We start from the raw sequence: 55,463 nt of genomic DNA on the forward strand, positions 1-55,463 counted from the left end.
GCGTAGCGTCCGAGCGCCCAGCCGCCGATCGGGCGCATGATGAACCCGACCGCGAACACCGCTGCCGTCGACAGCAGCTGCGCGGTGGGGTCGCCGTCCGGGAAGAACGCCTTCGCGAAGTACACGCTGAACGCGGCGTAGACGTACCAGTCGTACCACTCGACGAGATTGCCGATCGAGCCGCGCAGCACATTCGCTACTACTCGCCGTTCACCACCGGCCTGTGTCGTTGTCACCTTGGACCCTCCTCTATCGGCGCGGCTTTGCACCGTCGCAGACCACTGTGTCGGCTGTCACAAGCCAAAAGGAAGCCGCATGGGCAGTTCCTAACCTTCCCTTAGGACGATCGGGCGACCCACCCTGATCGGCCGCAGCCGCACAATGGGTGGATGCCATCCAGAAAGCTGATCCATGACCGCTGAACTGTCCGGCCTCACCGTCCACATCGACACCGGCCGCTGGAGCGGAACCGTGCTCGCAGACGTGGATCTCGCCGTACCCGCAGGCCGGATCACCGCCGTGCTCGGCGGACCCGGCGCCGGGAAGACGATCCTCGCCTCGGCGCTCACCGGCCGATTGCCAGCAACCGCGCGGCACCAGGGACTCATCTCGATCAACGGCGCAGCCGTCGACGGTCAGCACTGGCACGCGCTGCGTGAACGCATCGTCGGCTATGTGCCGCAAGAAGGTGTGACAGCCTTCGACCCCGACACGACAGTGGGTGCACAGTTGCAGACGCTGCAGCAACGGCACCGAGCGTGGAGTATCGAGCGGGCCTGCGCAGCGGCGCAGTATCCCACCGACACCTTGGACCTGCTCCCCCAGCAACATTCAGGAGGCCAGATCCAACGCGCCGCACTCGCCGCCGCGCTACTGCCCGCGCCACCCGTCCTCATCGCGGATGGACCTACCAATTCCCTCGATGTGGGAACGGCATACGAGGTGTGGAGATCACTGCGCGAGTACGCCGACTCCGGGGCGGCGGTTCTCGTTGTCAGCAACGAAGTCCAGGTACTCGCCCATGGCGGCTTCGCCGACCGGCTCGTGATCTTGCACGAGGGCAGGGTCCTCGCCGCGGGCACCACGGCGGAGCTGACCGAATCCACCGACACCTTCGTGCGGGCCATCCTCGGCGCGAGCCGCTGACCGAACGGCTACCGGCGTGAGGAACTTTCCGTCGATCCCGGTTCCGGGTCAGTGCGCAGGATCCACCGGTTCTTGCCCAGCGCTTTGGCCTGATAGAGGCACTCGTCGGCCTCGGCGAGCAAGTCGGGAACGCGCCTGCCTGCCAAAGGAGTCACCACCGCGCCGATGCTGACCGACACCGATACCGGTCCGCCCGGGAGGGCGAACGGCTCGACGACCGCGGCGTGGAGCAGATCGACGGTCTCGCGGGTCCGGTCGACGGCCGAGGGCGGGAGTACCACGATGAACTCGTCCCCACCGAGGCGAGCGAGCACCTCCTGATCGGTGCTCAGGCATCGCCGCAGGCGTTCGGCGAGCTCGACGAGGATCTGGTCGCCCACGGCATGTCCGTAGGTGTCGTTGACCGCTTTGAACCCGTCGACGTCGAGCGCGCACACCGCCGCGCTCGCACCGGCGGCGGCGGCGCCGATGAGCGAGTGCAGCTCGGTGTGGAGACCACGCCGGTTGGTCAGTCCGGTGAGCGGGTCGTGGTGGGCCTGCCAGTGCAGCCGTTGCGCCGCGGTGTGCTGCTCGGTGAGGTCCTGGCCGAAGCCGAGCAGGTAGGTCCGCTCGCCGTCGTCCGAGAGGCAGTGGGTGACGGTCCAGCCGACCCACCTCGTGGAACCGTCGGGCCGGGTCTGTTCGCTCTCGAACCGCACGGTGCCCGAATCGTTCCCGGCGAGCTCGGCGAAAATACGTTGGCGTTCGACCTCGGCGGTGTCACCGGCCAGGTCGAAGCCGTCGAGTCCCCGTAGGTGGTCGAGCGGGTACCCCAGCAAGCGTTCGAAGGCCGGATTGGCGTCGATGATGCGGCCCCGGGAATCGCCGATGGAGATGGCCACCGATGCGTGCCGGAACGCGATCTCGAACCCGTCGGCGGCGTGCGCGGTCACCGACTCGGAGGTGAGACTGCGCCCGATGCCGAGACCGAATCGCGAGGCCAGGCTCGTCAGCACCTCCGGTGTCACGCCGGCGTGCACGCAGACTTCACGCAGGGTCGGCAGCGAAGCGTCGATGGCGGCGGGAGACCGGAAACCCAGATCGGCGACCGCGATCCCGAGATTCTCACCGATGGTCGGATCCCAGGCGGGGTTGGCCAGCGAGATCAGCAGCCGGGCCAGGAGATCTTCGAGGATGTCGACGAGCTCGTCTTCTCCACGTCCCAGGGTCGCCACCGTAGCCAGTTGCGCGGCCCATTGTCGGGCGAACCGTCGAGCGGGCACCATCGATATCACCTCCCTGGACTCCGGAACTCTTTCGAGCAGTAAAGCAACGATTGCCTCACTGCATGCGAACATCGGATCAGCAGGGTGTCATCGTGAGGTCATCTGCCCGTAGTGGTCGGTCCGGCAGGGCTGGTGGGCGAGGTCGTCGCGCCGGTGGTCGGCGCGGCCGGATTGCCTGGCACCGCTTCGTTGCCATAGAAAACCGGCAGCATGCCTTTGACCAGCACCAGCGCCGACCCCTCGCCCGACGGCACCGTCGCCAGGTTCGTGGCGACCACGATCGTGAGGTCCGACGCGGGGTCATGGCCCATGAACGTCATGAATCCGGGTATCTGACCGTCGTGTCCGAACAGATGCAAGCCGAATCTGACGATCCCGAGACCGTAGCCCGCGACGTCGGGAGCGGCCGGATCGATCGGCTGGATGCTGTCCATGCGCACTCGCTGCATCTTTTCGTCGAGTAGGTCGCCCTCGACCAGTGCCCGCACATACGTAGCCACATCATCGACCGTCGATATCGCGGCACCCGCCGTCCACGTCCACGACGGGCTCGCGTCGGTGGCGTTGCTGGGTTGCAGTGTGCCCGCGAGAGCGGCGGCCTGTTCCTCGGGCGGCAGGGCGAACGTGTCGATAGTGGAGACATTGGTGCCGAACGCGTAACCCTGCGGGTGCGGATCGGGGATCGAGTGGTCGGCCGCCGCAGGCAGCGAGGTGTGTTTCAGACCGAGCGGCTCGAAGATCCGCTTCTGGAAATTCTCGGCCGCTGACATCTTCGTGATCTTCTCGATCACGAGCCCGAGCAGGATGATGTTGGTATTGCAGTAATCGAATTTCGCCCCCGGGGCGAAATTGACAGGGTGCGAGAAGGCGATCGCGAGCAACTCCTCTGGCGTCCACACCCGGTTCGGGTCACTGTCGAGCATCGCGTTGAACTGCGGATCGAAAGTGTAACTGTAGAGCCCGCTTCGCATTTCGGAGAGCTGAGCGATAGTGATCTCGTCCCCGTTCGGAACACCTGGCCAATATTTGGCGATCGGGTCCTCGAGTGCGAGCTTGCCCTCCTGCACCAACTGCACGATGACCGTCGACGTCATCGTCTTCGTGTTGCTCGCGATCCGGAAGTAGTCGTCTACCGACATCGGGTCGTTCGCACCGATGACACGGGTGCCGAACGTCTCGGTCCAATCGCCCTCCTTCGGCGATTTGACGACCACGACCGCGCCCGGGATGACATTGTCCTTCATCAGCTGGGTAATCACCGGTCTTAGGGTGGCGGCATACGCGGGTTCGACCGCCGAACCGACCGACGAACTCGTGGCTCCGCCGCCGGAATCCGACGACGTCCCGCAGCCGGCGGCAATGAACAATCCCGCGGTCACGACACAAACTGCGATACTCGTCCGGTGTCCCATAATTCTCCGTTCAGCGTTTGCTCAGGAGTGGGTGATGTCGCGCGATCCAACCTTAACTCCCCCCAGTCGAACCCGGTAGAAATCAATCAGCAACCCATTGATGACGTGGATGCCCAGTAGTAGCCGGTGCCGCTCGGGGCCACGACGAGGATCCGCGCGGCGCGGCCAGCGCGTCGACAGTGGTGCCCGGGACCGGGATCGGCGTCGGTCCCGACGGGAGGACGAGCGAGAGCGCTGCGCGCGGTGCCAAACGAGTGCTCGGAACCGGAACAAACAGCAGGTCAGCCAGGCGATTTGGTTTCCGACAGCGCGTCGGATAATCTTTTGGCACACCAGCAAGTCCGGGTGGCGGAATGGCAGACGCGCTAGCTTGAGGTGCTAGTGCCCGTATTAGGGCGTGGGGGTTCAAGTCCCCCTCCGGACACCAGTGCTATCCCCACACAGGGATGCACTAACAGTTGCACGATGCTCCAGGTGTGCAAAGCGCACCTGGAGCTCAAACGCGTAGAGCTCTATCTTATGATCTGGTGCACCCGCAGCGAGAATCGCGCGGACATCACCCAAGGACTCGATCAGTTTGCGGAGTTCAGTGTCAGTCAGCCTCTCAACCTTCGGAAGGTTGTTCAGCTCAACCTCCGCAGCCGCCTTTTCCGCCTGAGCTGAATTCAGTGCCTCAACGACAGCCTGAGGATCGACCCCGGCTTCGATCGCCGCGAGATGACGCCCGATCTTCATCTGCGCCTGTCCCATACGTTGGCGCAACGCCTGACGGCGAGAATCGATGCCGTCGTCGTTCTGGGCATCCACGAATGCCGCAACGGTGGTGTCCAGATTCTTCCGATCGAACAGGGTCGCGAGCCAGCCGTCGACAGGTTCGATGAGATGCGACTCGCGCAGATTCACCGTCCGGGGATGCTCGTGCTGAGTCGCACTGCCAGGAGCTAAACTCCGTGCGCGGCAACGATAGTAGACGGCTCCCCGCAGCACTTCGCCCTGCATCTTGCGGCCGCAGGCACTGCAGTAGACCCGCCCCCGCAACAGGTAGATACCACCGGAGCGAATTGGCCTGGTCCGCTCGAGCCGGCTGCGGGAACGGTTACTCATCCCTGCCCGCTTGCGGCGCAGAAGCGTTGCCTCAGTGAAGGTCTCGACTGAAACGATCGCCGGATGCGCTGGCCGACGGGACCTGACGATGCGTTCGGAGGGCGAACGCTTGAACCGGACGACATGCCCTGCGGCGACGTCGTCGGGATCCAACAACTCTTCGCGTTTGCTCCAACGCCCGAAGATCGCATAGCCCGTGTAGCGCGGGTTCTGCAGAATCGCTGCAACCGTAGAGCCCTGCCAGCCGTCACCGGCACGATGCTTGTTCTGCTCGCGACGATGCGCCGACGGGCACGGAATTGCTCCGGCGACGACCATGGCAACCTGCGGAGCCGTCAAGATGGCGGGAGAAGACCCCGCGCGCGATCATGGACCATCCCCGCGGGGCGCGGGCGGCATAGTCCAGACGGCCACGTCACCGCACACGCGGGGATGGACGCAAAGAGCGGTCGATGTTTTCGGTGGCGTTTGCGCCGTCCACCCGTCTCTTGCGCTGACGATTGCACAACTCCCGTTGCGTTGCTCCGTTTGCGGGCTATCATTTTATGATGCAGAAACGATGCATGACCGTATCGCGGGACTTCATCCGCCAAGAGATAGATCACCCCAGTGCATTCCGCCACTCTTGCATTCGATCCTGCGGCCCCTCCCCAAAGCCCACACGCCCTTTGACGCCCCTGATCGCGGCAACAGATTTCCGAACCCGGTTGCTCCAAGGCAGACTGTAGCGATGCCTGCCGGTTCCACTCCCGCTTCCGACGCGGCCGGGTATACGGTACGCGCGGTCGCCGAGCGGGTCGGCATACCAACCGCTACCCTGCGCAGCTGGAACCGTCGATACCGCATCGGCCCCACCGATCACCAGCCGGGGAAGCATCGCCTCTACAACGCCTCCGATATCGCCGACCTGGAACACATGCTGACCCAGATCCGTGCGGGCGCGAGTCCAGCCGGCGCGGCAGCGTCGGTGGCTAGGCGGCGCGCCACTCCCACACGCGGCGATTGGACCTCGCTGCTCACGGCCGTGTTCGCTATCGACACCCGGACAGTGTCTGCACTCCTCACAGCACATCTGGAAGCCTTCGGAGTCATCGACACCTGGGACCTACTCTGCCGCCCCGCCTTCACCGCGATCGTCACGCGCCAGCTCGACGGCGAGGGCTGCATCGACATCGAACACCTGCTGTCGTGGTCGATCACAGCAGCTCTGCACAGCTACATCCCAACCTCTGTGCGCGCAGACAGTCATTCCGCGGTTTTGGCATGTACGAGCGGAGAAACCCACGCACTTCCGCTCGAGGCATTGCGGGCGGCGCTCGCCGAGCGCGGTGTAGGCACCTGGATGCTGGGCGCCGACATGCCCACGGATGCCATCGCCAACACCCTCGCGCGCACCGGTCGCAGCCCCGACGTTGCACTGTGGTCCCAGCACGAGTCCACCGCGCTCACATCGGCAATACACGCCTGCGCTTCTGCCGGAGCACGAGTGTTCGTCGGCGGACCTGGCTGGGACACGATTATCCTGCCGGATGCAGCAATTCCGATCACGACGCTGGCCGACGCGGTAGATCGGATCGCTCACCCCGCGCCCGCGCGTCATGAGATCGGGTCCACCAGACCTGATACGGCCTGAGAAGCTCGCTACAGCAAACCTGCGGCCATCTCCCGACACCCGCCGCACACCAGGTGGAGATCGTCGCGCACACCCCGACTGCCGTACGGAACGTCGCTGGTAGCCATCGGATTCAGTTTAGAGAGGTCAGCACCTCGATCGCCCGAGTGGCGATCACGCGATATTGCCGAAACAGATCGTCCACAGAGCTTGAATACGGTCGGGACTGTGACCCCGAACGAGGGTGGCAGCATCCGCCACGCGCATCCGCTGGTCAACACGTAGACCACGGCGGTGAAACACGGCCCGTTCATCGGTCGGTGCGGTCCCGCCGCCTTGGCGGCGGAGTGAGAACGCCGGCAACAACGGCGCGACCAGCTCCCACAGCTCATCGGGCACCAAACGCAACGACAATTTGTCGGTTACGACCGAAGATCATGCACCACACCAGATTCCGGTCAGATCGCGACTACCCGACTACGACGTGAGACATCCTCTAAGGCTCCATCCTGCGGGAAACCGATACGCGTCAATGCCGACTCGACGCGCGGTTGCATGCGAAAGGATGCGCGAACCGCCGAAATCATGAATCATTTATGCATCCAGCATGACCAGGCAAGGCGCTCGCCGCGCGAGTCCTTCGAGTCAGAGGAATGCGGAGATGCCAATAGATGTCGTGGTGGGCACGTGGTTGGCGGATCTGGCAGATATCGAGGCGCCGGACCGCGACCGCCACCCTTGTCCGATCTCTGCATCCGCAACCGAAAGGGGATGATCGCGCATGCGGTGTGTGTTTTTCGGTGCAACTGGCTACCGAGTAGTGCTACCGGTCCCGGTGCTCACACCATGGCTATCGGCGCAATGGGTCAACCTGGTGACCCCAGTGCCGCGTGCTATGGCCGTTCCGCTCATAGAATCACTCGTCCATGAAGTCGTGTGCGGCGAGCACGATATCTCCGTGCACATCCCCGATCCCGCAGAAGGCCTCACCCGCTACGAACGTGCCGTGGAGTTGGCGTTGACTCGAATTCGCAACGCCGAGGTACCCACCCGCTGGTCCGACGCCAGCACCTTCGGCGCGCCGTCGGATCCGCTGCCCACCGACCCGGCTTGGTCCAGTGGCTCCCTCTACGAGGATCTTCGCGAGCACCACTCCCACGCAGACCCCGACACCCTCTGGGCAGTAATCGAATCCATCGGCGGCGAGAACGGCTGGTATTCATTTCCGCTCGCCTGGTCACTACGCGGCTGGATCGACCGAGTCACCGGCGGAGTCGGTTTACCGCCGAGGCCGCAACCACCCACACCACCTGCATCTGGGCGAAGCCTTGGACTGGTGGCGCGTCGAACACATCGACCGACCCCATTTGCTGCGACTTCGCGCCGAAATGCAGGTCCCGGGACTGGCATGGCTCGAACCAGGCGTCGAACCCGACCCGAACGGGGGCTCCCGCTACTGGCAGCGGGCGATATTCCAACCCCACGGACTTGCCGGGCACCTCTACTGGAAGGCAATCACACCGTTTCACAACGCCGTGTTCGGCGGCATGGTCCGCAACATCACCGGAACCGCCGAACGCACCTCCTCCGACGGCGCGGCTAGGCCAAGTTGAAGCTTAACTACAGTCTGGAGGAATGTCTTGGCTCGCTACCTGTTAGCCGCCGCCACGATTGCCGGACATGTCATCCCGATGCTGCACATCGGCGCCGATCTACGTCGCCGCGGCCACGATGTATGCCTGCTGACCGGCGCCGACTACCGCGACCAGGCCCACCGAGCCGGACTACGATTCGCGGTGCTGCCACCAGAGGCGCACATCCACCCGCCACCACCCGCTCGACCGAGCAGGCTTCCGCCGATGATTCGCCGCTACCTGCGGGGACGCGCCGAGCTGTCGTCGGTGTTCATCGCGCCACTGACTGCGCAATCCGACGCGCTTGAAGAGGCCCTGCGCCGAGAACCGATCGACGCCGTGCTGGTCGATCTCGCCTTCACCGGCGCGCTCGCGCACCTGCTCGCAGGGCATCCCCGCCCGCCGATTCTGGTGTGTGGCGTCGGTCCGCTGACGTTGTCGAGCGTCCATACGCCACCGTTCGGTATGGGCTGGCCGCCTCGGCAATCGGTGAACTACGACAACATGACCCGGTTCGTTCATCGGGTCATGTTCGCCAGTACGCAGAAGCGACTCAACCTAGCCCTGCAGCAGGTCGGTGTCGCACGGTCGCCGGTCTTCCTCGCCGACTGGCCACGACTGGCTGACAAAGTGCTGCAACTGACCGTGCCCAGCTTCGAATATCCCCGCAGCGACCTGCCCGGCACCGTCACGTTCACTGGCCAGATCTTCCCGTCCGCACCCGACGAACGAGGCGATCCGCCCTGGGCGGATCGGCTGGGCATCGCGCGAACGATAATCCACGTCACGCAAGGGACCTGGGACAACACCGACCTCGACCAGCTCATCGGACCCACCCTGCGCGCGCTCGCCGACCGCGACGACTGTCTTGTCATCGCCACGACCGGCGGCGGGCCTATCCACACCCTCAGCACGCCGATCCCAGACAACGTCTATCTCACCGATTACCTGTCCTACGAACAGCTGTTGCCCAGGGTGGATCTCGTGATCACCAATGGCGGGTACGGCGGCGTGCAACACGCCCTCCGCTACGGCATACCTGTAATCGTCGCCGGAGAGACCGCGGACAAAGCTGAAGTCGCAGCCCGCGTTGCGCATACCAACACCGGGATCAACCTCGGCACAGCACATCCGACACCCGGTGTCATCCGCTCCGCAGTCGATCGGATTTTAACCGACCCCAGTTATCGCACCTCAGCACACCAGCTACGCCGCGACTTCATCGCCGCAACACCACTGAAAACAATCGCCGATGCACTCGCTGAGGTCACCGGCAACCCGATTCCACTGGCCGATGCCGAGTAGGGGTTGCCTCCACTTACCGGCACCGATAAGTGGAGACAGCACGTCAGGGCACGGTGTCCTCGACCCCAGCTTGGGAAGCTGACTATTCGAGGTCGGATCTACGGCTCACCCGATCGTGCAAGACCTCATCCAAGGGAGACGCATCCGTTCAACGTCTGGAGGTCCCCAGCGAGCGCGGGGCCACCAGTGCAGGTCGGTCTGGTCACCCCATCGATGGTGACGTTCGCACCCGGGCCCGCGATCCCGAGCGCCAAGCCGGGACGAACACCGGTAGCGTCGACGGTGGATCCTTGACCGAACGCAATCGCGGCCGGCCCGGCAAGGCGCTGTGCTTGCGATGTCGCGGCACCTCCGCCGATGCCGAGCGCCAGAGCAAGCCCCTGCGGCCCGGTGGATGCCGTAGCCGATCCGTCGAGTCCGAACGCGGCGGCGGCGCTTCCGCCGACGCTCGACGCGGAGCATTGGGCAGTGTCCGAGGAATTCTCGATCGTGCCCGCTCCGGGAACTCGGCATTCAACTGGCGCTGCGGCGGCAGTCGGAGCCATCGCGATCACACCCGCAATCGCGATGGCCGCGCCGAACCCGACTCCTGCCGCTCGGCCGTAGTGGTGACTGTTCATTTCAATCTCCTCTAGAGCTGTTCACTGCGTCTCGTCGAGATATCGACCGGATCTTCACTGCGGCATCAGAACCGAATCGATCAGGTAGACAGTGGCGTTGGCAGTATCGACGCCACCGCAGATCACTGCCGCGTCGTTGACTTTCAGGTCGTCACCGGAGCCGGTGACAGTCACCGTGCCACCCTGCACCGTCGTTTGGGTGCCCGCGATGGCGTTCGGCGCGATCCGGCCGGGCACTACGTGATAGGTGAGAATCTTCTCCAGTGTGGGGGTGTCGGTCTTCAAGCTCTCGATGGTGGCCGGGTCGATCTCAGCGAAGGCTTCGTCCACCGGAGCGAAGACCGTGAACTCGCCACCGTTGAGGGTGTCGACCAAGTTGACCTGCGGATTCAGCTTGCCCGACACCGCGGCGGTGAGGGTGGTCAGGAGCGGATTGTTCGATGCCGCCACTGCCACCGGCTCTTTGGCCATGCCTTCCACCGACCCCGGACCGGTCGGGACTTGCGCGGCATACTCAGCGCAGCCCGGGCCCACCAGATTCGCTCCGACCGAGGCACCCGTGGTCGGTGCCATTGATTCTGTCGACATCGGTTGCGCCGTTGTTGTTGCCGCCGAGTCCGACGACGAATCATCTGACGTACACGCCACAGAGCCGAACAAGGCCATCGCCACCACCCCTACTCCTGCCACGCTCACTCGTACGTTGATACTCATCGCGTTCACTCTCTTCTCTTCCGACGAGGCAGCGGGATTCGCCACCACGATTTCCGACGTTCATCGAACCTTTGTCCAGGTCACGCCAGCGGCCGAAGAGGAGTCTCCACCCGAGATCGATCATGCGGGCTTGTGCGAAACATCCGTCACTGCGAGAAGTTGCTGAGTGGTCGCCAACATGCGCGGTTATCACTTCAAGTGATGCTAGGAGCGTAACGGACACGATCGGGCAAACGATGCAGAATTGACGCATTACTGTCGGGGTCTACTCGATGCGTTGGCGAGTGCGCAATTGGTAGCGACGCTCCGCGTAGGCGAGGTCGTCACGCCACAACCGGGTCGCGGCGTGTGCCATCAGCGGCCTCAGCGCGGCACCGGCATGACGAGCAACGCGGAAACCACGCCGGGGACTGTCTGCGATCACTGCTTCGATGACTGCCGTGCGTGGCTGCCCGTCAGGTCCGGCACCCAGCGGAGTGGCGTGGGTTTCGACGACGCTGCCCGCTCCTTCGCCGTCGATGATGCGCATCGTCAGCGTTCGCGGTTCCGGACTGATGAATTCGGCGTGCACGGGGACGCCGAGCCGACCGCCGACCCGGAAGGTGACCGCGACGACGAACCGTTCCACAGAGTCGGCCGCGTCGTGTTCTGCCGCTGGGGATTCGAGTACCTCTAGATGGGTGAACGAGTAGGGGTGGAACCAGGATCCGTGCCAGGGGTCGAGCCGGTTGGCGATGATGTCGGCGGGCTCACATACTCCGGTCACGGTGGCGACCGCCGAGATCACGCGATCCGATGTTGGACGAGCACCGATGACCGGCGCATCCAAGGGCGGTTCATCGCCGATGTGGTCGAGCCGGACCCAGACCAGAACGCCGTCGTCGTGGCACGGCAGCGCTGACCAACCCGGTCCACCGGCACCGCTTACCCGCAGGCCGTGCCAGCGGCATACCAGTGCCCCGCAGTCGACCCGCGCCTGCGCCAAAGGCGCACCGAGGTGGGGACACGCACCGGGTCCGACCACCAGGCGTTGGTGCTGGTCGCGCCAGGCCACGAGCTCTACGCCGGCGACCGTGGCACCGGAAGGCCGATCGTTTCGAATGTCACGGCTGGCGCCGAAGACGTACCAGTTACCCGACGGACGATTCTGCGACCGCTCCAAAGCGGCGCCGATGACCGCCGGGTCGGCGTCGCGATAGGTGGGATTTTGTGTGGACCAGCGTTCGGAATCGACAGGTTGCACCGGCCAGCCGGTGGGCCAGCGCCGAAAGATCCTGTCGCTCATACAGATTCCTCCTGAAGTGTCGCTTTCGACATAGTGCGCGCGGCGAGACGGCGCAGCACGGCGTGTCGTCCGGTGGTAGGCACCGTGTACAGGTCGTGCCCAGGCATGCCCCATTGCGTGAGCAGCGCATTCGCCGCGGTCCAGCCGGTCGTGGCAGCACGTTCCATCAATGCCACAGGCAGGTCGATACGGATGCCGTCGCCGGCCAACATCAGCTTGTCGTGTGGTGTCCGGACGGCCGGGCGGTGAGCGTGGTCGCCTACCCCGAACATGGGGCAATCCTGTCGCCACTGCGCATGTTCACCGACGATCCGCGCATCGGCTGTCTCCGGATACAGACGGTGGAGTCGGGCGAGGAGCTGCGCGCGGATCTCACGCTCGAGCTGCGGTGTCCGAACCTCGGACAGTGCGTAGGCATGCAGTTCGAGCACCGCACCGTTGTGCTGCTCGGCCCAGGAGCGGGCCTGATTCTCATAGCGGTCAAGGACGCTGATGTTGTCCAGCGGAGGCATGCCGCCGGTCGCGAGAAACGCGGGCCTGTCCCCCGCGACGGGCCGATCGAGCCACAGGCGATGGACGAGAAACGGTGGGGCGCTGCGCAACGCCTGGATCCGTGAGCGCCATTCGGCATTGCCGAGATCCGGGGAGTCGGCGACGATACGACGCAGCCCGGCGACGTCGGTCGCCAGCACAATCGCATCGGCATCGACAACGCCCCCCACGTCGTCGTGGACCCGGAAGGTTCGGTCGCCGCCAGCCTGCACTCTGGCGACCGTCACTCCGGTGCGGATCCGGGCTCCGCGCGATTCGAGGTGTTCGCTCAGCGGCGACCACAGCGCGGTGTCGTAGTTCGACGTCGGCACGTCGAAGAGCAGACCCTCGCTGGAACCGAGGAAATAGATGTGGAACATGGCAGCCAGTTCGGCGGCCGACATCTGCTCCGGTGGCGCGAAGAAGCTCCGGGAGAACACTTCGAAGGCCAGGTGGCGTGCGGCGACGGGAAATTTGATCTTCTGCAGAAACGTTTCCGCGTCCACATGATCCAACTGCTCGTAGATGGCGGGCACCGATACCATCGCCAACGGGGCCGCGGCCCGGGCATCGAGTCGGCACAACTCGTGCAGCGGAAACGTTGAGCTGCGCGCCGCGAAGGCGAGCGCGTTCCATGGCGGCGTGAGCGGCAGGCCACGGAAGGAATCGTGGCGACCTTCGGCATCCAGCAGCGGGTAGTCGTCGACGCGCATCATGCGCTGCAGCATGGGATCGGTGCGGCGCAACAATTGCCGCAGGTTGTAGTACTGCCGGAAGAAGGCATGAAAGCCGCGGTTCATGGCGATCGGGGTGCCGTCGGGAAGGGTGTCTGTCCAACCGCCGACGCGGCCGCCGAGATAGTCCTGGCCTTCGATCACCTCCACACCGATGCCGCGTTCGGCGAGTCCGGTAGCGGCGGTCAGCCCGGCGATGCCGGCGCCGACCACTACCACGTATGGGCGTGTGCCCGGCCTATGGCTGACAGGGCGGGCGGCGACATGGTGGACGATGCGCCGATCGCGGCCGATCGCGGCGTCCACTAGCTCTCATCCCCATCCAGGTTGTGAGATGGATCGGGAATCGCCAGGAACGTGTGCACGATGCCGTGTTGCCAGCCCGAAACGGTTTCGCTACCGACGGCCGTGTAGCCGTTGTCGCGCAGCCGCTCTCGGAATCGAGAGGTGCTGTCGAAGGAAACGACGCTTCGTTGCAGGTGCCGGTACAGAGTGGCGTCTCGGCTGAGCATCCACCCCGCGGGCACGATGATGGTGCGGCACACCGTGTTCCAGACGATGCGAGCCCACCTCGATTCCGCCACCGAGTATTCGTGCACCCCCAAGGGGGCGCCTGGGCGGAGCAAAGCGGCGAACGCGCGAAGTTGGGCGTCAGGATCGGCGAGATTACGCATGAGATAGGCGGCGAAGATTCCGTCGAAGGGGCCGACAACGCCTGCGGCCTCGATACTCTCGATGCGGCTGTGTACGAACCGGACCGAATCGGGCCACGGTTTGGCACGCGCTCGTTCGAGCATCTGTGCCGATCCGTCGACAGCGACGATCTCTGCGTGCGGGGCGACCGATAGCAACGCGGCGGTGGAAGCACCTGTGCCGCAGCCGGCGTCGAGCAGTCGCAGACCTGCCCCGCGGTCGGGAAGTTGCATCCGACGCGCGGAGGTGCGCAGGTGTTTGTGATAGCCGGGGTTCACCGCGACGAGTCGGTCGTAATCGTTGGCGACCGCGTCGAAGGCAGCCGGGACCTCCTCGCGCGACAGCCCGTCGACGCCGATTCGGGAGTCATTCATAAGCGCGCACCTTTCGATCCCGGATTCGTTCGCGTTCCCACAGCAGCAAGACCGCGGTGACCATGGCGAAGCCGAACAGGAAGTCCTCGATCGGGATGTCCCATGGCAACCGGATCCCGGTGATGTGTGTCGAGTTGTAGAGCACCAAGGGTGCTGAGAGTTTGGTGAGCCAGCCGTCGACCACGATCTGAAAGCTGAGCACGATGATCATGGACAGCCAATAGCCGGGCCGACGGAACAGTCCGGTTCGCAGGATCGCGAGCTCCCATCCGCACACGAGGGCCACCGCGACCAGCGCGGGCAACGTATAACCGAGGCCGGTCATCGGGTCCGCTCCGAAGGTGACGAGGATGCTGCGGTGGGGCGCAGCCGATGGAGAATCGCCTCGACCGCGCTATAGGTGAGCAGTGCACACAGCGGGATGACGAGGAAGAAGACCAGCTCCTCGACCGGTATCGCCAGGGGTAGCGACCAGCCAGTCAGGTAGCGCGGGCTGTAGGTCCAGACACCGGCAGCGATAGCGATCGCGTCCCATACGAGGAAGACGGCGGCGACCGGGAACACGCAACGGGCAAGCCGGGCGGGGCGCCGGTATACGCCCCCGCCGAAGGACTCCAGCGGCAGGGTTCCCGCCAGACATAGTCCCATGACGATCAGGTACTGCCAGCGCTCCATCGTGTCACCTAACTCTCGGTCAACAACACGCGGTCCAAGCGGTGAAACCATCGGTCCATCAGGTCAGGGATCCCGAGGCTTCAGGTGCTCAGAGCACAAACTAGACCCACTTCCCCTCGAGTTGGATGACCCCGCACCGCCCGTCTGCCGACTTCATGGGATCACCTCAGACGTTCGGCCTGGGTCAGTGCGCGTGCGCGGCCGCCTCGCCGCGCCCACAACGCGCGAGCCAACGCCGAACCGGCGACGCGGGTACGACGCGCGTTGCCCACGGTGGCCCGCGCGGTGAACACCGCGAACTCGGTCTCCTCGATTCGGTCGAGAATTTCCGAGTACAGCACGGCCGCAGTAGCGACACATGGCCGCGATACGGGATGCAACAGTGCGATTCCGGTGTCGGCGTATCGGTACAAGTCGCGGGCAATCGCGTGTTGAGCCGCCAGCGCCGATCGCACCCTGGTGTCGGTGCGGCGATGCGTCCGACACCACTGCAACCGGGCGCGGTCCACATCGAATGCAGCCAGTTCGTCGGCAGGCAGATATACCCGGCCGCGGTCGAGGTCTTCGGCGATGTCGCGAAGGAAGTTGGTGAGCTGAAATGCTTTTCCCAGCGCCGCCGCGTAGGGGGCAGCATCGGCTTGTGGGACGACGGTGCCGAGCACGGGCAGTACTTGCAGGCCGATCACCGCGGCCGAACCATGCATGTAGCGATCCAGCGCGGCCCGGTCCAGGTAGTCGGTCACCGTCAGATCCATTCGCATCGAGTCGAGGAACTCGTCGAACAAGACGTGGTCGATCCGGTATCTGGCGGCGGTATCGGCAACCGCGGCGAGTATCGGGTCGTCTCCGGGGGTACCGCACAGACTGTCGTGCAGGTCTTGGGCCACTGCGTCCAGTCGGGCCACCGCAGGGCCGGCGGCATCGTCGATGGGTGGTTCGTCGACGATGTCGTCTGCCCACCGGGCAAAACCGTAGAGGGCGTGGATCGCGGGGCGCTGGGCGGGCGCGAGCAGCCGGGTGGCGAGGAAGAAGGTGCGTCCATGGCGCGCATTGAGTTCCCGGCATCTCTGGTAGGACTCACGCAGCCCAGCAGCGCGGATACCGGCGGCGTCGAGTTCGGTGCGAATCATCGTCGATCACTCCTGGTCGAGGTCGAGGTCGAAGACCGCGGTGTCGACACCGTGCCGGTGACACGGTCGGCGGCGAGACGGCCCGACAGTAGGGCCGTCGGCACGCCGACGCCGGGGACGGTGCCACAGCCGGCCAGCACCGCATTGGTCGCGCCACGCGGCATGTTCGCGGGCCGAAATGGGCCGGTTTGGGCGAAGGTATGCGCGAGCGAGAACGGAGTACCGGCCAGCATGCCCTGCCGTTCCCAATCGGCGGGGGTATCCACATGCACGATCGTGGAGTCCTTGACGAAGCCCGGGACCAACCGGTCCTCGACGATCGCAGCGAGCTCCTCGCTGTACGCGGTAGCGCGACGATCCCAGTCCAGATCCTTGCTGCGGTAGAGGTTGGGTACCGGAGCGAGAACAGTGAACAGATCGCGCCCGTGTGGGGCGAGGGCGGGGTCGGTCGCCGTGGGCCGGGTCACCAGCAGCGACGGGTCGGTCATCAACTCCCCCGCACCGATCAGTTCGTCGAAGGTTTGCTTCCATGCGCCGCCGAAGACGAGGTTGTGATGTGCGGTCGGCACCGCGGCGGGAAAGCCGACGTGCATGACGACCGCAGAGGGTGCCGGGCGCCAGCTGATCGGGCGGCGCGGGCAGCGATCGAGCAACTCGTAGGCGGTGGGCAGTTCAGTCGCCAAAACGACGGCATCGCAAGGGATTCGCCGACCGCGCTCGGTCAGTACCGCAGTGATGCGGGAACCGTTTCGTTCCAGGTCGTGGACTGTCTCGCCGTAACAGAACGTCACGCCGGCATCGACGGCAGCGGCGGCCAGGGCGTCCGGTAGCGCGCGCATTCCTCCGCGAGGAAAGTAGACCCCGCCCACGGTGTCCATGTACGAGATCACCGCGTACAGCGCTAGGGCTCGCTGTGGCGATACACCTGCGTAGAGCGATTGGAACGTGAACACTCGGCGCAGCCGTTCGTCGTTCAGAAAAGATCCGACCGCCCTGTCGAGACGCCGGAAACCACCCAAGGCGATCAATCGCGCGAACGCCGGTGTCAGCAGCGAGAGTGGAGAATCGGCGTTCGTTGCGATGAACCGATCGAATTCGACGCGGTACAGCTCGCTCAACCACGTGCGAAGTCGGCGATACCCGTCGACTTCCTTGGGTCCGGCGAATGCCAGGACCGATTCCTCCATCGCCATGGCGTCGCTGTGAATATCCAACCCACTGCCGTCGGCGAAGTGCGCGCGGTAGGCAGGAATGACCGGCAACAATTCCAACCGGGATTCGAGGCTTTCACCGACCGCGGCAAGGGTGTCAGCGACGATGTCAGGCATGGTGAGCACCGACGGGCCGGTGTCGAGTCGGAAGCCATCGATATCGCGCCGGCCGGCTCGACCTCCGGCGAACGAGTCGCGCTCCACCACTGTGACAGTGCGACCGCGTCCCGCCAGGTGTAACGCTGCGGCCAGACCGGCAAGACCGGCCCCGACGACGACCACCTCATCGGTTCTTCCCGATATCGTTCGCATCGCTACCTTTCAGTCGGACTTTTCGGTGGTGACGGCGGGAAGCAGGTCAGTACGTACGGTGGGTGCACAACAGCGCCATTCGGTGCAGCGCGTCGGCCACCGACGGTTCGAGATCGGTGACGTCGAGGAGCCGACGCGCGTGTTCGACGCGGTCGCCGATCATCTGCTCGGCGCGCTGTCCTGCGCCGCTGTCGGTGATCACCGCCTGCGCGAGCGCTACGCCTTGCTCATCGATGAACTCTTCGCGCCAGAGGTCTCGTAGCCGGGCCCGGTCAGACGGCACGGCGAGCTGATCAGCCAGCGCGATCACGGTGGTTGCCTTTCGATCTCGGACATCGTCGCCGGTAGGTTTTCCGGTTGTCGTGGGGTCGCCGAAAATGCCGAGCAGGTCGTCACGGAGCTGGAACGCTTCCCCGATCACTTCGCCGTATTCACCGAGAATGCGCATCACCGTCTCGTCGCAGTCGGCCATCGACGCACCCAGTTCGAGGGGGCGGCGCACGGTGTAGTTGCCGGATTTACGGCGTGCGATGTCCATCACCGCACCCAGGGTCGGAACGCGGTTCGCATCGTTGGATAAATCCGCGAGCTGACCTACCGCCAGTTCGCTGCGCATCGAGTCATAGCGTGGCCATGCTCGATCCAACGCCGCTGCAGCGACACCACTTTCGCGCAACATGCGCTCAGCCCACACCAAGTACAGGTCGGCGACGAGGATCGCCGCGGACTCACCGAATCGGGCCGACGATCCCGACAACCCCTGATCGGCGTGCCACGCGGCGAGACGCAGATGGGCTGACTGTCGTCCCCGCCTGACCTGGGACTCGTCCATCACGTCGTCTTGCACGAGCGCGAACGCATGCAGGAGCTCCGCGCTCGCGGCAGCGCGCAGCGCGGGTTCGGACTCACCGACCCCACCACACAACCAGCCGAGATAGACGAACACCGACCGGACGCACTTGCCGCCCGACGCGAAGTCGATCATCAGCTGACCAGGCAACGAGAACCCCTCTGGGTCCAGTTCCGCTGTGCAGCGCGCGCGGACGAACTCATCGACGTGATCGCGTACCGAACTTTGCGTGTGGGCAAGCCAATCCGCGAACTGCGCAGAACCGTCACCGCTTGTGGTGGGTTCGTCAGGCCGGAGTGTGATCGCTACTCGTTCTGCATCCACCCGTCGATTGTGACACCGTTCGCCCGAAAATGCATCGTTTACGCATCGTTTCGCTCGGCGAGGCGGCGCTCATGACTGACGTGATCTGAGCGACCGCCTTGTGGAGTGCGATCACGCGCGCAGCTGAATCCGCTAGCTCCATCGGGCACAGCGCCAGGGCCGCGGCGAGCGCACGCTCCCCTGGTCTCACCATCGTGGCAATAGATCGACCGTCGACGGTGCAGAAATCTGCGCCGGAAGGACAAATCGTCGTGGCCGCCGCTGCGCTGTGCAAGCATGTCGGTAAGTGCGGCGTGTGACACCAAGCTGCAGTCCTGTCCGAGTGCCACGAGACGTACGCTGGGGAACGAGCTATGCGGCGCCGTTGCCGTCGCGCAGGGAATGGACCATGCTCCGCAGGATTCGGAACGCGCGTTGGACATGGCCTGACCGGATACAACTGTCGATGACGACCGCCGAACTCGAGCGCAAGAGCCCGATGGGCTGGTGCGGCTACCGCTTGAGTCCTCCCTCCGTCGACGCTGACCCTTGCGTCCACAGCCGACTATCGGCTCTTGATGGCGAAAACTCCCAATGTCGGGTTTCCTTGCAAGGGAAGAGCCATTGATCGGGCAGATATGGACTCGACCGCCGCGACATCTCGAAATGGTCCACAGGAACAGTCAAGCTCAGCACTTGTCAGCGATGGTGGTCGCACCCGACATCGCAAACTTGAGGCGCAGCGCCTCGGTAGCGACTGCGGACAGGACAACTGTGGTGCCGTCATTCTCGGTCCACGACGCGGGCACCAGCACATAGTTGCTTCCGGCCTTCAGGATGAGCAGCAGACTCTCATACCGGTATGGATAGACGAGGCCTTCTGCGGTGCAAGGTATTTCCGTCTTACCCGCTGGAATCGAGGTCGAGCCGCTTGCCGAGCTCCCTGACAACACAACAGCTGCCCCGCTCTTCCAAGTACTTGCGGACAGCGACCAGACGGCTCAGGTAGTCGTCATCAACCGATCCGAACACGCCCTGACCAACCAATTCGACGCGCGTCACCGCCCGCTCCCCGGACGAAGCAGGACCGGCCAGAGCACGCCCGCAGAATCAATCGCCGTCAGCTGCGAAACCTCCGACATGCAACTCCCATCGTTGCCGAGGATTCTATTGGCACCGAGCCCTCGACTGCCGACTCCTGCAGCGACAGCAGTCACGGGCACCGCGGAACCCCGAAGGTGCGCGTTCGATGTTGAAGGACGCGGGCCACTTCGATCAGTCGATCGTCGCGATTCGGTGGGCTTTATCCGCCTCCCGGAGGTCGGGATTGTCGAGCACAACAAACAGCAAGCCACCGATCATGGCCATATTCTTGTGAAACTGCACCCGCTGGAGTTTGCGCGCCGCCGGATCCTCGATGTTCCAGAAGGCATGTCCCGCGACGGTTGTCGGGATCATCGAGGCGACCAAGGCCAGCGCGGACAGACGCGGCAGTCTGCCCAGCGCCAGCAATGTTCCGCCGATCACCTGCACTGCGGCGTTGGCGCGCACCAGTACTTCGTCGTCGCCAGGTAGCGGAACCACCTTCCGTGCCGCGGCCAGGGTGGGCGCAGCCAGTTCGGTGCGGCCACCGGGCTCACGCACCGCGTCCGCGCCCAGCAGTGCGTAAGTCGAACCGGTGAGCACTCGGGCAGCCAGGCGTATCGGGTTCAGGCTCATAGTTGTCTCCGTAAGGCCTTGTCGTTCACTGTGGTCGATCGGATCGGCACTCTCCGCCGCCTATCCCTGGGACAGTCGCGGAAACAGCTGACAGGCATGGTGGGTTGTCAATGCCCGCCACGTCGAACCCGCAGGCTGTTGCGCGTCGTCGATCGAAGTTATCTGTGTGGTCACCGCGGCCGGCGGGGTCCAGCAGTAGTCGCTGCCGTAAAGCACACGATCGAGTCCGAAAGCGGCGTTCAAGGCCGGTATCTGCCCGGGGAACGGCGTGCCCGCCATGTCGAACCACAATGCGCGCAGTTGTTCACGGGCGAGCGGGGCAGGATTGTCACTGCCGAAGAATGCTGTGCTGAACAACTCCATCCGGTCGGCGAGCAGCGGAAGCGCACCGCCGCCATGAGTGAAGATCCACTCGATGCCCGGGTATCTCAGGAGCACTCCCGCGAACAGCAGATCGCTCGCGGCCCGGGCGGAGTCGAACAGGAACTCGAGCATCGGTCTGGGGCGTCCGAGGGAGATCGATTCCGGATGCAGTGGTGAGGTCGGGTGGACGAACACGACGGCTTTGCGGCGATCGAGTTCGGCCCACACCGGTTCGAAGCGGTTGTCGCCGAGATAGCGACCGTGCGCGTTAGTTTCGACGGCCACACCGTCGCTGCCGAGCGTGTCAAGCGCGTAGGCGATCTCGGTCAAGGACCCCTCGACATCGGGCAGCGGCAGTGCGGCGAAGTGGCCGAATCTGCCAGGGTGATCGCGCACCACCGCCGCGCCGAATTCATTGACCTCGCGACTCAGTTCGCGGGCCGCTCGATCGTCACCGAAGTGGGTTCCGGGTGAGGACACCGAGAGCATCGACGTCGCGATACCACTGGATTCCATGAGCTCGAGATGCGCGTCGACATCCCAGCCCGGCCAGCCGGGCATTCCGTCGGGGTGCTGGTGGCCTGCCGCTCGAGCCGCCGCGATGTAGCGATCGGTGACGAAATGCGCGTGGACGTCGATCAGTTGTTCCTTCGCAGGGGGCACAGGACAACATCTCCCGGTGTCGTTGGTGCGGCACGTGATGATCATCGGTACGGTTCGTGTTCAGTTCGCTGGCGTGTATTCCGTTCCCGCACACCAGATCTTGCGAATCTTCCGGGTGGCGGAGATATCGGCCAACGGATCACCGTCGATGAGAATCAGGTCCGCCCGCAAGCCCGGCTCGATGGCGCCGCGGTCGCCGAGTCCGAAGTGACGGGCGGGCTCGACTGTCGCCGCGCGCAGTGCGTCCACCGTCGACATCCCAGCCGCGACGAGTAACTCGAGTTCGCGGTGCAGGCTCTCCCCATGCACCACCAGTCGTGGCAGGCCGGGCTGTACGGCCGCGTCGGTACCGGCCAGGATCGGTACACCCGCCGCATACAGGGCCGCGACACCGGCGCAGGCCCCCGCGAATCCATCAGGCTCGCCTCGCATCGTCGACAGTGCTTGCATCATCGTCAAGGTAGGCACCGCGACTCGACGGTCGGACGCCATCCGGGCGACCACCGCAGTATCGAGAGTCTCACCATTCGGGATGTGGGTCACCACATCGACACCCAGATCGACAGCGAGAGCATAGGCGCCGTGCGAGGAGGCATGTGCGACAACCTGTTTGCCGTGCTCGTGCGTGGCCGCCACCACAGCGGCGGCCACCTGCGGATCCGGGCCGCCCTGCCCTGGCGCTTCCAATACGATCTTGATGTAGTCGGACCCGTCGGCTACGCGATCGGACACGAACCGTGGCGCCTGCTCAGCATCAGCGACCAGAGCCTCCGTCGGCATCCCGAAATGTGAGTGGGGGCCGCCTGGGCCGATCACCGGAAGTCCGGCGCTGCGTATGTCGGTCAATCCGTCGACATTCCGCAGCGAGGCCACCAGTTCGGCGGGCCAGGTCGCCATGTCAAGGGCGGTGGTTACCCCCCACCCTGCCAGTTGTTCGAGTGTTTCACGTCCGTGCAGGTGAACGTGAGCGTCGATGAGCCCGGGCAACAGCACCGCGCCGCCCGTGTCGACGGTTTCGACACCATCGGGGTCGGTACCGATGACCGCTCCGTCGATGATCACGGTGCGTGGCTCGGACAGCCTGCGGCCGTCGAATACGCGGACGTCGGTCAGTGCAATCCGCTTGGCTCGGGAGGAATTCGCACTCAAGAGCATCTCCTGTCGGTGGTCTTTGCCGACACGTTCGGTCGTGTATCGGCGTGTTCGGGTGACTACAGACCATGCGGCTGTCATTCAAGGAGCAAACGCCGAACGCAAACGCATGAACAATCGAAGCTGGGTGTGGCCTGAGGATAGCCACGGTGTTCCAGATGGACGACTACTCCCGGAGCCAGGCGGCCGCGTTTTCTCGCGCCTCGACATCATCCGCGAGCACAATGTTTCAGCCCCGCAGAGCCGACCCCGCCAGCTGCCACCGACCCTGGCTGACCCGACGACCGACACCAGATCCGCTGCTGCGAAATGATATCCGAGAACGCCGGTTCCATTCGGTAGCACGACCTTGCCGTATCCGGAAACCAGGCCCGCAGCATATCCACCACACAGGCTCCCCGCCGAACGGCAGGTGCCGGCCAGGTCGGCAGGGGTCGTCGCATCGCTGTGGCCAGGACGGTGTCGTAGACGCACTGCTTGGTTGAGAGGCTGCTCTGCCTACCAACGCGGATTTTGGGTGGGCGCAGATCAGGTCCAACGACAGAGATCCTGCCGACCAGGAGAACGAATGCGTGAGCGCTCAGCGCAGATCGTATCGTTTGGCCAGCCATTCGTCGAAGAGGGTGGCAGCTGACGCGTAGCCGGTGGGTTCTCCGATTGCCAATGCCTGGCCGAAATGCTGGCCACGAACGGCCGCCCGGGTCTTGTCCTCAGCGGGGATAGCGGCGAACATACGGTCGGCGTCTTCGGTGTAAGCGGCTTGGTCGCCGGTGAATTCGATGTACATGGTGGGAATATGGATTCCCGCGGCACATCGCTGGAAGTCGGCGTTGGTCGCGAGTGCCGACCACGTCGACAGCCAGGCGTCCGCCGTGGTGATCCGTCCGAATCCGACCAGTCCGTAATTGGTGAGATCCGGTCTGCGGCCGAACAGTGACCCGTATGGACGGTCGTTGGGTGACAGGGTGAGGTCGACGTACCGCGGGTCGGCATCGGTGCGGTACGTGAGGATTACTCGCGGTGCGAGCGCTTCTCGCCGATCTCGAGGGTCTTCCGTCTTGGCGAATCGGACGCGCGCGTCGGCGGCTTCGGCGGCGTATTCGCGGGCAATGCCGTCGATGCGTTCGATACGCCGCAACTGTGCCGCTCGATACTCGCGGAGGAAGTCGTCACTGTAGGCCGAAGAAACGCCAGGCGAGCGGAAACCATTCGCCGGATCGTACATGTCCAATTCCGGGATGATCGACAGTGGATCATCGACCGTGAAGACCGACGGGTCGATGCAGTGACGCAGGACCTGGCCTTGTCCGGGATGGGGCGCCAGGAAGAGTGCGCCGTCCGGGACCGGCATCACGGCTCCGGCGAGCGCGATCGGCTTGCCGGCCGGGGTCACGTCGATCCGATGCTGCGGCTCGAGCGCGGCCTGTTCAATGTAATAGGCGAACAGGGTGCCTCCGCCGGAATGTCCGAAGACCACGACGGAGTCGAAGCCGATGTCTCGCAAGAACACCTGCCCTGCGGCCACGTCGAGCAGCGCTTGTTCGTGCACCAGATTGATGTCGTTGTTGGGTGATCGAGTGTCTTGCGTCCACACCGATGCGCCCATCCGGAGAAAGTAGGCGATCAGCGGATGGTGGGCCACCTGTTGCCGGGGATGCATAAGGCACACGACGGTGCGCGACCCCGGTAATTTATGAAGGGCGCCGTGCACGCGAGCACCGTCGAACGTCGCGAGCTCGTGCAGGGTAGTAACAACTCCGGTCGGTGGGGCAATCCCGTCGACGTCACGACCGGCGCCGAGCCGGTCGATGGCATTACCGTCGCTCATTGATCGTCTCCTGCGGAGCTATCGCACAGCGGCGCGCCGATCCTATCGGGTTCGATACGCAGGATGGCCTTGTCCCACTGGGTGATCCGGCCGCTACCGATAGCGGCAACGGCACTGAACCACACCGCGTTTCGGCAACCCGTGGCGGCGCGTTCGATCTCGATGCCCTTCGCAGAGGACACCTCGTGGTAGGGGCCACGCCGGCGCACGGTTACGCCAGGGCACTTTGCGGCGACCTCAGCGAGCGGACGGAAATCCTCCACGTCGAGAACATACAGCACGGTCGTCATACGTAGGACACCTCAGCGGGTTCGTCGGCGTAGCGCGCGGCGATGAGCTCCGCCTTGATCTGGTAAAAGCGCTCGAGGCTGGGCTCATCCTCGTCGACCACGGCCATCAGGGCATCGACGCTGAGGTTCGCGTCGAGATCATCTTCCGGGGTCAGTACGCGTAGCGGACGGGTGATTTCGATCAGGTAGCCGTTCGGGTCCCTGACATAGATGGATTCGACGGTCTCGTGTCGCACCTGCAGCTCGCACTTCCAGTCGCTGGCGTCGAGGCGTCGGCGGTATTCCAGTAGGTCATCTTCAGTGTTGACGTGAATAGCGAGATGGCGAGCAGCCATCAGGACTTCGGGAACATTCTCGTCATGGTACGGGTCGACCCCGAAATAATAGAAAAAGGCGATGCGGTCACCTTGTCCGATGTCGAAGAAGAAGTGGATGAAGTCGGGGTGATTTGCCGGGCCCCATCCGAGTGCACATGTCGCGTGGACTACCGGAAATCCGAGAACGTCACGATAGAACCGGATCGTCGCTTTCGGATCGAAGGTGGGGAATGCGGCGTGGTCCACGCCCTGCACCGCGTGCGTTAGTTCGGTCATTGCAGCCTCCTACTCGGCATAAGAAAAGAATAAGCAGGATGGACTGATCTGTCAAATATTAGTCAACCCTGTCAGGGAGCAGTTGACGGAGGGTGTCCAGTCCAACTTGCATGGCATCGATAACGCTCTGCGCGTCAGCGTTGGGCGCGTCAGCGCCGGCGGGCGCGCGGAGCATTGTCACGGCGTGCTCGGACAGTTGGGCCGCGATGGCCTCGACGGGATGGTCGGGACCGGGCTCGAACCACCATGCCACCCAATTGCACATCCCCAGCACGGCGAGCGCGGACGTTTTCGGGTTCGCTGTCCGGAAGTGCCCTTCCGCCCTCCCCCGCTCGATCACCTCCGTGACGAGCGTGAGCACGGTTCGACGACCCTCTCGGAATCGCTGCGAAAGCTCTTCGGAGAGCGCGGCCTCCGACCGATCCAGAAGCCGAAACCTAGTTCGGTTGGCGGCGCGATCGACGATGGTGTGGTGAGCGATACGGTATAGAACCTCAGGGGCTGGAGCATCGGTCTCGACCAGCGCCCGAAGAGTCTCCACCCCCTTTTCCGTCATCTCCGCGACGAGATTGGCGAGGATCTCTTCCTTGCTGCTGACGTAGTAATACAGCGACTGCCGACTCACGCCCACCGCGTCCGCTATGTCCTGTGGTGTGGTACCGGCGTATCCGCGTTCAGCGAACAGGCGCGCGGCCTGTTCGTAGATCTGCGCGACGACCAACTCTCGCCGAACGGACTTACCGTTGCTGCCTGGTCGAGCGGTCGATTTGCCATTCACCATGGGCACCAGTCTAGTGAGAGCCCGGTTTCAGATCGGCGGCCTGGGCACCCAGCACCCGCTTGTCGATCTTCCCTACGTTGCTGCGAGGCATCTCGTCGAGCCAGACGTACCGTTCGGGCCACTTGTACTTCGCCACCCCACGCGCACCGAGAAAGCCACGCATTTCTTCGAGACTCGGACGTGAGCCGGAGTCGCCGACCACGAAGGCGCAGGCGCGTTCGCCGAGGCGGGCATCAGGCATCGGGACAAGGGCTGCTTCGGTGATGTCGGGATGGGAGACCAAGAGGAGTTCGATCTCGGCGGCGTTGATCTTCTCGCCTCCGCGGTTGATGAGATCCTTGATTCGTCCTTCGATGGAATAACAGATCATTCCCTCGATCGACCGCTGGGCGGCGAGGTCGCCGGTGCGGTAAAACCCGTCGGAGGTAAAGGAACGCTGATTCTGTTCTTCGGCGTTGTAGTATCCGCGAATGGTGTAGGGCCCGCGGACACAGAGCTCCCCCACGGTTCCTGGATCGACTTCCTGTTCGGTGCCGGGTTGCAAGATCCGCACCTCGTCGAGCGGGGAGATCGGAGCCCCGACGGTGGTTGCCCGCACGGATGCAGGCGCGTCGAGTGGTGTGACCATGCACAGTCCCTCGCTCATGCCGAAGAGCTGACCGGCCCAGATTCCGCGGTCGTCGAGGGCGTGGAAGTGCTTCGGGGCGACCTTCTTCCCACTGAAGATCACCCGCTCGAGTGACCGCGCAGCGCTGATGCGTGGGTCCAGCACAATCTCGTAGGCGTGCCCCCCGAGGACGATGTCGGTGGCGCGCTCGTCGACCAAGACCTCGAAGAGAGAATCTGTTTCGGGGAGACCTAGAATGAGCGCGGCACCGACCGAATGTGGGCCGTGAATGCCGCAGATGATGCCGGCGTTGTGAGCGAGCGGACCGGCGTAGCCGATCCGATCCTCATGCGTCCAACCGAGCGTATGTGCGTATCGCTCTGCGTTGTACCAATACTCGGCGTGGAGCCGGGGAATGACTTTCGGAACTCCGGTGGTGCCGCCCGACAACTGGAAGACGGCGGCATCCTGTGGCCGCAGTTCTCGTTGGATCCGATCCACGATCGTGCGTGCATCGACGGCGCTGACAACGGTGTCGAGTGAAGAGATATCGATCGCCGTATCTGGAACGTTCGTTCCCATGGCGATTACCTTCCAAGGCCGGTCGGCGGCCGCCGACTGCTCGAGCGCGAAGGAGACGAGATCGAATTTCGGGTCGCCCGCGTCTACGAGGTGGGCGGCGGGCTGTGTCTGACGGGCGATTTCGCCGATCTCGTGACCGCGGTGCAGCGCGAGGGTGCAGACGGGAATAACACCGGCTTTGAGCAGCGAATACCAGGTCAAAACGGTGTCAGCGCTGTTGTTCAGCTGGAGCAGCACGCGACTGCCTGGCTCCAGACCGATCGAATTCAGCCCTGCGGCGCGTCTGTCGCTGAGTTCGTCGAGTTCACGGAATGTCCACGTGGTTGTGCCACAAACCAGCGAGGGTCGGTCTGGAAAGCGCTCGACCGTGGCACGGAAGGAATCGGCGAGAGAACGCCGATGCCACACGTTGGCATCGAAGTACCGCTGAACGTATTCGTCCGGGAATGGGACTGCGGTGGCCTGATGGCGGGGGTGATTGGTCATCGTGTGTCCTAGTCCAATGAGATGAGGTCGGTGCGGCCGCTGATGAGCCCGGCAATCAGGTCGCCGCAGTGATCGGCCGGGCCTCGCACCGAAGTGAGCACGCCGAACTCGTCCCGCAGCCGCTCGGCAAGATCGAGGCGCTGAAGAATTTGAGGACGGAGCATGCCGCCGTCCAGCTCGACCCCATCTGTTCGGTCCTGCCGCGCCACATCGGCACAGCGGGCCAGGAAGGTATCGGCCTCGGCGCCGTGCGGATCCTCGATATCCACCTCCACTCGAGATAGCGCAGCGCCGCTGCGCGATGCGAGCCGGTGGGTGAACTGTCGTCCATCGTGCTGCAACGGTTGTGCAAGGACCCAGTCGTCGAGACCGGTTTCCGGGGGGACTTCCGTGCCGTATTCCCGTAGCGCCTTCGTGGCGGCTCCAGGTGCGTGGTTTCGAAAGTCGCTGAGCGAGACGTTTCCGGCCCGGGTAAGGAAGGAGGCCAGCAGTTGTTCCGGCGACATACTCAGGCGCGACGGGAAGCGCTCCCACCACAGCTGGCTACGGTAAGCCACGTTCTGGAGCCGGGCGACCGCCGGCGCGCGCATCGACTGATACTCGGCAAAGGCTGTCGCCGTGTCCTCGTGCCGAGTCAATGCCGCGGCGAGTGCGATCGAATCCTCCATGGCGAGTTTTGTACCCGACCCGATCGAGTAGTGAGCGGTGTGCGCGGCATCGCCGACGAGGACCACGTTGCCATGATGCCAACGTTCGCAATGCACAGTGCGAAATCGTGTCCATCGGCTGTTGTTGCCCAACAGCCGAGTGCCGTCGAGGTAGGGCGCGAAGATCGATTGGAGGAAAGTGCGCGCAATCTCGTCGGACTGCCCAGGCGCCAGTCCTTCGGAGGTGAACTCGAATCCGGCGGCAACCCAGGTCGACTCATCGGTCTCGACCAGGAACGTGCTTCGATCGGCTCGATAAGGATAGGCGTGGGCGGTGAAAGTCCCGAACTCGGTGTGCACCGACGCGAACAACGCGTCCGGTAGTGCGCGATCGGCGCCCAACCAGATGAAGCGTTCGCGTCCGATCCGTTCGGAGGCGCCGAATTGCCCTGCGTGCTCGGTCCGGGTTGTGCTGCCTACCCCGTCAGCGGCAACGACGATGTCGGCATCGACGTCGAACGCGTCGACCCGTCCGCCGGTCTCGGTGCGGACGCCTGCCTTTTCTGCCTGCCGGTACAGCACTTGGAGCAGATCTGCACGGGCGATTGCCGAGCGGTCGGCGCCTGGAAGGTCGACTGAGCCGCGGTCGGAGTACAGACGTGCACCATGCCCGCGCAGGGACACTTTGAAGATCTCATCGAAGGTCTCGGGGTCGCTCTGTTGCAAACTGTGGCGGGTGCTGAAGCTGAGCCCGACCCCGAAACCGAATGTTTCGAGGGGTGGCAGCAGGTCGTAAAGGGTGATCTGCCAGCCAGGGTTGGCCAGCTGCAGCAGTCGCGCGGTGAAGGCACCGCCTGGCCCGCCGCCGATGACCGCAACCCGGGTGCCGCCGTTGTCGCGCCGAATGCTCACAGATGCTCCTTGACGAGTTTTCGATCGAGGACCTCGCCGCGTCGCCACACCCGGTCGATCGACAGCGAATCCGCAATGGTGCGGGTGGGATCGCCGTTGACGAGGACAAGGTCTGCTTGCAGGCCGGGCGCGATGCGTCCGCGGTCGGTCAGCCCGAACTTGTCCGCGGCGACCGAGGTGGCCGCGGCGAGTGCCTGGGTGGGAGTCAGTCCGCACTCGACGAGCAGTGCGAGTTCCTGGTGCAGGCTGATCCCGTGCGCGGTCCCCAGGACACCGACATCGGCCGCATCGGTTCCGGCGAGCAGCGGTACCCCCGCACTACGGAGTGCGGCGGCGGCCTGTTTGGCGTTGTCGAGCGAGCTAGGGCTGCCCATCTGCCAGCACTGGCACAGATTCCGGTGCCAGTCCTCGGGTATCAGTGCCTTGGCGCGGCGGTCCTCGGCTACCGCGGCCCCGGTCAGGTCGCCGGCCAGTGATCCCATGGTGACCAGCGTCGGAACGACGAACACCCCGGCCTCGGCGATCGTGTCGATCACCTCGGGAGTTGGGGGTTGATCCATGAACACATGGACCAGTCCGTCGACGCCGGCGCGGACAGCGATCAGGGCGGCGTCCGCGCTGGTTGCGTGTGCGACAGCGAGCAGTCCGTGCTTGTGCGCTTCGTCGACGACCACTCGGGCGGCCTCTTCCGACAGCGTGGGCGAGGGGTGCCCCATGGCGGCGCCGTTGTCGATCAGCAGTTTGATGTAGTCGGCGCCTTCGGCAATCCGGTCCCGTACGAATTGCGCTGCGTCCTCGGGGCCGGTGACGACGGGAAACTGCTCCCGGAACGACAGGCCGATCAACATCGACGGATGTCCGCCGAGGACGGTGGCGCCGGTCGATGCCGACCGAATATCGGCGACGTCGTTGCGTTGTGCCGCGTGAATTCGTTGCTCGCCGAGGCGCTCGGGCACCGTGAACATGTCCAGTTCGGTTGTCACCCCGAACAGAATCGCAAGCGCCAGGGCGTCACCAGTGGGGTGTGTATGGCAGTCGATCAACCCAGGTATCAATGTCGCCCCGGAGCCATCGATCACCTCGAATCCCGTGCTGTCCAGTGAGTCACCGACGGCGGTGATGGTGGCACCGTCGACAAGGACTGTGCCGCGATCCAGGACGGTGTCTCCGTCGAAAATCCGCACGTCCTTGACCGCAAACCGGGTGCTGTTGTGCACGACGCCTCCTCAGAATTAAAGTTGTCAAGATTGACAAAATTCTGACATATGTGACTATTATTAGTCAACGTCTAGGAGGAACATCGTGGAAACACACCGCTCAGCGATCGTCACCGGCGGCTCGGCAGGCATCGGGCTGGCGATCGCGGACATGCTCGCCGATGAAGGCTGGGACCTCACCTTGGTGGCACGAGATCCGGCGAAACTCGAAGCCGCCGCGGGCATGCTCGCGGTGCATGGGACGCAAGTACAGACACATCCCGCCAATCTGGCTGACCCGGACGCCGCAGCACAGGTCGGCCTGGCGCACCTGGACCGGTTCGGTCGCCTTGACATGCTCGTCAACAACGCCGGGATCGGACTCGTAGGACCGATCGAAAGAAAGACCGGGAAGCAGCTCGACCTCGAGCTGTCCCTGAACTTCAAAGCCTCCTACATCATCTTGCAATCCTGCATTGCGCCGCTGAAGAAGGCAGCTGCCGAGCACGGTGCCAGTTACGTGATCAATGTCAGCTCCATGGCCGCCCGTGAGAACGGACCGAACGCCTCTGTCTACGCGGCGACCAAGGCTGCTCTGGTCTCACTCAGCAATGTCGCCCATGCCGAGCTGAGTCGTTCTGGTGTTCATGTCACTGCCTTGCTTCCCGGGTTCGTCGACACTCCGGGCACTGGATGGGCCGACTCCGGCATCCGGGACCAGATGTTCGATGCTGCCGATGTGGCCGAAGCAGTGCGATTTCTGGTCAGGACGTCGCCTCGCTGTTTCGTTCCGGAGATCATGATGACCACCGCCGGCCCTAGCATCTGGCACTCACCGCTCGACTGGGACACCGCTTCCACGTAACGGGCAAGTGCCCTGGCTCGGCGGGACTCGGGTGGCCCGGCGCTGGCGGGTGCGTACCTGCATAGCGCCCGGCCACGATGGTGGCCGGGCTTTGCGATGTCACGGACGGTTGATCAGCCGAGGCTGAACGGCTGACCCCACAGGCGCAGTTCGGAACGCCCCTGCTTGGTGGTGACCTCGACGCCGACGAAGGCGCGGGCCTGGGCGTATCCGGCGCAGCCGCCGAGACCGAGGGTCGAATCGGCCCAGGTCACCGAGGCTTGCTCCTCGCGGAAGGCAAAGCCGGGCAGGTTCGCCTTCTCGCCGTAGGCGTCGGGGCCTTCGAGGTCGAGCAACCAGAACGTCGACGCCTGGCCCGGTCCAAGCGTCAAATTGCCCCCGGAGGTGACACCGCCGCTGCCCTTGCCCTCCCAGGTGGCGGCGTTGGCGCCGCCGGTTGCGGTGCCGCCGCTGATGTCGACCTGGCAGCCGACCACGTAGCCGGGGTAGATCTTGGAGTACTTGTGCTTGCCGTGGATCTGTACCTCGGCGCGCCCGGAGGCCCAGACGTTGCGGTGCAGCGGAGTCGAACCCATCGACGGGCTGATATTGACCGACTCGCTGGTCAGCCGGATCGTGACGGCCGTGCCGTCAGGCAGGGTCTGGGTGATCTCACCGCCGGGCAGCGGAATGAAGGTGTCGGCGCTGGCTGCGCCGGTGGAGAGCAGGCCGAGGATGACGGTGGCGGTCGCCGCGGCGCCGGCGGCGGCCGTTTTGAATCTGGTCATGTCTGTGGTGCCTTTCAAGGCTTGAAGCTGTTGCGCGAGAGGTTGTTCGACGAACACGCGGAGTGTCAGCCGATGCTGAACGGCTGCCCGTACAGTGTGGTCTTCGAGTAGTTCGCGCCGATGATCTCGACGACGGTGTAGGCGCGTGCCTGTGCGTAACCACCACAGCCCTGGATATGCAGTTCGACGTCCTTGTAGCTGATGTGGAAGGTGCCCTTGTCGATGATGTCGAAGCCCTCGACGCCGACGAACTTCACCTCACCGGGGCCGATCTTCACGCCGATGTTGCCGCCTGCGTTGACACCGGTGGTCGAGATGCCGCCGGAGATACCCGCGGAGATCGCGTTGTCGGCGACGCTGACCTGACAGCCGACGATGTAGCCGGTGTTGATCCGCGAGGAGCCGTGGGTCGAGGAGTTGTTCGTTCCATCCGCCCCGCCTCCGCCGACGAACGGTTTCGGGTCGCCCTTGGGTGTTGCGGCGACGTCGGCGATCACCGTTCCGCTCACCCATGCCACCCGGCCCGCTCCATTAGCAGCCATCGACGGCGAGATGAGTGCGCTTTCCGCGACCCGCTTGATAGTGACGTCCGGCCCGGCCTTTTCGCCGTCCGGCAACGGCACGAAGGTGTCTGCCGTCGCCGCGCCGCTCGCGATGCCCAGGGCAGCTGTGGCCAACGCGGTGGCAGCAAGGATTTTTCGCATGGTCGGGGTCCTTATCAGGAGTGGTGAGCCGAACACGCTCTTGGAAGCTTTCGGCGACCAGCGCGGGACTCGAATTCGGACAATCTGGACCTGTGACGCGCGGGAACAGGTCGGCTTCTTTCGTGAGGTTTTCGGGGCGGTCACAATGGATCGACCGCGCGTGCGGATCTCGGCTGGTGACGGCTCCCCGCTGCCTCGTTCTCCAGATTCGCGGCGATGTGCACGACATCACCGGGCCGCCTACTCCACCGGCGATACGGTGGCGGCGCGAAGAGCGTCGGAGATCGACTTGACCCCTCCGTGCGAAACAACTCCGCCATCCACGACGATCTCGCTACCAGTGACATAGGTGGAGTCGTCGCTGAGGAGGAATTCGACTACACCGGCGACTTCCGCCGGGGTGCCGGCGCGACCAAGTGCCGTTTCACCGATAGATGCGTCCCGGAAGACTGCGGGCGCACTGGCGGTCATCGGTGTATCGATGAACCCGGGATGGACCGCGTTGACCCGGATCCCACGTTCGCCCAGCGACAAAGCCGCGGCGTGGGTCAACCCCCGCACCGCCCACTTACTGGTTGTGTAGGCGACCGGATAGTGGCCGGTGAGCGCGGCGATAGAGCCGATGTTGACGATCGACCCGCCGGCATGCATCAACGGCGTGAGAGCTTGAATCGCGAACAGGGGGCCCAGGACGTTGACAGCGTAGGCGTCCGTCATATCCTCGGCGCTGACCGCATCGATCCGGGAACGCCGGGTGATGCCGGCACAGTTCACCAGACCGTGCACAGCACCACCGGCCGCTTCGAGCTCCGCGGCCAAGGTGGCCCACTGATCCGCGGCTGTTACGTCGAGACGGTGCACGGATCGGGTGGCACTATCGCGCCGCGCAACCGCTATCACGTGCGCACCCGCCTCCTCGATGCGGTCGGCTATTTCGGCACCGATCCCCTTGCTGGCACCGGTCACGACGACGGTCTTCCCGGTCAATCGCAGAGCACAGGCTTCCCTGTTCATGCGATACGCCCATCGGCGTCGACCACGCGGCAAACAAGCACGAGCGAGCGGTGGTTGCCGGGCTGCCGGTCAGCACTCGGTTGGCTGTGAAATGTCATTCCTACTCCTGAGAATATTGATGTTGTGACGCCAACGGCAGCCACGCAAAGCTGTCGGACGACGAAATGTACGTGCGCGCCGGTCAATTCCGGCAGATCAGCACTGGTGAGCAGGACAACGCCCGCACGTCACCTGTCAGTCTTTCGCGTGGTGTCGAATCGAGTGAAGTAATGCAGGGCGGCGGGGTCGTCGATGGTGTCAGTGCCGGCAACTTTCCCGAGAGAAATTCCCTGCAGCAGCCGTTTTACGGGTACTTCGAGTTTCTTACCGGTCCTGGTGTGGGGAATTGCCGGGACGGCGATGATTTCGTCCGGGACGTGCCGGGGTGACGTTCGAGTGCGGATTGCCGTGGTGATCCGGTCGCGGAGTGCCTCGTCGAGGGTGTGTCCGGGTTCGACAACGACGAACAGTGGCATCCAGTAGTTTCCATCGGAGAGTTCAGCGCCGATCACCAAGGCCTCACGGATTTCGGGGAGGTCCTCGACGACGTCGTAGATATCGGCGCTCCCGAGCCGGACACCCTGCCGGTTGAGGGTGGAATCCGAGCGTCCGGAGATGATCACACTGCCATGTGGGGTGAGGGTGATCCAGTCCCCGTGTCGCCACACCCCGGGATAGGTCGTGAAGTACGCATCGTGATAGCGCGCGCCGTCGAGGTCGTTCCAGAAGAAGATCGGCATGGACGGCATGGGCTGGGTGATCACCAGCTCGCCGACCTGGCCGACGACCGGGAGGCCGTCGTCGTCCCAGGCTGCCATCGCCACACCGAGCATCGGTGCCGAGATCTCACCTGCCCACACCGCTGTGGTCGGCGCGCTGCCCGCGAATGCACTGACGACGTCAGTGCCGCCGCTGGTCGATGCCAGCTGGATGTGGTCCCCGACCTGCTCCCGCACCCAGTGATAGGACTGGGCGGGAAGTGGTGCTCCGGTGCAGCCGATCACTCGAAGTCCCCGCAGGTCGAGATCGCGGCCGGGTTCCAGCCCTGCTTTGGCACTTGCGAGCAGGTAGCCGGGGCTGACGCCGAGAACATCGAGGTCGTGCTGTGCGGCGATGTCCCACAGCCGCTGTGGGCCTGGGTGGGTGGGACTGCCGTCGTAGACGACGATGGTCGCACCGACCAGCAGACCGGAGAGCACCAAGTTCCACATCATCCAGTTGGGCGATGTGTACCAGAAAAGACGGTCGCCGGGGCTCAAATTTTTGTGCAGGCCCAGGAGTTTGAAGTGGTCGAGGGTGACGCCACCATGTCCATGGACGATCCCCTTGGGCATTCCGGTGGTACCGGAGGAGAACAGCACCCATAGCGGGGCATCGAAATCAACCCGTGTGAAGGTCAACTCGGCATCGCCGGTCGTCACCATGTCCCACAGAACAGCATCGGGCTCGGCCGGCGCCAGACCGAGGACGGGCACGTGGACGACTGCGCGCAGGGTGGGAAGGCGTCGACGCAAGTCGGCTGCTTCGGTACGGCGGTCGTGCCGACGGCCGTTCCACTGGTAGCCGTCGGCTGTGACGAGGACTGCCGGTTCGAGCTGGGCGAAACGGGATGCGGCACCCGCGGCCCCGTAATCCTGGCCGCAGGCCGACCACACGGCACCGATGGTGGCGGTGGCAAGGCAGGCGACGACCGCATGCGAAGTGTTGGGTAGGTAGCCGACCACCCGGTCACCGCGGCCGACGCCATGATCGCGGAGCCACTGCGCGAAAGCGGCGACCTGTTGGCGCAGGTGCGCCCAGCTGATCTCCGTGGTCGTGCCGTCCTCGCTGATCGAGATGACCGCCGCCTCGGCCGACCCCCCATTGCGCAGTGCGTGTTCGGCGTAGTTGAGCCGAACCCCGGGAAACCAGCCCGCCCCAGGCATTGTCGCGTCGGTCAAGACGTCCGTGTAGTCGCCGTCGGCGACGATCTCGAAGAAATCCCACACCGCCGCCCAGAACTCGGTGAGATGCTCGGTGGAGAACAACCACAGATCGTGGTAGGTCGGGTAGGTGACACCGGTGCGCGCCGACACGAAGTCGGCGAACTCGGTGATTCTGGCCGACATTGCCTCGGACTCGGTGGGCGTCCAGATCGGTTCCGTGATGGGGTCGGTCGGGGTGGGTTGGGTGTTCATCCTGTCCTTCGACGGCGATGTGCACCGCACCGGTGCCGGTTCGGGTGCTCGACGGTTCCGCGAGTCCGCATCTGCGGGCTGTCGTGGGAGTCCGGGCGGGCACCGGTGCGATCTGATGGTGATGGTGATGGGGATGGGGATCGGGGTCGGCTCAGCCGGCGACCAGCGGGGTACGGATGGTGCCGACGCCTTCGATCCAGCTGATCAGCACGTCACCGGGTCGAAGGAACTTCGGCGGCTTACGGGCGCCGCCGACACCGGCGGGTGTGCCGGTGAAGATGAGGTCACCCGGCAGCAGCGGGCATACCGCCGAGAGATGGGCGACCAGCTGGGGAACGGTGAAGATCAGGTCTGCGGTCCGGCCCTGCTGCAGGACTTCGTCAGCGACCGCGCATCCGATCTCGAGGTTGTTCCGGTCGGGCAGCTCGTCGACCGTCACCAGTTCGGGGCCGGTCGGGGCGAAGCCGCGATAGGACTTGCCGAGCGAGAATTGGGGAGCAGGTCCGGCGAGCTGCAGTGAGCGCTCGGATAGATCCTGACCGACGGTCACGCCGGCGATGTGGTCCCAAGCATCCGACTCGGACACGTAGTCGCAGCGGGTACCGATGACGGCGACGAGTTCGACCTCCCAGTCCACGGTGTCAGCGGGCAGGATTACGGGCTGCTCGTGGCCGGTCAAGCTGGTGGGGAACTTGGTGAAGACCGGAGGAACGGTGGGGCTGTCGAGTCCTGACTCGGCGGCATGGTCGTGGTAGTTCAGGCCGATCGCGAAAATCTGCCGAGGCCGTGGCACCGGCGGACCCCATACCGTCTGTTCTGTGGTCTCGACTACCGGATGCGCAGCGGTGTCGAATCGCGATGCCCAGTCGACGAAAGTCGACCAGTCTTCGAATACCGCCTGGGGATCGGGCCCGAACCGGCCGTCGCTGGCCTTCGCGACGTCGAGGTACCCGTTATTGGCGGCGAGAGCAAGCCGGCCGTCGATGTTGGCAATTCTCATTGATGTCACCTCTGATGTTTCGTGGCGGGACTGGATTACATATCTCGTCGATGGTCGGAAAGGCCAACCGCAGCAGCCTCGACGTGGAGCTCTGCGACTTATTTCTGGTTACTAGACCTCGGCAGCGACGGTCGTGGGCGTCGGAGGCCGTTCGGGGCGGGTGCGGTCGGTGGAGAAAACTATCCAACTCAGCAACGATGCAAAAACCGCGATGCCGGCGAATACGGAGAAATTCACCAGTGCGGACAACCCACCGAGAAGACCTCCGAGGATCGGGCCGAAGACGCCGCCGATCCGGCCGATGCCGCCGATGAATCCGATCGCGCTACCGCGCACGCCGGCCGGGAAATACCCTGCGGCGAAGCCGTATACGACCGGTTGGATACCGACAGAACCAGCCCCGGCGAGGAACAACGCTACATAGAGGATGGGCTGCGGTAGCTGGACGGAAAGGCCGAGTATGGCTGCGGCGCCGACCGCGAAGCCGACAATCGTCACGAGTCGACCGCCGACCTTGTCCGCGATCCAAGATCCAGCAGCACTGCCGGTCGTTGCACCGATGCTGAAGATAATCAGAAACGCCAGCGACGAACCGAGGGAATAACCGGACGATTTCATGATCTGCGGCAGCCATGTGAGCAGGCCGTAGGACAAGATCTGGCAGCAGGCGGTGACCACGATGAATGCGGTCAGTGCCTTGCCGCCGCCATCGGCGATCAAGGACTGCAGAGATGCCCGCACACCCGGAGTTGCCGACGTGGCCGAGATGGTGTCCGGTGCCCACTTTTTCAGCTTTATCATTGCGATGGGTACAACGAACACCAGCGGGACCACACCGCCGATGAGGAAAACCGCCCGCCATCCCCCGCCTTCGAGGAATACGAACGCGCTGAGTGCCGCAGCAATACCACCGATAGGCACTCCCGTGAGCATGACGCCGTTGGCGACGTTCTTCCGGTGCTCCGGTGCGACACTCATCGTCAAAGCAATCGCCGCCGGACCGAGGCCACCCAGTCCCAACCCCGCGACGAGGCGGGCGATGCCCAGCAGCTCCGAGGTAGGTGCGACTGCGCAAAGGATCATGCCTACGGAGAACCAAATGACGCACGCCAGGAAAAGCCGTCGCGCACCGAAGCGGTCGACGAGCATCCCGGCCGAGATGGATCCGAGACACATACCCACGATGGCAGTGCTGGCGATCACTCCGATCTGGGCGTGGGTGAGGTCCCAGTTCGGTTCGGCGAGTAGGTCCGGTATCGCGGCACCGAAAATGGCGAGGTCGTAGCCGTCGGAGGCGGCCGCGACGAATGCGAGGATCGCGACGCTGACGAATGCAGGCACACGCAGTCGAGCAGTGGTGGTCATGAATCTATCCCTGGGGTTCGTGAAGCCAAGTGCGGTGCGCCGCAATGTATTGGGCCGCAAGCTCGGGACGGTCCGGGCCCGGCAAGTCGGGTCCGACGGTGTATCCCACGGCGTCGAGTAGCGCAGCGAGGTACTTGTACGGGCGGTCGACCGGAAAGCCGATGTCCGCCAGCGCGGACGTATCCGCTGCTGGATTCACCGGGGAGACAACATCCTTGTAATAGAGCATGGTGAGATCGGTGATGCGCCACTGCCCGTCGGCCTTGATCAACCGCTGGTAGAGCCGGCCGTGCGAGGCGATGTCGAGCTCGACGTCGGCGAGGGTTCCCCGCGCGTACACCGTGACTCCCTCGTGAGCCAGTGCTCGGTCACCGACGATCTCGACACTCGGTGCCCCGATCATGTGGAAGCCGCGGCTGCCGCGGTCGTACATGTCCTTCGAGGCATCGACGAACTCGGGCCCGGTCCCGGTGAACCAGGTCAGGCTGACTTGCGAGTCCGCCGCGAACGCGGACCTCATCTGGTCCCACTGAGCGGTGTCGCGCGCAGCTCGCTCCCGGAGAACGACCTCGATTACCGCCGCTTCGTCCGATCTCCTGGTATCCGGCTGGGAAATCGGCGGGTCGAATTGTATCGAGCTTCGGGACTTCAGCTGCGGATCGACCAACTCGGCGACAATCGACCGATATTCCGGCGCCGACAGGAAATTCTCGAGTGACATCCTGTCGGCGAATATCGCCAGCAGTTCGAACCCGGAGGCTGGATGCCCGTGCCCACTCGTCGCGCCGCACTGCAAGGCGTCGATCCCGGGGAGTCGGACAATCAGAGATCTGAGACGGTCAGAGAGCTGCGCCACGACTTCGGGTGGTTGGTTCTCGGTGAAAGTGAATATCGTTCGATGACCGATGGGCATGAATGATCCTCATAACTGGAGCTGGGTGCGCCCAGTTCCGTAGTGCGGGGGTGTGTTCGACTGCCGCGCAGCAGATCTGGGTGATATGGCGGGTATTGCAACGCGGGTCAGGTCCGTCACCGCCGGGCGCTTCGAGTACGTGCAGATGAATGTGTGCATCAATCACGCCCGGGAGCAACACCATCCCGTCGGCGTCGAGTGTCCGGGCGCCAGCGCCATCGGTGCCGGTTACCGCACCGTCGGCGTGGCTGAGGAGTGAAAAAGCAGCATGGTCCAAGGCTCGTCCGGGGAGCGCCTGGTCCACACGGTCGAGGTCAGCGATGAGACCTCGTGACGGTGCCCGTCCGTTGCGACGACGGCGTGCATTAGGCCGGTAGCCGCCGCGATATCGCCGATCACGGTCACGTGATCGAGCCGGTGCTCGAACTCCTCGTACCGCATTCCGGCCTCGGTCACCCTGGCCAGCAAGCTCTGCTTGTCGTCACGCCAGCCATTGGAGTGGGTGTAGGTCAGCCGGTCGTCGTAGATGTCGGCGACCTCGCCGAACCGGCCCACGACCAGTGCCGCGGTGCGCGCGGCCTCCCGTTCGATGATCTCGCCCCTGACAGTGTCCTCGGCGGTTTCATAGTTGTCGTTGATCATGCGCGGACTCCGGCAGGTGGTAGTACGAGACCGGATGACCGTCCGCGGCGCGGCGAACCGTAGGCCATGTGTGGTTCGATCATGACGCCTTCGCGACCGGGGACAGCGCCGCCCGAATGCCGAATGCTCGATGGCTGTAGATCAGCGGGGTGTTCTCGGAGGTTGTGCAGTCGCGGACTTCGCCCAGGATCAATGTGTGATCACCGCCGGGGACCTCGGCGGCGACCTGGCAGTGCAGCCAGGCGCAGCTGGCGGGCAAATACGGCAGCCCGTCGGCGAATTCCCACGCGGTGTCGGCGAACCGGTCATCGCGGCGGCCGGCGAAACGTGTCGCGGTTTCGTGCTGTTCGGCGGAAAGGACGTTCACACCGAAGCTACCGGTACGTCGAACAACGCCGAGCAGCACAGAGGCATTGTCGAGCGCGATCGTGATCATTGCCGGAGCCAGACTCAAGGACGCCAGTGAGCTGACTGTGGTGCCGTGCGGCACTCCGTGATCGTTGGCGGTGACGATGGCGACAGGTCCCGTAACCCGTGCCATTGCCTCCTTGAACTGGTGAGTATCCATATCCGCTGTCTCCTCGGTGGTGGGCACGGCGCCGGTCAGCCGTGAGTTCCGGCCATGAGGCCCGCCAGATCCTCGGGTGCGAGGAACGACGGCGGCGGCGGAGGGCCCCAGTTGAACAGGGCTTGTGCACCTTCCCAGTCCCTCGGCGTCCACAGTTGGTCGTCGACGATGCAGTCCAGATCTGAGTAGTACTCGCTGAAGTTGCCGGCGGGATCCTTGAGATACCAGAAGAAATTGGAGCCGACATGATGACGTCCCAGGCCCCAGATGTGCCGCTGCGGGTCCTTCTCCAGCATGGCGGTCGCGCCGCGGCCGATCTCGTCGACATCGTCGACCTGCCAGGAGGTGTGGTGCAGCATGGTCACCGGAGCGGCCTGAACCAGAACGTTGTGATGGTCGGTCGAGCACCGCAGGAAGGCAGCCATTCCGGGGACTCGGTCGCTGACCTTGAATCCGATGCCCTCGATGAAGAAGCGCTCGCTGGCCGGCTGGTCGGTCGACCCGATCACCACGTGCCCGAGTTTGCGGGGGCGTACCCGGCCAGTTCGCTCGATGCAATCCGCGCGGGCGGCATCGCGTCCGACATTGCCGGGCGCATTGTAGGGGGGAAGGAGAAATGGGGTCTGCGCGATACGGCCGGCGACAGCGACCCGCACGAGCACATCGGTACCTGGATCCACCACGGAAAGGCTGGACCCGTTCCGGACGGGGGTCAGCCCGAGGCCGTGCAGATTGTGCGCGATCCGGTCGAGGTCATCGGTGTCGTCAACCGCAACGTCGAGGCCGACGAGGCGACGGCGGTCCGGGACCGGAATCAGTTCGAGTTGTTCACCGCCGTCAACGGTAGCGAAGGTGACCGATTCGGTTCCCCGACCAGACCCGGTACCTGCGGTGCGGTTAAGTCCGAAGTCATCGTAGAACGCGGCGGTTTCGGCGACGTTCGGAACGCCGATGATAACGCGGGAGAGGGTATGCAATGGCATGCGAAAGAACCTGCTTTGTCGCATCAGGTCACCAGAGACGGTGACAGTGGGTATCTAAGGAGACGCGTCTGCGCTCAGACGGTGTGCAGTGGGAGTGCGTGGCGATCGGCGAAAGCGACGCACTCGGCGTGTGTGATCATTCGGGTGGGGTCGGCGATGCCGACGAGCCCGGCGAACAGGGCGCCGTTGGACATTCCCGCCCGCCCGACCAGATCCAGGGCGACTGCCGCTGGTATTGGCAGCGTGGCGGCGTCGGGTTCGACGCTGACCGGGATCAGATGTCCAGGGCGGGTGAACTCCTCCGCTGTGGCAGCGTGGCCGGCGAGAGCGCGGGCGGTGGTGGCGCGGTCCGCGGCCGAGATCCCGGTCCCGGTCCCACGGATCGCGTCTACCGCGACGCACACCCGAACTCCGCTGGTGTCGAATGGATTCATCGGTGGGAGAAGAAGCCGCTCGCACCGTTCGGACGGCAGTGCGATCTGCAGAAGACCCGAAGAGTGCCGGACCATGAAGGCGGACGTGGAGGTCGAGACCGACGCCGCAGCGGCGACGAGAATCCCTGTGCCGCCCTCACTCCTGCTGGACACGACGATGGGCGCGCCTGCGGCGAGTTGGGCGCACGCATCGTCTTCGGAACAGCCCTGAACCGCTGCCAGGGAATCCAGTGTCACTGCCATGGGGCCTCCTGCGAGTAGTGCCGTTGTTAGCTCCGGTGTCGACTAGACGAACGGGGAGACCTGTTCGTCGATACCGAGAAGGGCGCGGCCATAGATCTCTTCGTTGATGTTCAAGCTGATAAAGGCGTGCCGCGAACCGGTCTCGAGGTCCCGCCAAATCCTCTGCAAAGGATTGGCTTGGGCGAAGCTGCCCGCGCCGGACACGTTGAGCAGAACTTCGACAGCCTCGCGGCATCGTTTGGCCGCGTGGGCCGCGTCCATTCGGCAACGGGCGCGTTCGACGACGCTCATCTGCCTGCCCGCGGCCGCGGCGGCGTCGACCTCGTCGGCGCTGCGGAACGCGAGCAGCTTGGCCTGGTCGATCAGTGAGCGGGCCTCGGCCATCGACAGTTGGGTCGAGGGGGCGTCGATCGAGCGCTCGTAGAACGAGTAGGAGATCGGCTTGTTCTTCTTCAGCGTCGCCAGCACGGTGTCGTATGCTCCCTCGGCCATACCGAGAACCGGGCCGGCCAGTACCAACGCCAGCACCGGGACGAGCGCGGAGTGATAGAGACTCTCGTCCTGGAATTCCGACGCCGTCACACCCTGCATCACGTCCTGGACGGAGAGCACGTGGGCGTCGGGAACGAACACGTCGTCCGCGACCAGGGTGTCGCTGCCGGATCCGGACATTCCCGCCACATACCAGGTGTCGTCGATAGTCAAGTCCGACAAGGGGATCAGTGCCATTCCGGGTGCCAGCACATCGCCGGCCTCATCGGTGATCGGGATGCCGACGTTGGCCCAGCTGGCGTGATGGGATGCGGAGGCGAATCCCCAACGCCCCGTGACCCGGTATCCACCGTCGACGCGGACCGTCGTCGCGGTGGGCGTCACGACGCCGCACGTGATGACGTGCGGATCCTCCCCCATCACCTCCCGCTGGACCGCTTCCGGAAAGAAGCCGAGGGTGTAGGACGTCACGTTGCTCAGCGTGGCGACCCAGGCCGTGGAGGCGCAGGACCGCCCGAGTTCGGCCACCGTCTCGAGGAAGGTGCGAAAGCCTTCCTGAGAGCCGCCGAGCCGAGCTGGCTTGGTGATATCGAACAGGCCCGCGTCCCGGAGTGCGTCGATGTTGACCTGCGGCACCCGCCGGTCGGTCTCGGCCTGCGCAGCGTTCGATCGCAGCAGCGGTGCGAGCTCGCGAGCCACGGTGACGAGACGTTCCCGTTCGGTAGCCGACGACGTCGAGGGTGCAGCAGTGTCGGTGAGGGTCATAGGAGATCCTTTGTTCGTGTTCGAAGCGGATAGCCGGCGAGTCGGTGCGCGCCCGAGCCGCTAATTAATCATGATTAATTGCTAGGATGATGTGAAGGCGGTCACTTGTCAACCCTGAATGTGAACAGCTCCCAACCGGAAGGAAGACGATGAGCGACCAGCGAGATGAACTCACCGCCGCTGAGGTGGAGGGGTTCGAGGGACCGGCGTCGTCCCGCACAATGTGGCACCAACCTGCGGATACGCAGGGCAGGGTGTCAATCGGCGGCTCGCGCGCCGAGGTCGCGGCCGGCCAGATCAGCAGGCTTGCGGCCACCGCGCGCGCGGGTGAGCGCATCGGCAGCAAGGAGGACCTGCGCAAGCTATGCGGCTTCTCCGTCGGAACGATGAACGAGGCGATCAAGCTCGCGCAGGCCCGAGGAGTCATAACCTCACGACCAGGCCCTGGCGGCGGTATCTTCGCCTGCGACCCTTCCCCGCTGTCCCGGATGAACGGCTGGTTCCGCGCCGCCGCTGACGATGAATCCGCCTTTGCCGAGGCCGTGCAGATTCGCGATGCCATCGCCCCCCTGCTGGTCGAGGAGGTGCTACGACAGATGACACTTGCCGATCAGCAAGCTCTCGAAGAGCGGCTCTGGGAAGTGCGCCGTGCCCGCAACTCCCAGGCGGTCTCCGACTTCATCTGGGCGGGTTGGGCGCTGCACGAGTACATCGCAGGAATCGGCAAGCGTCAGCTACTCGACACCCTCTACCTGAGCATCATGGACGTCGGAACCTCATACCTGCGTGCGGTGCTGGAGGCGACCGAGCCCGACGTCCACCTGAACGGGTTGGCCCAGGTCCTGGAAGATCTTGTCGACGCCCTCAATCGCTGTGACACCGATGCTGCCGTCGATGCACTCAGGCGTACCGACCCCACGATGATCCTGTCGCCCCCGCCGAATTCCCCACTGTAGCTTTCCCGCAACGACATCCGCATGTGCACCGAATTCACCCGCGCACGTGTGCATCCCGGAAGATCGGTCGGGTTTCGAATGCCGTCGCGTCTGCGTCGGCGGCTACCCCCGGCCGACTGTTGTGAACAAAGATTAGTTACAGACTTTCCAACTTGTAACTCTTGGCGTACGTTCCGGGTATGGAGATGCGACACCTGGGCACGAACGGCCCCTGCGTACCGGTGCTGAGGCTGGGATGTAGCGCGATGTCGGGCACCTACGGTCCGGCGGACGAGCGGGAGGCCATCGCGACGATCCACGCCGCGATCGACGCCGGCTTCTCCGAGGTCGCCGGGGACCGCTACGCGGCGCCGCAGATGCAGCAGCTGGACAGCGAACGCTGATGCCTCGCACCGCCGTACTGAATGCGGAGACCCTGCTTGCGGCCACCGAGGACATGCTGCGCCGCCACGGACCGGCCAAGGCCACCGTTGTCGACGTCGCCCGATCTCTTGGGGTCTCCCATGCCGCCGTCTACCGGCACTTTCCTTCCAAAGCGGCGCTCCGCGAGGCGGTCACCCGCCGCTGGATCGACCGCTCCTACGATCGCCTCGCCGCGATCGCCGACAACCGCCTACTGCCCCCGCCCGAGCGGCTGCGGGCATGGCTGGTCGAACTGTTCGCCACCAAACGCGCGAAGGCGCTCGACGACCCCGCGCTCACCGCCACCTACGCGGTCCTCGCGGCCGAGCACAACAGCGTGGTCGCCGAACACGTGGCGGCCCTCGTCTACCAGGTACGCGCCATCGTCACCGCCGGCGTCGCCACCGGCGACTTCAGCGTCTCGGACCCGGGCGCGGCGGCACAGGCCGTCTTCGACGGCACGTTGGCCTTCCACCACCCGATTCATGCCGCTTCCTGGCAGACCGCCGGGATCGACAACGCCTTCGACAACGTCTGCACCCTGCTCATCGACGGCCTGCGCGCCACCCACCGCTGACACCCACCTGACCTGTGAAGGATCGAGATGTCCCTGAATGCCGAAGAACGAGCACGCACCAGCGAGGAGCTGCACGCCAACCTCCGGCTCACCGGCCTGACCCCGCAAGAGGCACAAGCCGCGCTGGAGTTCACCCATGAGCAGTTCGAGTCCGCCCTGAACTGCAGCGATATCGCCAAGCCAGCGGATGTCTGGCTGCTACGCGACCACCTTGAACAACTGGTCGAAGACCAAGACGGGACTCCGGTGCCCTACACCGTCCTGACCGAGCAGGCACGTTCGTCGGCCCGCAGATGGTTCCGGCTGCGGCGGGCTCCACGCCGACCCGGGCACCACTGAGACCGTCGGCTTCGACTGCGTCCGAGTCACGAAGTCCCCGCGGGGCAGCGCGCCCGGCGGGGACTGTCAGACAGCTCTTACACCCATGCCACCGACCGTCGTGGGCGCTCCTGCACGCAGGAATTGTTCAGAGGGTGGCGCGGACGATGCGGGCCGCGGGCCGCGCCGCGGTGTCAGCCGGATCCGTGTGTGGCGACGTCGCCAGGTAGAGGTGGCGGCCGTCGTCTCCCCCGACTGCGATATCGAGGCATTTGTGTTCGGTGGCGATCTCACGCTGCGGGGTTCCGTCGGGTCCCACGAGCACGGCACGGCATCCGATGGGGTCGGCGACCCAGATGCCTTGACCGGGGACAGCGCAGAGCCCGTCGGGAGAGAAGTCCGGTGAGATGAGGGTGAGATCGGCCGCTGGGCGCGCGGAGGCGAAGGTGCCGTCGACGCGGGGACGGAAAGCCGTCAGCGCCATCGCGAACGATTCGGCCACAACGATCTCACCGTCGTCGTTGGAGGTGATCCCGTTGGGAAACATCACCGGTTCGTCGGTGGCCTGGGCGATGCTGCCGTCCGGACGCACGAGATAGAGGTGGGCGGGGCGGACCAATTGCAGAGCATCGGGGTTGTTGTCGGCCCACAGACGATTGAAAGCGTGCACGTCGAACCCCATGTCACCGACATAGGCATTGCCCTCGGCGGTGACGAACATGTCGTTGAGGCTGGCTTCTCCGGTGCCGGACAGATCGGCGTGCACACTGAGCTCGCCGTCACCCACTCGGAGCACCCGGCGCGAGTCCTGAGCGACAACCAGCATCGTGGCATCGGGTAACCAGCCGATCCCACCCGGTGCTTCACCCAGGTCGGCCACGAGCTCGGGGAGCCCCGCCCCGCCGGCCAGGCGGAATACCTGCCCGTTGTGGACGTCGGCGTAGTACAGAAACCCGTCGTGCCACCGCAGTGACTCGGTGAATCTCAATTCGTCGACGAGGGTTTCGTCGGCTTTCCCGGTACCGATCATCGCGATAGCTCCTTTGCCGTCGGTGTCCAACAAACCGATTGAAACAGCCCAGCATGTTCTATGTCAAACAACACATAGCACCGAGCCGAACGACGAACTCACCGAACCTTCCATGAAGGCCTCGCGGTCGAGCGGCGGCTCGTCGGCCAGGATCACGGACTTGGCACCGCCGTAATCCATGCTTGCGCTGCCTCGACGAGCTTGTAGGCCATCGCCATCCCAGCTGCCCGCGATCCCGGCCCCTTCGTGACCTCGGTCCTCAAACGCACTGTCGCGAGAGTGGATTCGATCGGGTTCATGGTTCCGAGATGGACCCAGCGCTCGGCCGGGTAGTAGAAGAACCCGAGCAACACATCAGCGCCACCGACGATCTTGGCGACAGCCTTCGGATACTTCGCGCCGTAGTCGCGGTCGAACGCGGTGATCGCCGCTCGCGCGTTGTCGGTGCCCTCGGCCATGAAGATCTCCTTCATCGCCCTGGTCGCGGCTGGGTGCACGGACCCCGATCATCACCAACAAACAGAGTTTCTCCTGCTCGAGCCGAATTTTCAGGTGGATCCCGTCGACCCACAAGTACACGTAGTCCACGTTCGACAGGTCGCGGTCACCGAAGCCACAGGCCTCGCCTGCCATTGTGTGGTCAGCCGGATGATCGCCGAGGCGGACAGGCCCGCGCCAGTACCGAGGAACTTCTCCAGCGCGGGCGCGAAGTCGCCGCTGGAGAGGCCGTGGAGTAGAACAGTGGCAGGACCTCGGTGATCTGCGGTGATTTCCGCGCCCAGGCCGGCAGGGTCGCTGATGAGAACCGTTGACGGAAACCGGTGCCGGGGTCGACTCGGCGGTCGTTGACCCGTGGCGCACGGACCTCGCACGGGTCGTACCCTCCCGCCCGGCGTTCGAGCGCCGTGCAGACCGAAACCTGTCTTCTTTCGAATCAGGTTCCGATCATTGTTCGCGTGAGAAACAGAAGACCGCGAAACACTTTCAAAGCGTTGCGGCGAGTGACGTTGTGTCCGTGGCGGATCGGCAACATCGTGGCCGCAGCGCTGGTGCTGCTTCACCTGGAACACCGACGGGTCATCTGACCTGCGACACACCGACTACCCGGAAAGGCTCATTGAATAGCTCCTGGAGAAGACGTGTGATCCTGAACAGAGTCAGGCTTGTGTGCCGAGCCGTCGGAGAATTTCGATCTCCGCTGTGGCAGCCGAGACAAGTGAAGACAGTGCCACGGATTCGTCGGGCGCGTGTGCCTGTGAGTAAGGGTCCTGAATAGCAGTGACAAGTACCTCCGCAGAGGGCATCGCCGCTGAGAGACTGGCGATGAAGGGAATACCTCCTCCCACTCCGAGACCGACCGCGGACGTACCGAACGCGTCGGTGAGAATATGGCGAACGAGGTCGAAGGCAGGTGAATTCTGGTCTGCGCGCCAGCCTGCGCCCACCGCGCACGGCTCTATCTCGACTGCCACACCCCAAGGAGCGTGCTCGCGGAGATGGTCCTCGACCGCTTGCAGAGCGCTGGCCGGATCCTGTTCGGGCGAAAGCCGAATAGAGACTGCAGCCCGAGCGGATGGAAGCAGGACGTTGGCCGCACCGACGGCATCCGGTGCGTCGATTCCCGTGACCGACAGCGCCGGCGCGTTCCAGACACGCTGCGCGATCGGTCCGTCTCCGATGAGGTCCACGCCTGCGAGCAAGCCGGCCTGCCCGCTGATTCCGTCGAGAAGGGGACTATCAGCTGCGGTACGCGTGCCCGGCTGTATCCCCTTGACAGAGACCTGGCCCTTCTCATCGGTCATCGTCGACAGCAGGCGAACCAGGGCTGTCAGTGAATCAGGAACTGCGCCACCGAAGACGCCGGAGTGCACAGGATGGGAGGCTGTGCGGACAGTGATGAGGACGTTCAGCAGACCTCTCAACGAGGTCGTGATCGAGGGTACTCGTACGTCGGCATTGACCGAATCGAGAGCAAGCACGTAATCCGCGCGAACGGCATGCGCATGTTCGGCCAGCAGCGCTTCGAGGGTCGGAGAGCCGATCTCCTCCTCGCCTTCGATCAACACCACAACGGAGACCGGCAAGTCGTGACCCAACTGTCGCAAGGCCTCCAGATGCACGGCAATTGCGCCCTTGTCGTCGGCAGTACCCCGACCATACAGCCGGCCACCTCGACACGTGACGACGAACGGGTCGGACTGCCAGACGCTTTCATCACCGACCGGTTGGACATCATGGTGCGCGTACAGCAGCACAACGGGCGCGTTCTCCGGACCATCTATCCGCCCGATGACAGCCGGAAGTCCACCCTCCATACACACCACCTGGGTGGCGACACCGATAGATCGAAACGAGTCCGATATGATTCGAGCGGAGCGGTGCACATCCTGCTCTCGACTAGGATCGGCGCTGATCGATGGTACTGCGACCAACTTCTGGAGATCTGCGATCAGGCGGTCTTTGTCACATATCGTCATGACCCACTCCTACCCCGTACTCGACGGCGGACCGGGCTGCATTGGCAGCTGTAGCGATCCCTCCCGGTCGCCTCGGCCCTCGTGCGCAATTCGCCCAAGCGGTCGATTCGAGTCCCGTCGTCAGTTGGACTTCGACCAGGGTTGAAACCGAGTGGGCTGTGAAGGGTATCGAGTTGAGCGCGGCCAGCCCCGACTCGAACTCCTCTGAAGCGAGACCGACGATCTCGGCTGGTGCGCCGCCGCTCTCCAGTGCCGTAACAAGCATCCCTCGGGTGCGCTGAGGCAGGCAAAGTCCGAGCATCACCGAATAGCGAGCAACCGCATCCGGGCCCATGGCCTCCACCGCACTACCTGTGTCGGCCCACGCGACAAGAGCGGCGGGTATCCGTCGGAACATGCCGACCGAGTCCAGAACCGAACGTACCCAGGGATTATCCTTCGGAAGGTACACACTGTTCACTTCGACCGTGTCTGCCAGCCATGCTCCGAATGCCGAAAGCTGATGAGCCGTTCGGCGTGCGAGGTCTGCAACAGTGGGATCGTCTGCGGTGAGGTCTGTTGCCACCGACCAGAACGGGATCTCGGGGACCACCGACACGGCGCCGTAGCGCTGGCACCATTCGGCGGCGGACGCGCCGAACGGCAGCAAGCTCGAGGGGTTCTCGTGTCCGAGATTCAGTAGCGCCTCGAACGTCCCTGCTAGGGAAGGCATCGGAAAGACACCACGGGCAAGCGGCTGAATTGACGGGTCATCGACACACGCTTCTTCGATCGGCAACCCGAAACGTTCGGAGAGTGCCGACAACCGGTCGATTAGGTCCTGGTCCGCTCCTTTTACGATGTAGTGCAGGCCTCCGACCTCGGCGTTGTGCAATGCGTACACGAGGTACGGGCGGCTGATCTCGAGGGCAGTGGTCAGCGCCTTGTTCTCAGGGAGAGTCGAGTTTCGTTTCAGCGAGCCGGATGTGGACAGGTAGTCGATCGGGAAATCCCAGTCCGGCATCTCCGATAGCGGTTGCCGGTAGAAGTCCCGGTAATAGGCCGCCATATCGACTGTCCCGGCGAACCAATTCTCATTCCGCACATAGGAGTCCGGGTCGACACACAGGATGAGATCGAATCCGATATCGCCGCGAACGGTTTCAGGATGGGTAGCGAGGCGTTCAACGAGCTCGACGACGGTCGCAACACCCACCGGCTCGTTGGAGTGCGGTCCGCCATACCAGAACGAACGATGCTCGCCGGTGCCTATCCGGATCAGCTCGATGGGCCGGCCTTCTCGTGAATGACCGACAACTGTCCGCTCGGCCTCCAGTTGCGATGCAGCGCGGAGAACGCGCTGCTGAGCCTCGCTCAGCGTAAGCAGTCCAGCGTCGATGGGGTCGGTGAGCAGTGGTTCCCAGGGAGTCATCGCGGTCCTTAGAGACTTTTGGTATTTGACGTACCGTCAGTATGAGTGTTACCTAGATTACATGGATGCGAACGGTCGTCAACCCCGCGAGAACAGTCGGGACCGCCGGCGGCGTGAGACCAGGGAGTCCTTGCTGAATGCTGCATACGACCTGTTCTGCACCCTGGGGTACGCCGGTACGTCGTTGGACGAGGTCGCCGACCGGGCAGGTTTCACCAAGGGCGCGATCTACGCCCATTTCGACGGGAAAGAAGGTCTCTTTCTGACGCTGATCGAGCGCACCACCACCTCGCTGGTCTCGCAGTGGATGGAGCCCGATCCCGGCCGAACAGCCGACGGGCAGCCAGAAGCAGACGGGATCGGCGAATGGCTTTCACAGGCAATGCATGAACGGCGCGATTGGTTTCTGGTCACTGCAGAATTCGCATTGCTGGCAGCACGTAAACCCGCGCTTGCCGCCCGTCAACTAGCGGCGGTCGACAGGGTCTGCGACGACATCGCAAGCTGGTTGACCCGAATCGGAGTCGACGCAACCACGACTGAGATCTCGAGCATGAGCAGGTTATTACTGGCGATGATGAACGGGTTGGTCCTGCACACAGCGCTTGACGAAACAATCGACACGGCAGCCGATTTGCGGCTTGGAATGAAACTATTTACCGGGATTCCCCGAACTTAGTGCAGAAGGATATTGGACGTGGGCGAACTACATACCTGCAAGGACGAATGTGGGCGCAGATTGGCTTGGGCCGAGTACGGCGCTCCCAACGGCACACCGGTGGTGTTTTTCCATGGCACTCCCGGGGGCCGGCTAGCGGTCACTCACCAAGATGACTTCCTAAGTCAGCAACTACGGGTGATCGCGCCGGACCGCGCCGGCTACGGCCAGACTGACCCTCTCCCGGGACGCTCTGTCCACGACTCGGCGAAAGATGTTTTGGCCATCCTGGATGCATGTGGGTTTGAACAAGTCCTCGCCGTCGGCGGGTCCGGTGGCGGACCACATGCGCTTGCTCTGGCGGCTGCCGCTCCGGACCGGGTCCGCGCGGTGGGCGTGTTCGTGGGTGCGGCCCCCCTGGTGCCGGACGAGATCACCGATCAGTCAGCGCTGAATCAGTCCATCATGAGCCGGATAGATAAACCCGACGACCTGCGCGATCTCCTGGTTCAGGTACGAACGTCCCTCCTGGAGGGCGGCATGTCCGCCATCGTGGCGGACATGCCGCCGAGCGATCGAGAGCAGTGGTCCCAGCACATTGCGACTCGTCAGCGAGCTATCGACGATGCACTCGCCCCCGGCATCCAGGGCATGTTCGATGACTACTGCGCTATTTTCGGTGACAAGTGGGGATTCGAACTGTCAGATGTTTCGTCTCCAGTCGTATGGGCACACGGCGACCAGGATCGGAACGTTCCGATATCCGCAGCACGGCGACTCGCTGATAAAATTCGCCACCACCGATTCATCAATTGGACCGGAGTGGGCCATGCGCCCGGACCGGAAAAGATGTCCCAGTTCTATGCTGCACTCGTCGCGAGCAGTTCGGGTAGAGACGACTGATCAAGTCACCCCTGGGAGACCCGGTGCTGATGAACAGGGAGAATCGGCGCTGACAGATGCGCTGTCGGTTTCGCCGGTGCGATGGCTGGCCGGAGGTGGCTCAGGCCCGTTCGAATAGAAACACTAGACAGGGAACACGATCGACTGTGGGCTGTGTCGGCACACTACCCGCGCTACCGAGCAGCATTGAAGACGGCAGCCTACGCCGACCAGAACGGCTTCACCGCCGTCTCGTGCGAGGAACAACATCTGGCGCGCAACGGATGGTTGCCGTCACCGCTCGTGCTGGCGGCCGCCGTTGCGGAGTCTACGCGCCGAGTCCTCATCAATGTGACCGTCTTGCTGGTTCCTCTCTACGATCCGGTCCGACCGGCCGAGGACATCGCGGTGCTCGACAACCTCAGCGGGGGCCGGTTCAGTTTCGTCGCGGACCTCTGACCAGCATGCTCCGGTCCTTGTCGTCGCAGGACGGCCACGCCCGCCCTGGAACTGTCGGCACGTGGTCGCGGGCGAAGCTCGACCAGGCCCCGCGCATCGCTTGTCGGTATCGCCTCGGCGCCGACGGCGTCCGGCGAGGTGAGGTCGGTCAACGGTAGTCGCGGTGGGGCGCGCTGGAGGCAACGGTGATCGGGCGCGGCGGCGATTCCGTATGCCGCGCCGCCGGTCGGGGCCCGCGCGATTCTCCGCTCCGCTACCGGCGATAGCCTGGGACGGCGTTCGCGACGCCACCCGGTTCGGTCCGATCTGTCTCCAAGGCGATAGTTCAGCGTGCCGACGACCGCGGGAGTTCGTTCGACGCGGACATCGGGTTCCTCCCCGCCGGGCGTTCAACGGCACCGTTCATCGACACGCGCTAGATTGTTACACAATCTCCCACGCCCGCTGATGCCGCTATGATTTTCGACGGGGTACGGCTTACGGCGTGGAGCGGTCCAGCATTCGCTTCGCCTGAACCACACAGAGGACCCTCGATGCTGACCGGCGACGTTCAGATCCACGGCCGTTCCGGCCGGACCATACCCTTGCTGCCCGGAGGCGCCGAATCGTGTGCCGGCGTCTTGCCAGGGCTCGTCGAGAGACTGCTCGAGACCTCCCAGCGTTACTTTCGGTGTCGCCTTCGTCGCGCGTCCGCTGGGCGCAGTCGTCTTCGGACATTTCGGCGACCGGCTCGGCCGCAAGAAGACTGGTGTCGACCCTGCTCACCTTGGGATTGGCGACTGTGGCAGTCGGTCTGCTGCCGAACGCGGCGGCCATCGGCTGGCTCGCTCCTGTCCTGCTCATGCTGCTGCGCATTCTCCAGGGCTTCGCGGTCGACCGCGAGTGGGCCGGTGCCGCGCTGCTCAGCGCCGAATACGCGCCGAACCGAACGCGGAAAGTTCGGCATGGCAACCTAACTCGGTCCGTCGACCGCCTTCACGCGCAGCTGCCTAACCTTCCTCATCACCAGCATCACCCTCGGTGACACGAGTTCGGCGTTCCTAGACTGGGGCTGACGAGTGCCGTTCCTGCTCAGAGGTGCACTCGTGGCCATCGGTCTGTACATGCGTTTGAACATCGACGAGACGCCGGTGTTCAAAGCCGCGCCGCAAGCAACCAAGCCCGCCGGGCGCCACTGCGCGACCTGTGCCGCGAACAATCTCGTGAAATCGCGCTCGGCACCGGAGCGATGGTGGCGGTATTCGCTTTCTTCCTCATGACGGCCACCCACATGATGAGCTATGCCACTGCGCAACTGGGCTTCTCGCGCACAGCGGTGCTGCTGGCGGGCGCGGCCGGTGGCCTGATGATGGCGATCACCACGGTGCTGTCCGCGATCTACTCGGACCGATTCGGACGGCGCGCCGTTGTGCTGTCCGGCTTCGTGCTCTCGCTCGCGTGGGCTCCGCTGATCTTTCCGCTGATCGGCACCGGACACGTGGGGGTCTTCACTGCGGTCCTGGCAATCACATTCGCACTGCTCGGCATCTCCTACGGACCGATGGCCGCCTATCTGCCGGAACTGTTCAAGTCGCACCTCCGCTACAGCGGCGCCGGTTTGGCCTACTCGGCGTGATGCTGGTCGCCCTGGTGGCGATCTCGCTATTCAGCGTGCTCGCCATGAAGGACACGCGCGGCGTTTCGCTGACCGTGCGAGATTAGATTCGCCGTCGTCGAAACACCGAGGCCGCGCTGCCTGCGCAAGGCAAGATGCATGGCAGCGCGGCCACCGAGCTCCAGATCGTCCTCGAGCGCCCGCAGGGCGACATCGCCGCCAATGTAGAGCTGATCCAGGAGGTACCGGTGCATGATCGCCAGCCTTTGGGCCGAGAAGTCCGCCTTGATGGTCGCGAGCATGTAGTTCAGTTCGTTCTCGCAGGCGTGATGAGAGGTGACCAGCCGTACATTGCCGCTGGCCTCGGCGATTCTCCGGTGCACCGCGCTGTGCGCTTCGATCACGTGGCGCCACGGGGTGCCCTCGGTCAACGATTCGAGTTCCTCGACCGCGTCGGACACGCCGGTGAAGTCCGTGCCCTTGCTGAGTGCGAGGCGCAGCGCGCCCAGTTCCAGGATCGATCGATACGAGCACATGTCATCGATCCGGTCCTCGGTCACCTCGGGGACGACGATTCCCCGGTTGCGCTGGTGCTCGAGCAGTCCTTCCGAGACGAGGATCTGCAGGCCGGATCGCACGGAATGGCGCCCGCACCCGAAGCGGGCGCTGAGCGCCTCTTCCGTCAGCCGGGCCCCGGGCGCGAGCGCACCTTCGAGAAGGTCGTTGCGGAGCGCCTGCGCGATACTCGCGGGCGTGCTGCTGGCCTTACCGCCACTGGACATGTTGTTACGCAATCTGCCGCATCGTGAAGTCAACTGTTGTTGATCATAGTCGACAACGGAATGTCCGACGACAACTCGCCCCGGGTCAGCTGAGCCCAGGGGCGACCGCGAACTCGATCTCGTCCGGGACGGACTCCTCCGACGAACCTCGGCGGACGCGGTCGACGATGTAGTCAACCGCGAGCGCCGTGACATCGCAGACGGACCCGAGCGGAAG

The 55,463-nt window shown here is 64.3% G+C and carries 57 protein-coding genes, 1 tRNA gene and 5 pseudogenes (2 of these 63 only partly in view); 19 read left to right on the top strand and 44 right to left on the bottom strand.

The annotated features are described in order from the left end of the window. Positions 1–236 carry the 5' portion of an MFS transporter gene (locus ACWZHB_RS12150; RefSeq protein ID WP_427908041.1) on the bottom strand. The gene continues 1,135 nt to the left of window position 1, outside the view, so the window shows 236 of its 1,371 coding nt (coding positions 1–236); its start codon is at positions 234–236; the stop codon falls past the left edge of the window. A gap of 175 nt (positions 237–411) precedes the next feature. Between ACWZHB_RS12150 and ACWZHB_RS12155 the strand changes: the two genes are divergently transcribed. Then, entirely contained in the window at positions 412–1,146 is a 735-nt protein-coding gene (locus ACWZHB_RS12155; protein ID WP_427908042.1) for an ATP-binding cassette domain-containing protein, read from the top strand. Positions 1,147–1,154: 8 nt separating this feature from the next. Here ACWZHB_RS12155 and ACWZHB_RS12160 read toward each other — a convergent pair whose 3' ends face one another. Continuing rightward, a complete protein-coding gene (locus tag ACWZHB_RS12160) occupies positions 1,155–2,411 on the bottom strand; it encodes a diguanylate cyclase domain-containing protein (protein ID WP_427908043.1) in 1,257 nt (418 codons plus the stop codon). A gap of 98 nt (positions 2,412–2,509) precedes the next feature. Continuing rightward, positions 2,510–3,670: a serine hydrolase domain-containing protein gene (locus tag ACWZHB_RS12165; protein WP_427908044.1), complete on the bottom strand. Its 1,161-nt coding sequence runs from the start codon at positions 3,668–3,670 to the stop codon at positions 2,510–2,512. 492 nt (positions 3,671–4,162) lie between these two features. Between ACWZHB_RS12165 and ACWZHB_RS12170 the strand changes: the two genes are divergently transcribed. Continuing rightward, positions 4,163–4,250, top strand: a tRNA-Leu gene (locus tag ACWZHB_RS12170). On the opposite strand, the gene ACWZHB_RS12175 is transcribed toward ACWZHB_RS12170, so the two are convergent. Then, positions 4,229–5,245 carry a recombinase family protein gene (locus ACWZHB_RS12175; protein ID WP_427908045.1) on the bottom strand — a complete coding sequence of 339 codons (1,017 nt, stop codon included), beginning with the start codon at positions 5,243–5,245 and terminating at the stop codon, positions 4,229–4,231. The genes ACWZHB_RS12170 and ACWZHB_RS12175 overlap by 22 nt on opposite strands. A 307-nt stretch (positions 5,246–5,552) precedes the next feature. Between ACWZHB_RS12175 and ACWZHB_RS12180 the strand changes: the two genes are divergently transcribed. After that, a complete protein-coding gene (locus tag ACWZHB_RS12180; protein WP_427908046.1) occupies positions 5,553–6,560 on the top strand; it encodes a MerR family transcriptional regulator in 1,008 nt (335 codons plus the stop codon). A 188-nt stretch (positions 6,561–6,748) separates the two neighbouring features. Here ACWZHB_RS12180 and ACWZHB_RS12185 read toward each other — a convergent pair. Further along, positions 6,749–6,938: pseudogene (locus ACWZHB_RS12185) on the bottom strand (transposase); the annotation flags it as partial. Between the two features lie 496 nt (positions 6,939–7,434). Here ACWZHB_RS12185 and ACWZHB_RS12190 point away from each other — a divergent pair. The 3 genes and pseudogenes from ACWZHB_RS12190 to ACWZHB_RS12200 all read left to right on the top strand — a co-directional run. Further along, a pseudogene (locus ACWZHB_RS12190) lies at positions 7,435–7,749 on the top strand (DUF2867 domain-containing protein); the annotation flags it as partial. A 118-nt stretch (positions 7,750–7,867) separates the two neighbouring features. Next, a complete protein-coding gene (locus tag ACWZHB_RS12195) occupies positions 7,868–8,152 on the top strand; it encodes a DUF2867 domain-containing protein (protein ID WP_427908047.1) in 285 nt (94 codons plus the stop codon). A gap of 27 nt (positions 8,153–8,179) precedes the next feature. Further along, entirely contained in the window at positions 8,180–9,478 is a 1,299-nt protein-coding gene (locus tag ACWZHB_RS12200) for a glycosyltransferase (RefSeq protein WP_427908048.1), read from the top strand. Positions 9,479–9,603: 125 nt separating this feature from the next. On the opposite strand, the gene ACWZHB_RS12205 is transcribed toward ACWZHB_RS12200, so the two are convergent. Both ACWZHB_RS12205 and ACWZHB_RS12210 read right to left on the bottom strand, forming a co-directional pair. After that, positions 9,604–10,098, bottom strand: a complete 495-nt coding sequence (locus tag ACWZHB_RS12205) for a DUF6764 family protein (RefSeq protein WP_427908049.1) — start codon at positions 10,096–10,098, stop codon at positions 9,604–9,606. Positions 10,099–10,152: 54 nt separating this feature from the next. Continuing rightward, positions 10,153–10,764 (bottom strand): fasciclin domain-containing protein, encoded by a 612-nt coding sequence (locus ACWZHB_RS12210; RefSeq protein ID WP_427909145.1) that lies wholly within the window; start codon positions 10,762–10,764, stop codon positions 10,153–10,155. Here ACWZHB_RS12210 and ACWZHB_RS12215 point away from each other — a divergent pair. Continuing rightward, positions 10,658–10,978 carry a hypothetical protein gene (locus ACWZHB_RS12215; RefSeq protein ID WP_427909400.1) on the top strand — a complete coding sequence of 107 codons (321 nt, stop codon included), beginning with the start codon at positions 10,658–10,660 and terminating at the stop codon, positions 10,976–10,978. The two genes, ACWZHB_RS12210 and ACWZHB_RS12215, sit on opposite strands and share 107 nt — an antisense overlap. Positions 10,979–11,077: 99 nt before the next feature. Here ACWZHB_RS12215 and ACWZHB_RS12220 read toward each other — a convergent pair whose 3' ends face one another. The 19 genes from ACWZHB_RS12220 to ACWZHB_RS12310 all read right to left on the bottom strand — a co-directional run bounded on the left by ACWZHB_RS12220 (position 11,078) and on the right by ACWZHB_RS12310 (position 30,750). Continuing rightward, entirely contained in the window at positions 11,078–12,097 is a 1,020-nt protein-coding gene (locus ACWZHB_RS12220; RefSeq protein ID WP_427908050.1) for a DUF5914 domain-containing protein, read from the bottom strand. Then, positions 12,094–13,668, bottom strand: coding sequence for an FAD-dependent oxidoreductase (locus ACWZHB_RS12225; RefSeq protein ID WP_427908051.1), 1,575 nt, complete (start codon positions 13,666–13,668; stop codon positions 12,094–12,096). The genes ACWZHB_RS12220 and ACWZHB_RS12225 overlap by 4 nt, the downstream gene beginning before the upstream one ends. Continuing rightward, positions 13,668–14,429: a class I SAM-dependent methyltransferase gene (locus tag ACWZHB_RS12230; protein ID WP_427908052.1), complete on the bottom strand. Its 762-nt coding sequence runs from the start codon at positions 14,427–14,429 to the stop codon at positions 13,668–13,670. Before ACWZHB_RS12230 ends, ACWZHB_RS12225 begins: the two co-directional genes overlap by 1 nt. After that, positions 14,422–14,754 (bottom strand): lycopene cyclase domain-containing protein, encoded by a 333-nt coding sequence (locus ACWZHB_RS12235; RefSeq protein ID WP_427908053.1) that lies wholly within the window; start codon positions 14,752–14,754, stop codon positions 14,422–14,424. Before ACWZHB_RS12235 ends, ACWZHB_RS12230 begins: the two co-directional genes overlap by 8 nt. Beyond that, positions 14,751–15,104: a lycopene cyclase domain-containing protein gene (locus ACWZHB_RS12240; RefSeq protein ID WP_427908054.1), complete on the bottom strand. Its 354-nt coding sequence runs from the start codon at positions 15,102–15,104 to the stop codon at positions 14,751–14,753. The genes ACWZHB_RS12235 and ACWZHB_RS12240 overlap by 4 nt, the downstream gene beginning before the upstream one ends. 161 nt (positions 15,105–15,265) lie before the next feature. After that, complete coding sequence (locus ACWZHB_RS12245; protein WP_427908055.1) at positions 15,266–16,234, bottom strand: phytoene/squalene synthase family protein; 969 nt, start codon at positions 16,232–16,234, stop codon at positions 15,266–15,268. After that, a complete protein-coding gene (gene crtI, locus ACWZHB_RS12250) occupies positions 16,231–17,757 on the bottom strand; it encodes a phytoene desaturase family protein (protein WP_427908056.1) in 1,527 nt (508 codons plus the stop codon). The genes ACWZHB_RS12245 and crtI overlap by 4 nt, the downstream gene beginning before the upstream one ends. Positions 17,758–17,803: 46 nt before the next feature. After that, positions 17,804–18,757, bottom strand: a complete 954-nt coding sequence (locus ACWZHB_RS12255) for a polyprenyl synthetase family protein (protein WP_427908057.1) — start codon at positions 18,755–18,757, stop codon at positions 17,804–17,806. A 1,056-nt stretch (positions 18,758–19,813) separates the two neighbouring features. Further along, the gene (locus ACWZHB_RS12260; RefSeq protein WP_427908058.1) at positions 19,814–19,972 is read right to left on the bottom strand and encodes a hypothetical protein; all 159 of its coding nucleotides are present in this window, start codon (positions 19,970–19,972) and stop codon (positions 19,814–19,816) included. A gap of 213 nt (positions 19,973–20,185) precedes the next feature. Next, positions 20,186–20,629: a DoxX family protein gene (locus ACWZHB_RS12265; protein ID WP_427908059.1), complete on the bottom strand. Its 444-nt coding sequence runs from the start codon at positions 20,627–20,629 to the stop codon at positions 20,186–20,188. A gap of 60 nt (positions 20,630–20,689) precedes the next feature. Then, positions 20,690–21,655: an amidohydrolase family protein gene (locus tag ACWZHB_RS12270; protein ID WP_427908060.1), complete on the bottom strand. Its 966-nt coding sequence runs from the start codon at positions 21,653–21,655 to the stop codon at positions 20,690–20,692. Between the two features lie 60 nt (positions 21,656–21,715). Continuing rightward, positions 21,716–22,804, bottom strand: a complete 1,089-nt coding sequence (locus ACWZHB_RS12275; RefSeq protein WP_427908061.1) for an amidohydrolase family protein — start codon at positions 22,802–22,804, stop codon at positions 21,716–21,718. A 583-nt stretch (positions 22,805–23,387) separates the two neighbouring features. Beyond that, positions 23,388–24,635, bottom strand: coding sequence for an alpha/beta hydrolase (locus ACWZHB_RS12280; RefSeq protein WP_427908062.1), 1,248 nt, complete (start codon positions 24,633–24,635; stop codon positions 23,388–23,390). After that, positions 24,632–24,925, bottom strand: a complete 294-nt coding sequence (locus ACWZHB_RS12285; RefSeq protein ID WP_427908063.1) for a hypothetical protein — start codon at positions 24,923–24,925, stop codon at positions 24,632–24,634. Before ACWZHB_RS12285 ends, ACWZHB_RS12280 begins: the two co-directional genes overlap by 4 nt. Further along, a complete protein-coding gene (locus ACWZHB_RS12290; RefSeq protein WP_427908064.1) occupies positions 24,922–25,518 on the bottom strand; it encodes a VOC family protein in 597 nt (198 codons plus the stop codon). Before ACWZHB_RS12290 ends, ACWZHB_RS12285 begins: the two co-directional genes overlap by 4 nt. Positions 25,519–25,576: 58 nt before the next feature. Beyond that, a complete protein-coding gene (locus ACWZHB_RS12295; RefSeq protein ID WP_427908065.1) occupies positions 25,577–26,299 on the bottom strand; it encodes a TetR/AcrR family transcriptional regulator in 723 nt (240 codons plus the stop codon). Between the two features lie 10 nt (positions 26,300–26,309). Beyond that, on the bottom strand, positions 26,310–27,974 hold the full coding sequence (locus tag ACWZHB_RS12300) for a (2,3-dihydroxybenzoyl)adenylate synthase (protein ID WP_427908066.1): 1,665 nt from the start codon (positions 27,972–27,974) through the stop codon (positions 26,310–26,312). 8 nt (positions 27,975–27,982) lie between these two features. Beyond that, a complete protein-coding gene (locus tag ACWZHB_RS12305; RefSeq protein WP_427908067.1) occupies positions 27,983–29,533 on the bottom strand; it encodes an FAD-dependent monooxygenase in 1,551 nt (516 codons plus the stop codon). Further along, positions 29,530–30,750 carry an amidohydrolase family protein gene (locus ACWZHB_RS12310; RefSeq protein ID WP_427908068.1) on the bottom strand — a complete coding sequence of 407 codons (1,221 nt, stop codon included), beginning with the start codon at positions 30,748–30,750 and terminating at the stop codon, positions 29,530–29,532. The genes ACWZHB_RS12305 and ACWZHB_RS12310 overlap by 4 nt, the downstream gene beginning before the upstream one ends. Positions 30,751–30,835: 85 nt before the next feature. On the opposite strand from ACWZHB_RS12310, the gene ACWZHB_RS12315 reads away from it, so the two are divergent. Then, positions 30,836–31,594 (top strand): SDR family NAD(P)-dependent oxidoreductase, encoded by a 759-nt coding sequence (locus ACWZHB_RS12315; RefSeq protein ID WP_427908069.1) that lies wholly within the window; start codon positions 30,836–30,838, stop codon positions 31,592–31,594. A 113-nt stretch (positions 31,595–31,707) separates the two neighbouring features. On the opposite strand, the gene ACWZHB_RS12320 is transcribed toward ACWZHB_RS12315, so the two are convergent. From ACWZHB_RS12320 to ACWZHB_RS12375, 12 genes are all read right to left on the bottom strand, one after another. Then, positions 31,708–32,361, bottom strand: a complete 654-nt coding sequence (locus ACWZHB_RS12320; protein WP_427908070.1) for an MspA family porin — start codon at positions 32,359–32,361, stop codon at positions 31,708–31,710. A gap of 65 nt (positions 32,362–32,426) precedes the next feature. After that, complete coding sequence (locus tag ACWZHB_RS12325) at positions 32,427–33,065, bottom strand: MspA family porin (RefSeq protein ID WP_427908071.1); 639 nt, start codon at positions 33,063–33,065, stop codon at positions 32,427–32,429. Positions 33,066–33,305: 240 nt separating this feature from the next. Next, complete coding sequence (locus tag ACWZHB_RS12330) at positions 33,306–34,079, bottom strand: SDR family NAD(P)-dependent oxidoreductase (RefSeq protein WP_427908072.1); 774 nt, start codon at positions 34,077–34,079, stop codon at positions 33,306–33,308. Positions 34,080–34,306: 227 nt separating this feature from the next. After that, positions 34,307–36,295 (bottom strand): acetoacetate--CoA ligase, encoded by a 1,989-nt coding sequence (locus ACWZHB_RS12335; RefSeq protein ID WP_427908073.1) that lies wholly within the window; start codon positions 36,293–36,295, stop codon positions 34,307–34,309. A gap of 151 nt (positions 36,296–36,446) precedes the next feature. Further along, the gene (locus ACWZHB_RS12340) at positions 36,447–37,295 is read right to left on the bottom strand and encodes a fumarylacetoacetate hydrolase family protein (protein WP_427908074.1); all 849 of its coding nucleotides are present in this window, start codon (positions 37,293–37,295) and stop codon (positions 36,447–36,449) included. Positions 37,296–37,406: 111 nt separating this feature from the next. Then, positions 37,407–38,660 carry an MFS transporter gene (locus ACWZHB_RS12345; protein ID WP_427908075.1) on the bottom strand — a complete coding sequence of 418 codons (1,254 nt, stop codon included), beginning with the start codon at positions 38,658–38,660 and terminating at the stop codon, positions 37,407–37,409. A gap of 4 nt (positions 38,661–38,664) precedes the next feature. Then, a complete protein-coding gene (locus tag ACWZHB_RS12350) occupies positions 38,665–39,573 on the bottom strand; it encodes a nuclear transport factor 2 family protein (RefSeq protein ID WP_427908076.1) in 909 nt (302 codons plus the stop codon). Between the two features lie 228 nt (positions 39,574–39,801). Next, positions 39,802–40,215 carry a nuclear transport factor 2 family protein gene (locus ACWZHB_RS12355; RefSeq protein WP_427908077.1) on the bottom strand — a complete coding sequence of 138 codons (414 nt, stop codon included), beginning with the start codon at positions 40,213–40,215 and terminating at the stop codon, positions 39,802–39,804. 79 nt (positions 40,216–40,294) lie between these two features. Beyond that, a complete protein-coding gene (locus ACWZHB_RS12360; RefSeq protein ID WP_427908078.1) occupies positions 40,295–40,783 on the bottom strand; it encodes a flavin reductase family protein in 489 nt (162 codons plus the stop codon). 35 nt (positions 40,784–40,818) lie between these two features. Next, the gene (locus ACWZHB_RS12365; protein WP_427908079.1) at positions 40,819–41,766 is read right to left on the bottom strand and encodes a VOC family protein; all 948 of its coding nucleotides are present in this window, start codon (positions 41,764–41,766) and stop codon (positions 40,819–40,821) included. Between the two features lie 74 nt (positions 41,767–41,840). Continuing rightward, positions 41,841–42,443, bottom strand: a complete 603-nt coding sequence (locus ACWZHB_RS12370; protein WP_427908080.1) for a 3,4-dihydroxy-2-butanone-4-phosphate synthase — start codon at positions 42,441–42,443, stop codon at positions 41,841–41,843. A 42-nt stretch (positions 42,444–42,485) separates the two neighbouring features. After that, positions 42,486–43,700: an acyl-CoA dehydrogenase family protein gene (locus tag ACWZHB_RS12375; RefSeq protein WP_427908081.1), complete on the bottom strand. Its 1,215-nt coding sequence runs from the start codon at positions 43,698–43,700 to the stop codon at positions 42,486–42,488. Between the two features lie 149 nt (positions 43,701–43,849). On the opposite strand from ACWZHB_RS12375, the gene ACWZHB_RS12380 reads away from it, so the two are divergent. The 4 genes from ACWZHB_RS12380 to ACWZHB_RS12395 all read left to right on the top strand — a co-directional run bounded on the left by ACWZHB_RS12380 (position 43,850) and on the right by ACWZHB_RS12395 (position 45,974). Further along, positions 43,850–44,656, top strand: a complete 807-nt coding sequence (locus ACWZHB_RS12380) for a FadR/GntR family transcriptional regulator (RefSeq protein WP_427908082.1) — start codon at positions 43,850–43,852, stop codon at positions 44,654–44,656. Positions 44,657–44,901: 245 nt separating this feature from the next. Next, the gene (locus ACWZHB_RS12385; RefSeq protein ID WP_427908083.1) at positions 44,902–45,039 is read left to right on the top strand and encodes a hypothetical protein; all 138 of its coding nucleotides are present in this window, start codon (positions 44,902–44,904) and stop codon (positions 45,037–45,039) included. Continuing rightward, a complete protein-coding gene (locus tag ACWZHB_RS12390; RefSeq protein WP_427908084.1) occupies positions 45,039–45,635 on the top strand; it encodes a TetR family transcriptional regulator in 597 nt (198 codons plus the stop codon). The genes ACWZHB_RS12385 and ACWZHB_RS12390 overlap by 1 nt, the downstream gene beginning before the upstream one ends. Before the next feature lie 27 nt (positions 45,636–45,662). Beyond that, positions 45,663–45,974 carry a DUF2316 family protein gene (locus tag ACWZHB_RS12395; protein WP_427908085.1) on the top strand — a complete coding sequence of 104 codons (312 nt, stop codon included), beginning with the start codon at positions 45,663–45,665 and terminating at the stop codon, positions 45,972–45,974. Between the two features lie 127 nt (positions 45,975–46,101). Here ACWZHB_RS12395 and ACWZHB_RS12400 read toward each other — a convergent pair whose 3' ends face one another. Together ACWZHB_RS12400 and ACWZHB_RS12405 are read right to left on the bottom strand one after the other, a co-directional pair. Beyond that, positions 46,102–46,983, bottom strand: a complete 882-nt coding sequence (locus tag ACWZHB_RS12400) for an SMP-30/gluconolactonase/LRE family protein (protein WP_427908086.1) — start codon at positions 46,981–46,983, stop codon at positions 46,102–46,104. 155 nt (positions 46,984–47,138) lie between these two features. Continuing rightward, positions 47,139–47,848: pseudogene (locus tag ACWZHB_RS12405) on the bottom strand (transposase); the annotation flags it as partial. A 112-nt stretch (positions 47,849–47,960) separates the two neighbouring features. Here ACWZHB_RS12405 and ACWZHB_RS12410 point away from each other — a divergent pair. Continuing rightward, positions 47,961–48,068: pseudogene (locus ACWZHB_RS12410) on the top strand (IS5/IS1182 family transposase); the annotation flags it as partial. A 72-nt stretch (positions 48,069–48,140) separates the two neighbouring features. On the opposite strand, the gene ACWZHB_RS12415 reads toward ACWZHB_RS12410, so the two are convergent. Both ACWZHB_RS12415 and ACWZHB_RS12420 read right to left on the bottom strand, forming a co-directional pair. Next, positions 48,141–49,460: a M20/M25/M40 family metallo-hydrolase gene (locus ACWZHB_RS12415; protein WP_427908087.1), complete on the bottom strand. Its 1,320-nt coding sequence runs from the start codon at positions 49,458–49,460 to the stop codon at positions 48,141–48,143. Then, a complete protein-coding gene (locus ACWZHB_RS12420) occupies positions 49,447–50,871 on the bottom strand; it encodes a M14 family zinc carboxypeptidase (protein ID WP_427908088.1) in 1,425 nt (474 codons plus the stop codon). The genes ACWZHB_RS12415 and ACWZHB_RS12420 overlap by 14 nt, the downstream gene beginning before the upstream one ends. A gap of 61 nt (positions 50,872–50,932) precedes the next feature. Here ACWZHB_RS12420 and ACWZHB_RS12425 point away from each other — a divergent pair, with 61 nt between their 5' ends. From ACWZHB_RS12425 to ACWZHB_RS12450, 6 genes and pseudogenes are all read left to right on the top strand, one after another. After that, complete coding sequence (locus ACWZHB_RS12425) at positions 50,933–51,550, top strand: TetR/AcrR family transcriptional regulator (RefSeq protein ID WP_427908089.1); 618 nt, start codon at positions 50,933–50,935, stop codon at positions 51,548–51,550. An 18-nt stretch (positions 51,551–51,568) separates the two neighbouring features. Next, positions 51,569–52,432, top strand: a complete 864-nt coding sequence (locus ACWZHB_RS12430) for an alpha/beta fold hydrolase (protein ID WP_427908090.1) — start codon at positions 51,569–51,571, stop codon at positions 52,430–52,432. Positions 52,433–52,546: 114 nt separating this feature from the next. Then, positions 52,547–52,867: pseudogene (locus ACWZHB_RS12435) on the top strand (LLM class flavin-dependent oxidoreductase); the annotation flags it as partial. A gap of 751 nt (positions 52,868–53,618) precedes the next feature. Then, positions 53,619–53,894, top strand: a complete 276-nt coding sequence (locus tag ACWZHB_RS12440) for a hypothetical protein (RefSeq protein ID WP_427908091.1) — start codon at positions 53,619–53,621, stop codon at positions 53,892–53,894. Positions 53,895–53,955: 61 nt separating this feature from the next. Then, positions 53,956–54,129, top strand: a complete 174-nt coding sequence (locus tag ACWZHB_RS12445) for a hypothetical protein (RefSeq protein ID WP_427908092.1) — start codon at positions 53,956–53,958, stop codon at positions 54,127–54,129. Beyond that, complete coding sequence (locus tag ACWZHB_RS12450; protein ID WP_427909146.1) at positions 54,054–54,485, top strand: MFS transporter; 432 nt, start codon at positions 54,054–54,056, stop codon at positions 54,483–54,485. Before ACWZHB_RS12445 ends, ACWZHB_RS12450 begins: the two co-directional genes overlap by 76 nt. Before the next feature lie 26 nt (positions 54,486–54,511). On the opposite strand, the gene ACWZHB_RS12455 is transcribed toward ACWZHB_RS12450, so the two are convergent. Beyond that, entirely contained in the window at positions 54,512–55,246 is a 735-nt protein-coding gene (locus ACWZHB_RS12455; protein ID WP_427908093.1) for a GntR family transcriptional regulator, read from the bottom strand. An 85-nt stretch (positions 55,247–55,331) separates the two neighbouring features. Then, positions 55,332–55,463 carry the end of an NAD-binding protein gene (locus tag ACWZHB_RS12460; protein ID WP_427908094.1) on the bottom strand. Its footprint extends 276 nt past the window's final position, so only the last 132 of its 408 coding nucleotides appear in the window; its start codon lies beyond the right edge, outside the window — the gene reads right to left on this strand; its stop codon occupies positions 55,332–55,334.

It is taken from the genome of Nocardia sp. FBN12 (assembly GCF_054031145.1).

What these genes read in the sequence shown, in the direction of transcription:
- ACWZHB_RS12415 (WP_427908087.1), bottom strand. Translation starts at nt 49,460, where the DNA reads ATGACGATATGTGACAAAGACCGCCTGATCGCAGATCTCCAGAAGTTG.
- ACWZHB_RS12335 (WP_427908073.1), bottom strand. Translation starts at nt 36,295, where the DNA reads ATGAACACCCAACCCACCCCGACCGACCCCATCACGGAACCGATCTGG.
- ACWZHB_RS12300 (WP_427908066.1), bottom strand. Translation starts at nt 27,974, where the DNA reads ATGACCAATCACCCCCGCCATCAGGCCACCGCAGTCCCATTCCCGGAC.
- ACWZHB_RS12360 (WP_427908078.1), bottom strand. Translation starts at nt 40,783, where the DNA reads ATGGATACTCACCAGTTCAAGGAGGCAATGGCACGGGTTACGGGACCT.
- ACWZHB_RS12205 (WP_427908049.1), bottom strand. Translation starts at nt 10,098, where the DNA reads ATGAACAGTCACCACTACGGCCGAGCGGCAGGAGTCGGGTTCGGCGCG.
- ACWZHB_RS12385 (WP_427908083.1), top strand. Translation starts at nt 44,902, where the DNA reads ATGTCGGGCACCTACGGTCCGGCGGACGAGCGGGAGGCCATCGCGACG.
- crtI (WP_427908056.1), bottom strand. Translation starts at nt 17,757, where the DNA reads ATGCGAACGATATCGGGAAGAACCGATGAGGTGGTCGTCGTCGGGGCC.
- ACWZHB_RS12220 (WP_427908050.1), bottom strand. Translation starts at nt 12,097, where the DNA reads ATGAGCGACAGGATCTTTCGGCGCTGGCCCACCGGCTGGCCGGTGCAA.
- ACWZHB_RS12330 (WP_427908072.1), bottom strand. Translation starts at nt 34,079, where the DNA reads ATGAACAGGGAAGCCTGTGCTCTGCGATTGACCGGGAAGACCGTCGTC.
- ACWZHB_RS12380 (WP_427908082.1), top strand. Translation starts at nt 43,850, where the DNA reads ATGAGCGACCAGCGAGATGAACTCACCGCCGCTGAGGTGGAGGGGTTC.
- ACWZHB_RS12295 (WP_427908065.1), bottom strand. Translation starts at nt 26,299, where the DNA reads ATGGTGAATGGCAAATCGACCGCTCGACCAGGCAGCAACGGTAAGTCC.
- ACWZHB_RS12400 (WP_427908086.1), bottom strand. Translation starts at nt 46,983, where the DNA reads ATGATCGGTACCGGGAAAGCCGACGAAACCCTCGTCGACGAATTGAGA.
- ACWZHB_RS12425 (WP_427908089.1), top strand. Translation starts at nt 50,933, where the DNA reads ATGGATGCGAACGGTCGTCAACCCCGCGAGAACAGTCGGGACCGCCGG.
- ACWZHB_RS12350 (WP_427908076.1), bottom strand. Translation starts at nt 39,573, where the DNA reads ATGCCCATCGGTCATCGAACGATATTCACTTTCACCGAGAACCAACCA.
- ACWZHB_RS12365 (WP_427908079.1), bottom strand. Translation starts at nt 41,766, where the DNA reads ATGCCATTGCATACCCTCTCCCGCGTTATCATCGGCGTTCCGAACGTC.
- ACWZHB_RS12285 (WP_427908063.1), bottom strand. Translation starts at nt 24,925, where the DNA reads ATGACGACCGTGCTGTATGTTCTCGACGTGGAGGATTTCCGTCCGCTC.
- ACWZHB_RS12210 (WP_427909145.1), bottom strand. Translation starts at nt 10,764, where the DNA reads ATGGCCTTGTTCGGCTCTGTGGCGTGTACGTCAGATGATTCGTCGTCG.
- ACWZHB_RS12240 (WP_427908054.1), bottom strand. Translation starts at nt 15,104, where the DNA reads ATGGAGCGCTGGCAGTACCTGATCGTCATGGGACTATGTCTGGCGGGA.
- ACWZHB_RS12290 (WP_427908064.1), bottom strand. Translation starts at nt 25,518, where the DNA reads ATGACCGAACTAACGCACGCGGTGCAGGGCGTGGACCACGCCGCATTC.
- ACWZHB_RS12230 (WP_427908052.1), bottom strand. Translation starts at nt 14,429, where the DNA reads ATGAATGACTCCCGAATCGGCGTCGACGGGCTGTCGCGCGAGGAGGTC.
- ACWZHB_RS12345 (WP_427908075.1), bottom strand. Translation starts at nt 38,660, where the DNA reads ATGACCACCACTGCTCGACTGCGTGTGCCTGCATTCGTCAGCGTCGCG.
- ACWZHB_RS12355 (WP_427908077.1), bottom strand. Translation starts at nt 40,215, where the DNA reads ATGATCAACGACAACTATGAAACCGCCGAGGACACTGTCAGGGGCGAG.
- ACWZHB_RS12320 (WP_427908070.1), bottom strand. Translation starts at nt 32,361, where the DNA reads ATGACCAGATTCAAAACGGCCGCCGCCGGCGCCGCGGCGACCGCCACC.
- ACWZHB_RS12325 (WP_427908071.1), bottom strand. Translation starts at nt 33,065, where the DNA reads ATGCGAAAAATCCTTGCTGCCACCGCGTTGGCCACAGCTGCCCTGGGC.
- ACWZHB_RS12245 (WP_427908055.1), bottom strand. Translation starts at nt 16,234, where the DNA reads ATGATTCGCACCGAACTCGACGCCGCCGGTATCCGCGCTGCTGGGCTG.
- ACWZHB_RS12395 (WP_427908085.1), top strand. Translation starts at nt 45,663, where the DNA reads ATGTCCCTGAATGCCGAAGAACGAGCACGCACCAGCGAGGAGCTGCAC.
- ACWZHB_RS12370 (WP_427908080.1), bottom strand. Translation starts at nt 42,443, where the DNA reads ATGGCAGTGACACTGGATTCCCTGGCAGCGGTTCAGGGCTGTTCCGAA.
- ACWZHB_RS12160 (WP_427908043.1), bottom strand. Translation starts at nt 2,411, where the DNA reads ATGGTGCCCGCTCGACGGTTCGCCCGACAATGGGCCGCGCAACTGGCT.
- ACWZHB_RS12455 (WP_427908093.1), bottom strand. Translation starts at nt 55,246, where the DNA reads ATGTCCAGTGGCGGTAAGGCCAGCAGCACGCCCGCGAGTATCGCGCAG.
- ACWZHB_RS12265 (WP_427908059.1), bottom strand. Translation starts at nt 20,629, where the DNA reads ATGAGCCTGAACCCGATACGCCTGGCTGCCCGAGTGCTCACCGGTTCG.
- ACWZHB_RS12175 (WP_427908045.1), bottom strand. Translation starts at nt 5,245, where the DNA reads ATGGTCGTCGCCGGAGCAATTCCGTGCCCGTCGGCGCATCGTCGCGAG.
- ACWZHB_RS12280 (WP_427908062.1), bottom strand. Translation starts at nt 24,635, where the DNA reads ATGAGCGACGGTAATGCCATCGACCGGCTCGGCGCCGGTCGTGACGTC.
- ACWZHB_RS12340 (WP_427908074.1), bottom strand. Translation starts at nt 37,295, where the DNA reads ATGAGAATTGCCAACATCGACGGCCGGCTTGCTCTCGCCGCCAATAAC.
- ACWZHB_RS12155 (WP_427908042.1), top strand. Translation starts at nt 412, where the DNA reads ATGACCGCTGAACTGTCCGGCCTCACCGTCCACATCGACACCGGCCGC.
- ACWZHB_RS12375 (WP_427908081.1), bottom strand. Translation starts at nt 43,700, where the DNA reads ATGACCCTCACCGACACTGCTGCACCCTCGACGTCGTCGGCTACCGAA.
- ACWZHB_RS12420 (WP_427908088.1), bottom strand. Translation starts at nt 50,871, where the DNA reads ATGACTCCCTGGGAACCACTGCTCACCGACCCCATCGACGCTGGACTG.
- ACWZHB_RS12235 (WP_427908053.1), bottom strand. Translation starts at nt 14,754, where the DNA reads ATGACCGGCCTCGGTTATACGTTGCCCGCGCTGGTCGCGGTGGCCCTC.
- ACWZHB_RS12390 (WP_427908084.1), top strand. Translation starts at nt 45,039, where the DNA reads ATGCCTCGCACCGCCGTACTGAATGCGGAGACCCTGCTTGCGGCCACC.